A 54,892-nucleotide genomic window follows, 5' to 3' on the forward strand; every position below is an offset into this window, starting at 1 on the left:
ATGGTACTAAGACTTAAGTCTTGGGAGAGTAGGTCGCTGCCAGGCCTGCAAAGGACAATCTTCCTCTTCACACCCCCCAAATCAAAACCGCCGCGGAGAAACCTCTCCGCGGCGGTTTCGTTTTGGACTCAACGCCGGAAACTCACTCCGCCTTAATCCAGGTTACGTCCGTTGAGAAGCCTCTGGAACCGAACCGGCTCTTCTCCGTATTCACCCAGGGCAATGTAGATCGCTTCGATCGGCTCGCGCATGGAGGCAGCCGATCGTCGCCGCGTGCATGGTTGCTCGCGGCTCTTCGCATCGCATGGCTGCACGAGGGAAGCGGGGAACGGCGCAGATGAGGGACGCGTGATGCTTGGAAAGCTTTCCTGGTCGGTCATTCCCTTCAATCAGCCGATCCCCCTCATCGCCGCAGGCCTGGTGCTCGTCGTCATTTTGGTCGTTCTGCTGTGGGTTCTGATCAAGGGTTACGTGCCCTATCTCTGGCGGGAATGGATCACCAGCGTCGATCACAAGCGAATCGGCGTCATGTATGTCCTGCTCGCCTTCGTCATGCTGCTGCGGGGCGGGACCGACGCCATCATGATGCGCTTACAGCAGGCCATCGCGCTCCATTCCAACGGTTACCTGCCGCCGGAACATTACAACCAGATCTTCTCCGCGCACGGCACGATCATGATCTTCTTCGTCGCGATGCCGTTCGTGATCGGGCTGATGAATCTCATCGTTCCCCTGCAGCTCGGCGTCCGTGACGTCGCCTTCCCGACCTTGAACTCGGTCGGCTTCTGGCTGACCGCGACCGGCGCGCTCCTCGTCAACATGTCCCTCGTGATCGGCGAATTCGCGCGCACCGGCTGGCTGCCGTTCCCGCCACTGTCGGAACTGACCTATTCGCCGGGCGTCGGTGTCGATTATTATCTCTGGGCCCTGGAGATTTCCGGAGTGGGGACGCTGGTCGCCGGCATCAATCTCGTGACGACCGTTTTGAAGCTCCGTACCCGCGGCATGAACTATCTGCGCATGCCGATGTTCTGCTGGACCACGCTCGCATCCAATCTGTTGATCATCGCAGCGTTCCCGATCCTGACCGCGACGCTGACGATGCTGATTCTCGATCGCTATTTCGGCTTCCATTTCTTCACCAACGAGGCCGGCGGCAACGTCATGATGTTCATGAATCTGATCTGGGCCTGGGGACACCCCGAGGTCTATATCCTGGTGCTGCCCGCGTTCGGCATCTATTCGGAGATCGTACCGACCTTCTCCAGCAAGTCGCTGTTCGGCTACCGCTCGATGGTGCTGGCCACCATGGCCATCTGCATCGTGTCCTTCATGGTCTGGTTGCATCATTTCTTCACGATGGGAGCGGGGCCGGAAGTGAACGCGATCTTCGGCATCGCCAGCATGATCATTGCCGTGCCGACCGGCGTGAAGATCTACAACTGGTTGTTCACGATGTATGGCGGCCGCGTCCGTTACGCGACGCCCATGCTCTGGTCCGTTGGCTTCATGGTGACGTTTCTGTTCGGTGGGCTCACGGGGGTGCTCCTGGCGATGCCGCCGGCTGACTTCCTGCTGCACAACAGCCTGTTTCTGGTCGCGCATTTTCACAACGTGATTATCGGTGGCGTTCTGTTCGGAGCATTCGCCGGCGTGTCCTACTGGTTTCCGAAGGCGTTCGGCTTCCGGCTGTATGAGAGCTGGGGCAAGGCGGCCTTCTGGTTCACGCTGGTCGGGTTCTACGCCACATTCGTGCCGCTCTATGTGGTCGGTCTGCTCGGCATGACCCGTCGCATGCAGCATTATGACGTCGCGGAGTGGCGCCCCTGGATGCTGGCGGCAAGCGCCGGGATGGTGGTGCTCGTCATCGGCGTCATTCTTCAGATCCTGCAGCTCGTCTTCAGTATCCGTGACCGTGAGCTGCTCCGCGATACGACTGGAGATCCGTGGGACGGCCGCTCGCTGGAATGGGCGACATCCTCGCCGCCACCGGTGTTCAATTTCGCTGTCTTGCCCAATGTGACCGGGCTGGATGCCTATTGGACGATCAAGGAGAAGGCGAAAGCAGAACAGCTCCGCGACAAGGCGCCGCGGGAATACGATGACATCGAGATGCCCCGCAATTCGCCGACCGGATTCGTCTGCGCGTTTTTCGCCACCGTGATGGGCTTCGCGCTGATCTGGCACATCTGGTGGATGGTCGCGCTCGGCGCCGTCGGTGCATTTGCCACCTTCGTGGTGTTCGCCTGGCGCGACCGCGACGAGTACGTGATTCCGGCGGCCGACGTCGCGCGGATCGACCGCGCAATCATCGCGTCTCGTCGCGGGCTTGCGACGGCAGCCGGCGACGTGGGATAGGATGAGTGCGGATAGCGGATGAGGCTTGGTTAGCTCGTCGGCCCGACCTACCAGCTCTGGTGAGGTGAGAGACCGCGCGGCTTGAGGTGTACCTACGGCCGCGCGGCTACGTTTCCTATGATGCAGCGTCACACCGCACGAAGATCGGTCAAGTTCAGCGCGGGGTCACGCCATTCGACCGCGGCGTGGTTTCGTTGCGCATGCCAGGTGGGCTCGATGCGCCCTGACCACCGCGCATGGAATGCGTAGGTCCGCCGCCGCCGACGCCACCACCGGCGCCCGAGCCCGCGCCTGCGCCGCTTCCACCCGCGCCGCCGCCGCCCGAACCTGACCCGCCTGCGCCCCCACCGCCGCCAGCGCCGCCACCCGCGCCACCACCGGCTCCGCCGCCCGCGCCACCGCCGCCACCTTGGGCGAAGGCGGACCCGGCCGTCGCGGCGGCCAGCAATGCTGCTGCAACTATCGTAACAAACCTATTCCGCATCTCTGTGCTCCTTTGGGGTACTCATTCGCACCAATCGAGTGCAGAGCGCGGCGTTCCTATCCGCACACTGCGGAAGAGAGCGACGCAGCTGTCCTGCAGCTTTGCTCGGTCGAGCCGATGACATCAGCAAGGTCGCAAGAGCAGCTCGACCGTTGCTGCGGTCATTTGCATCAGCACAATTGCAGATGATGCTGTGCATCATCGTGCGCTGCGACGACCGGCCGACTCCTATGTCGTTTGCAAGTCACAGAGCCGTCCGCCTGCACGAGGGAACGCGACCCGGGGGCTGAGCTGTTGCGTCAGCGCGTGGGTGCTGCGTCGGCACCCGCATTCGACAGCGGAGACCGAGATGGAGCGTACGATCATCGGCAGTTTTGCGACCCGCCGCGAGGCGGAAGATCGCGGTCGAGCATCTGGTCCAGGAACACGGCATCGCGCGCACCGACATCTTCATACAGGCCGCGGGAACGGCGAACAGCGCGGGTTCAAAGATCGCTGGCGCCGACATCGAAAGCGGACATCCCGGCGTCGATAAGCGCGGCCGGCCGGAGCTGGAAGGGGAGGTGGAAGTTTCGGTGGATTGTCATGGCGAGCAGGGACGTCTCGTGGAGAGCGCGTTCAAAGCCGCGAGAGCGCGCCCGCTGCGGTCGCATTAGAGCATGAAAAGTGGAAACCGGTTTTCCGAAAAGATCATGCTCAATCAAAGGGACCGGCGCTGGCGCGCGGACTTTATGGATCACTTCGAAGCTTTCCTCCTGTGACGCCAGCAGGCACAATGGCCACGCTGGCGCCCGACCATTACCCGACCGCGCCAGCCTTGTTGGGCAGTCATCATGAGCTCGCTGGCACAGTCGCGCCTCATCAACGATGTTTTCGGCGATCCTGGCCTCTACATCGATTTTCGCTTCGGCCGGCGGGCGATGTTGTTCGACCTCGGCGACCTCGGTCCGCTCTCGCCGCGAGAATTACTGCGCGTGAGCGATGTCTTTGTCAGCCACCGCCATCTCGATCATTTCTGCGGGCTGGACCGGTTGCTGCGTGTGCGCCTCAATCATGAAGGCACCCTGCGCATGGTCGGGCCGGCTGGCTTGATCGATGGCGTCGCTGCCAAGCTCGCCGCCTATGACTGGAATCTGCTTGGTGTGCATTCGCCTGATTTTGCGATCGTGGTCGACGAATTCGTCGACGACCGGCTGGCGCGATCGGTCATGTTCAGAGCCCAAGAGGCCTTCAAAGTTCGCCCGCTGTGCCCCGACCCATTGCCTGATGGCGTCGTGTTCGACGACGGTGAGGTGCGGATCGAGGCAAGCACGCTGGAACACAGCCTTCCCTGCCTGGCCTTCGCGTTGCAAGAGGCCTTGCGCGTCAATGTCTGGACCGAGGGATTGAACGCGTTGGGCCTGCAGGTCGGGCCATGGCTCAACGATGCCAAGAGCGCGGCACGGCGCGGCGAAAACGACGAAACGCCGATCGCGGTTGCAAATGGTCGGGTCGAGCCGCTCGGCCGGCTGCGCCAGCATGCGCTCAAGAGCGGACCGGGGCAGCGGGTGGCCTATGTCACCGATGCGGCGTTCACGGTTGCAAACATCGAGAGCATCCTCGCGCTCGCCAAGGATGCCGATCACGCGTTCATCGAGAGTGCGTTTTCCGGAGCCGACGAGGAGCTTGCCCGCCAGCGGCGGCATTTGACCGCGACCCAGGCCGGCGAGCTCGCGCGCCGAGCCGGCGCCCGGCGGCTCACGACCTTCCACTATTCGCCGCGCTATATCGACGCGCCCGAGCGCTTGCGACAGGAGGCGGAAGCCGCATTCCGCGGTGAGTTTGTCGCAGCCGGGCACGGCGGCCTGCACCCGTAAGTGGGCACGTCGTTTGCTTTCGGGGTCAAAGCCGAGGATCGATTGGTTCGCTTTCCAGGGCCAGCACCGCAAAGACGCATTCATGGACGCGCCTGAGCGGCTCTTTGGCAACGAAGCGCGTCAGCGCCTCGTGGCCGAGCGCGAATTCGCGCAGTGCGAGCTGACGTTTGCCGTCGAGCTTGCGTTGCCGCAGCCGCGAAATGTGCTCGGGCGCATCATATTCGGGCCCATAGATGATCCGGAGATATTCACGGCCGCGCACCTTCAGCGCAGGCTGGATCAATCCTTTCGGTCCGCGCGCGACGAAGTTGCGCGGTTTGACGACCATGCCTTCGCCGCCGTTTTCGGTGAGGCCTTCCCACCAGAGGATCGCGTTGCGAACAGCGGTTTCGTCGCCGAGCGGGATGGCGCGCCATTTTGTTCGGGTGATCACGCTTTCTGCCGCGCGTGCCAAGCGATCGGCCAGCTCCATGTGCCAGACATGATCCTGATCGAACCAGACGTGACCTTCGCTCGCCAGCAGGTGGAAGGGAGCGACCTTGAGGTCATCGATCGTGTTGATCGGCCAGATGTATGGCGCCCAGGCTTGGCCGTAGCGCGCAGCGCGTTGCAGCCGATCGGAGAACCGCTGATCAAGACCCGCGAGGTCGAGGCCGCGATCCGTGGCCCGAGCGATCGCGTCCGCAACGGCGCCGAGGCCTGCGACCGATGATGCTGCGACGGGGGCATATTGGGTTTCGATCAGGCTGCCTGCCTTGGCCGACCAGGGCATGATCTCGGCATCGAGCAGCAGCCAGTCGGACGCGAGCGTCTGCCACAGGTCAGCTTTATCGACGGCATCCCGAAGCCGCTTCAACAGCGCCTCGGTGGTTTCGGTGTCATTGAAGAAGGCACGACCGGTACGGGTCCAGATCGCGCCGGTCTCATCCCCAACGACGCCGAACCGCGTCCTGGCAACGTCGGCGCTACGGCACAGTGCGATGACCGCACGCGAGCCCATATGCTTCTCTTCGCACACGACTTCGCCTACGCCGCGCTCGCGAAAATGTGCAAAGGCCTCCTCGGGTCGTTCCAGCCAGCCTTCCTGCGTGCTGGTCTCGGAGGGCGACATCGTCGGCGGTAGATAGACGAGCCATTGTGGCGCGAGAGCGAACCGGCTCATCACTTCCAGTGCGGCGGCCGCGTTCTCTTCCGCAATCACGACGCGGCCCCTCAGCGCGGTGTCAATCCAGCGGCGGCCGCGGACGTCTTCGATGTCAAGCAGTTGATCTGCTTCGGCCTGAGCGGAGGAACCACCGCTGCGAGCGGCCAGCGGACGAATCGGCTCGCACCATACGCGCTCGGCTTCAACATCGATGATCTCCCGTTCCGGCCAGCGCAGTGCCGTGAGCCGCCCGCCGAACACGCAGCCGGTATCGATGCAGATGGTGTTGTTGACCCATTCGGCATTCAGCACCGGGGTGTGGCCGTACACCACAGTGGTCGGTCCTCGGTAATTCGCAGCCCAATCGGCGCGCACCGGCAGGCCAAACTCATCGATCTCGCCGGTGGTTTCGCCGTACAGCGCAAATTCGCGCACGGCACCAGAGCCCCGGCCGATCATGTCCTCTTTCAGTCCGGCATGCGCGACCGCGAGCCGTCCGTCATCGAGCCAGACATGGCTGCGCAGCCCATCAAGAAAGGCGGGAAGCGCGTCGCGGAAGCCGCGATCCTGCCCCGCAAGCTGATCGATCGTGTCCTGCAGTCCATGGGAGATCGTGACCTTCCGGCCTGCCAGCCAGCGCTGGAATTTCCGGTCGTGATTTCCCTGCACGGCATAGGCCGTGCCCGCCGCGGTCATGCTCATGACGATGCGCAGCACATCCGGCGAATTGGGGCCGCGGTCGACGAGGTCGCCGACGAAGGCCAGCTTGCGGCCTGCGGGGGGCGTGACGCTAACTGCCCGCTTACCCCGATCGTCCGACCACACGACGTGGTAGCCAAGCCTGGCGAGCAGGTTCTGCAATTCGTCGGCGCAACCGTGCACATCGCCGATAATGTCGAATGGTCCGGAATCTGAACGCTTGTCGGTCCACAGCGGCTGCCGGGTGACGCTCGCCGCCTCGATACTTTCCACGCTCGAGAGCTTCCAGACCTGGCGAAAGCCCTCGCGCTGCAGGCCGCTGAGCCCGCGTCGGATCTCCGATACCATCCGCTGCACCACCGGGCCGCCGAACGCGCGCTCCGGCCGCGTCTTGTTGCGGGCGATGCAGATATCGATCCCGGGATCGAACACGATTGCGACGGGTAGCGCGTGCCATTTGCGCGCGAGCTCGACCCAGCCTTTTCGGTCGGCCGGGCGGACATTGGTCGCGTCGATCACGGCAAGCTTGCGGTGCTTCAGCCGCTTGCCCGCGATCTCGCGAACCAGTTCGAAGGCGTCGGCCGAGACGCCCTGATCGGTCTCATCGTCAGCGACCAAAGCCCGGCAATGGTCGGAGGAGATGATCTCCGTCGGCAGGAAATGCTTGGCTGCAAAGGTCGATTTGCCGGAGCCGGTCGAGCCGATCAGCACGACCAGTGAGAAATCGGGAATGTCGATGGTCATTGGGCCGCGCTCACCCGCGTGAAAACCGCCATCTGGGTCGGTGCGCCCAACATGCTGTCAATCTGGCCAATGCCGGATAAGGCGACTTGATAGCCATAGGCCTCACAGATGCGATCGGCCCAGCTCGCAAATTCGGCGCGGGTCCATTCGAAACGGTGGTCGCGATGACGAAAATCGCCGGCCGCGAGGGTGGGAAACAGGGTGTTGTATTCCCGGTTCGGAGTCGTCACCACGACGGCCCTTGGACGTGCTGCGCCGAACACGACGCGTTCAACCAGCGGCAGCCGATCCGCATCGAGATGTTCAATCACCTCGACCAGCGCGGCGGCATCGGCATCGCTCCATCGACTGTCGCGATAGTTCAGTGAGCCGTGAAGTAGCGTCACGCGCCCTTCGGGCGGAGCGCCGGGCATCTGCAGCTTCAACCGCTTCGCAGCGCGGTCTAGCGCGGAAGCCGCCGGATCGAGCCCGATCAAGCGGTCGACCCAACGCTCCCGCAGCAGCTCTTGCAGCAGTTTGCCTTCACCGCAGCCGAGATCGGCGATGATCTTGGCACCGGTCGCGCGAAGCGCGTCCGCTACGGCCGCTAAGCGCGCGTTATTCAGTCGGATCGGTGCTTCGAGCCTATCCTCAGCTTCGCTGCGCGCCTCCGGCTCGATCGCCTCGTCATGGGTCTCCGGGGCCAGCCGCTCCAAGGCGGCACGCGCCAGCACTCCGCGATGTCGAAGATAGCGGCGCACGATCAGCTCCTTCGCGGGATGCGTGTCGAGCCAGCCTTCACCGCGCTTGAGCAGTTTGTCGATCTCGTCCTCTCCCACCCAATAGTGCTTGGCGTCGTCCATCACCGGGATGAGTACATAGAGATGATTGAGCAGCGCGTTCAGCCGCGCGTTGCCGCGCAAAGTCAGTCGCGCGTAGCGGCTGGCAGGATCGCCTTGCGGGCCGCTGACCGGGGCAATCCTCACCTGCCATCCGAGCGGTTCGAACAGCTGGCGGAGCACGGCTTCGCCGCCGCGGATAGGAAGTGGCGTCACCACCGCCTCTAATGCAATAGCGCTGTCCGCAAGATCCTGCCGGGCGCTGCTGACCCCGTTCATCGCTGTCCGGAACGCCTTGTTCAGCGCCACCGACAGGAAGGACGAGGCGGCGTACGGGCGGTCATTGACATATTGGTCAAGCAGGCCGTTGCTTTGTCCTTTTCCTCTGACCAGCCCGACCGGATCGACGTCAAGCGCCAGGACTGCCTCGCAGCGGGTCTCGCTTGCCTCGGGATAGAAGATCCAGAGTCTGCCGTAGGTAAGTTCGAGCTCGTGCAGCCGATCGGGATGCTTGTTCAGCAGAAATCCGAGATCGGTGGCGGGTTGGTGGGTGGTGGCGATGGACAGGAACATGCTGTCAGATAGCGGATCATTACACGGCTATCCAGTGCTCTATCGCGTCGAGCGCGAACCTCATGCAGTCACGCCCGCCAATCCGGCCTCGGCCAGCGCGTGACGCAGCTCGGCAATGAAGACGCGCACCTTGTGTGGGAGCAGCCGTGTGCTCGGATAGACTGCCCAGATGGTGAACGATTCCGGTGCGGCATCCTTGAGCTCGATCGGGATGAGCCGGCCGCTGCGCAGCTCGTCCGCAACGTTCCAATGCGCGAGCAGGGCGATGCCGGCGCCGGCGCGGCAGGCGGCATGGCAGCCCTCCGCGGTGCTCGCGTAGAAGCGGGTGCTGAGGCGCACCTGTTTTTCCTTGCCGTGAGCCGTGAAGGTCCAGTGCGTTCGTCCTGTGAGCGGCAGGCAGATGTGATCGACGAGCTCGTCCGTCGATGTGGGGGTGCCGTGCTGCGCAAGATAATCGCGGCTTGCCACCAGCACGCGCGGACCGTCCGCGAGCTTCTGCGCGATCAGGCTGCTGTCGCGCAGTCTGGCAATGCGGATTGCCAAATCTGTGCCGGTCGCGACCAGGTCCGGCATGGCGTCGGTGAGGTCGAGCGAGAGCCGGAGCTCCGGATGGCGCGCGAGCAGCCTCGGCACCAGCGGTGCGACGAACTTGATGCCGAACGCAACCGACGCCGAGACGCGCAGCAGCCCGCTGGCCTCGCCGGTATCGGCCCGCAACACTGCCCGCGCTTCCTGCTCGCTCTCGAGCAGGTTCTGCGCATAGGGCAAAAAGGCCTCGCCATCGGAAGTCAGGGACAGCGAGCGGGTTGTGCGATGCAGCAGCCGCGCGCCCAAGGTCGTCTCGAGATTGGCCAGCCGGCGGGAGGCCTCCATGGGTGCGATCCCGAGCCGCCGCGCCGCAGCAGCCAGGGTGCCCGCGCTCACCGCTGCCGTGAAAACTGCCACATCCTCGGTGTTCATTGTATCTGATCTCGTTATACAGGAGAAGCAACTCAGCCATCTAAAACGAATATCGATATGAAACTAGCTTTCCTGCTATTGCGTTGCAGCAGGAAGGGATTCGCGACATGGAAGCAGTTGAAACAGGGCAGCCGGCCGGTGCCGCGGACGGGATCGGGCGGGGGACGCTGCTGGCCATGGCGGCTGCAACGGGGATTGCCGTCGCCAATATCTATTACAACCAGCCGATGCTCGGGCTGATCGAGCGCGATTTCCACGACCAGGCCGCCGCCGGCTATGTCCCGACCGCTACGCAGCTCGGCTATGCGCTGGGCCTGTTCTTTCTGCTGCCGCTCGGCGACATCCACCGGCGCCGCCGGCTGATCATCAGCCAGTTCATCGTGCTTGCCGCAGCGCTGGCCGCAACGGCGGTCGCGCCGTCTGCGATCTGGCTGGCGGTCGCCTCGCTGCTGACCGGCGCCAGCGCCACGGTGGCACAGCAGATCGTGCCGTTCGCGGCATCGCTGGCATCTCCCCAGCGGCGTGGCGCCACCATCGGCACGGTGATGTCCGGCCTTCTGCTAGGCATCCTGTTCAGCCGTACTTTGTCGGGCTTCGTCGGCGAGCATGCCGGATGGCGCGACATGTTCTGGCTCGGCGTGCCGCTCGCGCTGGGTGCGGCGCTGCTGATGGCCGGCGCGCTGCCGGATCATGAGGTGGCGTCGCGGATGCGCTATCACACCGCGCTGCGCTCGCTCGCCACGCTGTGGACGCAGCAGCGCTCGCTCCGCATGGCGACACTGGCGCAAGCGGCGCTGTTCGGTTCGTTCAGCGCCTTCTGGACCATCCTCGCGCTCTATCTGCAAGGACCCCAATTCCATCTCGGTGCCGATGTCGCTGGGCTGTTCGGAGTTGTCGGCGCGGTCGGCGTTCTCGCTGCGCCATTCGCCGGCAAGGCTGCGGATCGCCGCGGCCCGCATGTGATGATCTGGCTCGGGGCCGCGTTGGTGCTGGTGGCGTGGGTCATTTTCGGCCTGTCGGCGACGGTCGCCGCCTTGGCTCTAGGCGTCGTGCTGCTCGATCTCGGCATTCAGAGTGCGCTGATTTCCCATCAGCACATCATCTTCGCGCTCGATCCGGCGGCGCGCAGCCGGCTCAACACCGTCTTCATGACCGGCATGTTCTTGGGCGGTGCTCTCGGTTCTGCGGTTGCAACGCTGGTCTGGACCACGCATCATTGGAATGGTGTCGCCTTGCTTGGCGGAGCGCTCGTCGTGGTCGCGCTCGCCGTGAAGGCGCTGGACTATCGCGCGCGTCAGAGCATCGCGGCAGTTCCCGCGGAATGAACCGGCCTTGAGGAGACGTCGATGGCACGCGTGCGCTGTATCACCGAAATGGGCATGGGCGTCGACGTGCATGGGCGCGACGCCACCAAGGCGGCGAAGCGGGCGGTGTCAGACGCGATCCGTCATTCAAGCCTGGGCTTCTTCCGCCTGCTCGGCAAGACGCCGCACGACATGTTCGTCGACGTCACGATCGCGGTGCCGAATCCGGAAAGTGTCGATACCGATGCGGTGGCCAAGGAGCTGCCCTATGGCACGGTGAAGGTCACCGCGGTGAAAGGCGGGCTGGAGATTCCCGCCGAGCAGGGCGTCGACGCCATCATCATCGCCAATGCCGCGGTGCTGGTCAGCCTGGATGACGAAAAGGGCGGTTAGCTCTGGCATCACTCGGCATCTGAGCAGGACACCGAAGCGTTTCTCCATGAACAAGAAAAGCCCGGGCGCGGCGTGCGCGTCCGGGCCTCATTTTGTCGACGCCGGGTCGCTTCCGCAGCCGCAATCCAGGCCGTCACCGCCTTGGGAGTTGCATCGCGTATTCGAATTTTGCCGAACGTAAAGATCTAGACATGCGGAAGTCTTTGATCTGCGGCAACACACCGGCGGGATAGCCGACGCAGAATTTGCGTCAGCTTTCATCTTCATCACAACACCGCATGAACAGACGAACTTTGCTCATAGGCGCCGGCACTCTGATCGCTGCCGGCACTGGTGTCGCCGCCTGGCGCGGTGCAACCGGCTCGATGGCGGACTACGAGGCCTATTCCGCGCAACTTCGCGCCGCGCTTACGCCTGACATCGCTGATGTGATCCGCTATGCGACGCTCGCTCCCAACAGCCACAACACGCAACCGTGGCGCTTTCGGGTGACGAACGATGTGATCGAGGTCCTGCCAGATTTTGCGCGGCGCACGCCGGTTGTCGATCCGGACGATCATCATGTCTTTGTCAGCCTCGGCTGCGCCGCGGCCAACCTTGCCATCGCTGCCTCCGCGAGCGGGCGGCCTGGCGAATTAGTCCTGACCGCCGACGGCGCGGGGGTGCATTACACCTTCACCACCAATCAGCCGCGGACCGAGCCGTGGCTCGAAGCAATAACCAAGCGCCAATCCACGCGTGCGGAGTATGATGGCCGTGCGGTCTCGACTGCAGACATCACCCGACTACAAACCGCAGGCGCCGCGCCCGGCGTGAATCTTGTGATTGTCACCGCACGCGCGGAGATGGCGACAATCGGCGAACTCGTCGTGGCCGGCAATTCCGCACAGATGGCCGATCCTGCCTTCATGCGCGAGCTCAAGCAGTGGGTGCGATTCAATCCGCGCAGCGCGATGGAGACCGGCGACGGGCTGTTTTCATCGGCGAGCGGTAATCCGTCTCTGCCGACGGCGCTCGGCCGCATCGCCTTCGACCGTGTCGTCAGCGCTGGCTCGGAGAACGACAAATATGCGCGCCAGATCGCGTCCTCGGCCGGCCTTGCGGTCTTCGTCGGCGACGAAGCCGATTCCATGCACTGGATCAAGGTGGGACAGGCCTGCCAGCGTTTTGCGCTCGAAGCGACCCGGCTTGGGTTGAAGCTCGCCTTCATCAACCAGCCGGTCGAAATTGCCGACTTGCGGCCGGAGCTTGCTAGGCTTATTGGCACAACCAAGCGCCCGGATCTGGTGCTGCGCTTCGGCTACGGCCCGACGCTGCCTTATGCACCGCGCCGCCCGGTCGCTGAAGTGCTGGGTTCATGAGTCGTTCCTGTCAAGATTGACGGATCGGCGAAGCGATGCATGGTGTGCCCATGTTCGAGAACACTCGATTGGCGCGGATGAGCGATGGGCATTATTGCCTTGTGCGCGACCTTGGCTTGGTCAAGGGCGGCAAGGGGATGCGCTATCATGAGGTGGTGATCGACTTCAGCTTCCGCGGCATGAAGGTGCTGGCGAAGCAGGGCGCGACCGCGGGCACGGGCTGGATCGTCGCAAAGCTCAAGCAGTATGAGGCCACCTCGAAAATCCCGGCGCTCCTGCGTGTACGTGCGCGGGAGCCGCAATAGGTCTCTCGCTACACTGTCAACGGCGCCGTCTTGGATCGTATGGGCTGTCGGGATTCACATCGACGTCGACCTCATCAACGCAATGTTGCGCCTCGGTGTGGCGGCTGCCTGAATACCAGCGGCCGGTGCGCAGCCTGACATCGCTCATCTTTGCAAGCTCCAGGCACTTCCAATCCCCGCCGGGCGGCAGCTTCTTGCTGGATGCGCCTGCGAATTGAAAGGCCAGCGTCCGCTCCTCTCCGTTCTTGTGGCCGAGGATGATCGGGCACAACTCGCGGGCGAAGCCGTCATAGCTGCAGAGCACCTGTTGGCGCTCCGCCATGGCCTGTACGATCAGCTCATAAGTCGGGCTCGGCATGGCTCTTCCTCCTGTCCTAACACCATAACTCGCTTTGTAGCTGTGCCGTTCCTAACCCGGTGGCCTTGTCCGCTCGGCCCCGCGTCATAGATTGAACATCGATCCATTTGCGCGAGCGACAGAAGATGACCGATCTCTCCAGCTTTCCCATCACCAGGCGCTGGCCGGCGCAGCATCCGGACCGCCTGCAGCTCTATTCACTGCCCACCCCGAACGGGGTGAAGGTTTCGATCATGCTCGAGGAGACCGGCCTCGCTTACGAGCCGCACACGATCGATTTCGGCAAGGACGACCAGAAGACGCCGGAATTCCTGTCGCTCAATCCGAACGGCAAGATCCCGGCGATCATCGATCCCGATGGTCCCGGTCGCAAGCCGCTCGGCCTGTTCGAGTCCGGTGCGATCCTGCACTATCTGGCCGAGAAGACTGGCAAGCTGCTGCCGTCCGATCCGGCGCGGCGCTGGCAAACGCTGCAGTGGGTCCATTTCCAGATGGGCGGCATCGGGCCGATGTTCGGCCAACTCGGCTTCTTCCATAAATTCGCCGGCAAGGAGATCGCTGACAAGCGGCCGCTGGAGCGCTATGTCGCCGAGAGCAAACGCCTGCTCGGCGTGCTCGAAGGCCGGCTCGCCGGCCGGCAATGGATCATGGACGACGAGTATACGATCGCAGATATCGCCTCGCTTGGATGGGTTCGCAATCTCATCGGCTTCTATGGCGCCCGCGAGCTCGTTGCCTTCGACGATCTGAAGCATGTGCCGGCTTGGCTGGAGCGAGGCCTGGCGCGGCCGGCAGTCCAGCGCGGGCTGGAAATCCCGAAGCGGCCGTGATCGTCTCCGAAACGGAGTTCGAGCGTTGCCTCGATGCGGTGCGCGCTGCGCCTGCGGCGTCGGGCGGCGGTACATTCGGACCTGATAGCGCGACCTGGCAGGTCAACCGGGAGGCTGCGATCTTTCTCGGGGCCGGGCGCGCGCTGCTGTTGCAGCTCGCCCATCCCTGGGTGGCGGCTGGAATCTCTGACCAGTCGAACGTGTTTGCCGATCCGCTTGGGCGTTTCCATCGCACCTTCAACATCGTCTTCACGATGGCATTCGGCACCCGCGATCAGGCCATCGCGGTGGCGCAACGCTTGTACCGGCGTCACGCCGCGGTGGCTGGCGAGATGCCCGAGACGGCCGGGCCATTTGTCCAAGGTTCGCATTATTGTGCCAACGAAGTGAATGCGTTGCGCTGGGTTCATTCCACCTTGGTGGAGACGGCCATCATGGCGCATGATTTGGTCCTGCCGCCGCTAGACGACGCGGAGAGGGAGCGCTATTGGACTGAGGAGAAGCTGCTTGCGAGCCTGTTCGGCATTCCGCAAGGCACGCTGCCGCCGGACTGGTGCGCGTTTCAGGCCTACGCCGCCGAGATGATCGAGTCCGATGTTCTCACCGTCACGTCGGCCGCGCGCGACATCGCCCATCGCATCTTCTCGGGTCACACCATGCGGTTTGCCGTGCCGTTCTGGTATCGGGCGCTGACCGCGCAGATCCTGCCGGAGCGGCTGCGCCTGGCCTTCGATCTGCCGTTCGGCGCGGCGGAGCAGCGCAGTGCGGAGCGCGCGGTGCGCTGGCTGCGGCGCATCTATCCCGCACTGCCCGATCGCCTGCGGACCGTCGGGCCGTACCAGGAGGCGCAGGCGCGAATCAACGGTGAGCCGGTGCCGCCGCTTGCCACGCGGCTGCTCAATCGCGCCTGGATCGGCCAGCCCGTCATGACCCCCGCGTCCGGCCGGAGCCGCAATCCGTCCGCGCAAAACTGAGATCTCGCGGCCATTTACAGCTTAGGATTGAATTTCATAAGCTGGTGGTCTGGCTCGTTGACGTCCCGTGAGCATCCAACAGCCGAACGTCGCGAGCGCGGAAGCAGCGGCAGCAAGAAGGGAGGGGACGATGAACGCTCTGACCATTCTGATCATCCGTCATGCCGAGAAGCCCGACGGCGATGCGACCGGGCCGGGGCTCACGCACAAGGGCAAGGAAGACCCCAAGGCGCTGGTGATCAGCGGCTGGGAGCGCGCCGGCGCCTGGACCGCTTTGTTCGGCAGCGGCTTTGGTGGAACCGATTATCCCACGCCCCAGGCGGTCTATGCCGCAGATCCCGACAGCGGCACAAAGGAATCCGAGCCGAGCCGCCGGCCATATGAGACGGTGGAAACGCTCGCTGTGCGCGTCGGACTCTCCAAGCCGGATATCTCGTTCGGAAAGGGTCAGGAGGCTGCGCTCGTGGGAGCGCTGCTCAATCTGTCGGGCGTCGTGCTGGTCGCCTGGGAGCACAAGGCCATCATTTCCGATATTCTTCCGCGGCTTCCTGTCAGCAACAAGCAGGATCTTCCGACCCATTGGTCGGGTAAGCGCTTCGATGCCGTGCTGCGTTTCGACCGCAAAGCGGGTGAGACCGAGTTCAGGTTCAAGGAGCTGTTCCCCTGCCTGATGCCGGGCGATTCGAACAAGCCGCTGAAGAACGATCCAAAGGACGAGTGAGCAGGGGCGACAAACGACGGGTCGTGACGTCAATCGCGCTCACGCCGATTCGGCGCTACAGCTCCCGCGGCTGATCACGCCACCTCGATCGATTCGCCGTGACGGCTCGCCGCGACCCAGGCGTGGGCCGCGAACCATTCATGATAGATGCGGCAGTGCGGGCAATAGGCACGCGAGAAGAACACCGGCATGCGCTGAAAGCGCGCGGCATCCATTTCCATTCCCGTCTCGATGGCCCGCCCGGTTTGCGGACAGCGTACCATGATCTTGCCCATCGCGGCCTCCTGCTGCGGGCCTGATACGCGGGCGATGCGAAGAAATTGTAATGCTCCGCGGACAGTTTCATGGCAAAGCTCGACCATGATGTTACGCGTGGAACAAGCGACCTTGCGAGCATCAAAAAGCAGGTGAGTTCACGCCTGCGCACCAGGACAAGATGTCGCAACATGTCGCATGCGCCGGCCGCAGCACACTGGATTTTGAGAGCGCGTTGAATGAGCATCACGATTTACGGAATCAAGAACTGCGACACCATGAAGAAGGCGCGCGCCTGGCTCGACACCCACGGCGTTGCATATGATTTTCATGACTACAAAGCCGCCGGCATCGACAAGGGAAGGTTGAAACAGTGGAGCGAGAAGCTAGGGTGGGAGGCGCTGCTCAACCGGGCCGGCACCACCTTTCGCAAGCTGCCGGAGGCCGACAAGGAGGGCCTCAACGAGACCAAGGCGCTGGCATTGATGCTCGCGCAGCCCGCGATGATCAAGCGCCCGGTGCTCGATCTCGGAGGCAAGCTCCTGGTCGGCTTCAAGCCGGACATCTATGCGAAGGAAGTCAAGGCTACCTAAGCGCGCAGCCCCGGATCTGCTGAGCTAACCCGCCTCGATGACCTCGTCGCCGGCCCGGATCGCGGATTGTCTGGCCGTTTCGAGGCTGATGACGGTGCTGACCACCGGCACCGGCGCGCAAGGTGCATCCGCTCCCATCAGGTTGGCGGCTTGGAAGGCGCCCTCGATGCTGATGGACTTGTAGGAGCCGATGATGTGCTCGACCCCGTCGCCGCCGAACGGCAACAGCAGCCTTTCGAAGGCGACCTCCTTGCCGTCGATGTCGTGGACAACCGAGATCGAATAGGTCGGCCGCCGGTGGCTGACGCAGGCGAGATAGCACGGCACCACGCGGGCGTAGCGCGCCGGTCCGAGCGCATCATCGAGATAGCGATTGATCCGCTGCTCCGGGTTCAAATGCTCCCCGCCATAGGTCATGGTGAGGCGTGCGCCTTCCTGCGTGATGAAGAAGCGAAAGCTTTCGCCGCAGGACTCGACCGCGAAGCCCATCATGTCGGGCAGTTCGTCGGCGATATCCTCGGGCTGAAAGCGGTCCAAGCCGGGCAGGCGCCGCTCATTCTGGCAGGCTCGTAGCCAGCTGTTCAGCAAGACCCGCTGTCTGATCGATTTGACCACGGATGGATTGGCACTTTCAAATTCCATAGCGGGCAGCCTGAAATAGATAGTTGGGCTCGGGCGCTTCGAGACGGCTCCGGCCTCGCAATTGCGAGAGCACATACATCCTTCAATCCGGGATTTGCAATAATCCGTGCGGCAAAAATGATTCAGCGATCGATGCTACGGAGGTCCTCGGCCGCGTCGCGGCTGGGCCGGCAGCGCGGCGGGATCACATTCCCCGAGAGCGCGCAATGTTGGTCACGCTCAACGAGAGATGTGCGTCGGTCGGCGGCGATGTGAATGCCCACCTTTCCGCCTTGCCTAACTCCCTCGTTTGACGGCATATTCCGCGCTCGGAGGCGGCAGTCCAGGACACCAAAAGGAAATGTCCGGGCATCCATCGGATCTGCCGGGAACGAATAAGAGCCGAGCGCTCACCAAGAGCGCGGGGCCGGGGGGAATTTGTTTGGCTGATGAGTTCATTCTCGAAACCCACGGATTGACCAAGGAATTCGCGGGATTCTTTGCCGTACGCGACGTCTCGCTCAAGGTCCGCCGCGGCAGCATTCACGCGCTGATCGGCCCTAATGGCGCTGGCAAGACCACCTGCTTCAATCTCCTGACCAAGTTCCTGCGGCCCTCAGCGGGCAAGATCCTCTATAAGGGGCAGGATATTACCGCGATGGCGCCGGCGGATGTGGCGCGTCTCGGGCTGGTTCGGTCGTTCCAGATCTCGGCCGTCTTTCCCCACTTGACCGCGCTGGAGAATGTGCGGGTCGCGCTGCAGCGCCAGCATGGCAGTTCCTTCGACTTCTGGCGCTCCAAGACGGTGCTGAACCGTTTTAACGGCCGGGCGCTTGAGCTTCTGAACGATGTGGGCTTGAGCGAGTTCGCCAACACGCCGGCAGTCGAGATGCCCTATGGACGCAAGCGTGCGCTGGAGATTGCGACCACACTGGCGCTCGATCCCGAAATGATGCTGCTGGACGAGCCGATGGCCGGCATGGGGCACGAGGACATCGACAAGATCGCCGCCCTGATCAAGCGGATCTCGGCCAAATACACCATTCTGATGGTTGAGCATAATTTGAGCGTCGTCGCCAATCTCTCCGACATCATCACCGTGCTGACGCGCGGCCAGGTGTTGACCGAAGGTCCGTACGCCGAACTTTCCAAGGACGAGCGGGTCAAGGAAGCCTATCTGGGAGCGGGTCATGCCTGAGGTGATGATGGCGACCCGGCAGGCGGGGACCGCTGCGACCCACACCATCCTCGAGGTCAAGAATCTCGAAGCCTGGTACGGCGAATCTCACATCCTCCACGGCATGAACTTCAACGTGAATGCCGGCGAGGTGGTCACGCTGCTCGGCCGCAATGGCGCCGGCAAGACCACGACATTGAAGTCGATCATGGGCATCCTGGGCAAGCGCACCGGCTCGGTGCGCTTCAACGAGCGTGAGCTGATCCGCATGACGTCGGACAGGATCGCGCGGCTCGGCATTGCCCTGTGTCCGGAGGAGCGCGGCATTTTTGCCAGCCTCGACGTGCGCGAGAACCTGCTGCTGCCGCCGGTGGTGCGCGCCGGCGGGCTTTCGCTCGACCAGATCTTCGAGCTGTTCCCAAATCTGAAGGAGCGCCTGAAGAGCCAAGGCACCAAGCTCTCCGGTGGCGAGCAGCAGATGCTGGCGATCGCGCGCATTCTGCGCACGGGCGCCAGCCTGCTGATGCTGGATGAACCGACCGAAGGCCTCGCTCCGGTCATCATTCAGCAGATCGGCCACACCATCGCACGGCTGAAAAAGGAGGGGTTCACCATTCTGCTCGTCGAGCAGAATTTCCGTTTCGCCTCTACGGTGGCCGATCGCTATTATGTCGTCGAGCACGGCAAGGTGATTGACGGATTCTCCAATGCCGAGCTGCCGGCCAATATGGACAAGCTGCACAGCTATCTCGGCGTCTGACGGCGGCCGAACATCCTTACTTTAAGAAACGCCATGGGAAGAGAGCATATGAAGACGAACAAGTTCATCGCGTCATTATTGCTGGGCACGGCGCTGAGCCTCGGCGCCGGCGGTGCGGCGTTCGCAGGCGACAAGACGGTCAAGATCGGCGCGCTCTCCGACCAATCCGGACTATATTCCGATCTCGGCGGCCCCGGCTCGACCTTGGCCGCCCAGATGGCGGTGGAAGACTCCGGGCTGACGGGGAAAGGCTGGAAGATCGACGTGATCTCCGGCGATCATCAGAACAAGCCCGACATTGGCACCTCGATTGCGCGGCAGTGGTTCGACGTCGAGAAGGTCGATGCCGTCGTCGACGTGCCGAATTCCGGTGTGGCGCTCGCGGTCAACAATGTCGTCAAGGAAAAGAACGGCGTCTACATCAATTCCGGCGCGGCCACCTCCGATCTCACCAATGCGCAGTGCTCACCGAACACGGTGCACTGGACCTACGACACCTACATGCTGGCGCATACCACGGGCCAGGCGCTGGTGAAGGCGGGCGGCACCAGCTGGTTCTTCCTCACCGCGGACTATGCATTCGGCGCGGCGCTGGAGCGCGACACCACGGCGGTGGTTCTTGCCAATGGCGGCAAGGTGGTCGGCGGCGTAAAGCATCCGCTCAACACCTCCGATTTCTCCTCCTTCCTGCTGCAGGCGCAGTCGTCCGGTGCGAAGGTCATCGGTCTGGCCAATGCCGGCGGCGACACCACCAACTCGATCAAGCAGGCGGCCGAATTCGGCATCACCAAGAGCGGCCAGAAGCTCGCTGCGCTGCTGCTGTTCATCACCGATGTCAAATCGATCGGACTCGACATCGCGCAAGGGCTCAACTTCACTGAGACCTTCTACTGGGACATGAACGACCAGACCCGCGCCTTTTCCGACCGCTTCGCCAAGCGGATGAAGAACGGCGCGCCGCCGACCATGGTGCAGGCCGGCGTCTATGCTGGTCTCATGCATTACTTCAAGGCGCTGGACGCGCTCGGCGAGAACCCGCATGACGGCGTCAAGGTCGTGGAGAAGATGAAGTCGATCCCGACCGACGATCCGTTGTTCGGCAAGGGCGAGATCCAGCCGAACGGCCGCACCATCCACACCGCCTATCTGTTCGAGGTCAAGAAGCCTTCCGAGTCGAAGTCGCCGTGGGACCTCTACAAACTGGTTGGCTCGGTCCCCGGTGACCAGGCCTTCACGCCGCTCGACAAGAGCAGCTGTTCGCTCCTGAAGAAGTAAGCTGCCCGCGATCCGGCGGCGATGTGCCGCCGGATCTTGTCCTTAAGGAAACGCCGAGACAACGCAGAACACGACGATGCAAGCCCTCTACGCTCAGCTTCTGGTCGGACTGATCAACGGCTCGTTCTACGCGCTGCTCAGTCTTGGGCTTGCCGTCATCTTCGGCATGCTCAACATCATCAACTTCGCCCATGGCGCGCTCTACATGATGGGCGCGTTCTGCGCCTATTTTCTTCTGAATATCGCCGGCCTCGGCTATTGGTGGGCGCTGCTTCTTGCCCCGATCGCGGTCGGCATTTTCGGCATGATCCTGGAGCGGACGCTGCTGCAGTGGCTCACCGGGCTCGACCATCTTTATGGTCTGTTGCTCACTTTCGGCATTGCGCTGATCGTGCAGGGCGTGTTCCAGAATTATTTCGGTTCTTCCGGCCTGCCTTACGCGATCCCCGAGCAGCTGCGCGGCGGCATGAATCTCGGTTTCATGTTCCTGCCCGTGTATCGCGGCTGGGTTGTGATCTTCTCGCTGGTCATCTGCCTTGCCACCTGGTTCCTGATCGAGCGGACCCGGCTGGGCGCCTACTTGCGCGCCGCTACCGAAAATCCCACCCTTGTGCGCGCCTTCGGCATCAACGTGCCGCGCATGATCACGCTGACCTATGGACTGGGCGTCGGCTTGGCCGCGCTCGCCGGCGTGCTCTCGGCGCCGATCAACCAGGTGCGGCCGCTGATGGGTGCCGACCTCATCATCGTCGTGTTCGCGGTGGTCGTGATCGGCGGCATGGGCTCGATCATGGGCTCGATCATCACCGGCTTTGCGCTTGGCGTGATCGAAGGCCTGACCAAATATTTCTATCCCGAGGCTTCCAACACCGTGGTCTTCGTGCTGATGGTCCTGGTGCTCCTGGTGAAGCCGACGGGTCTGACCGGACGGGCGGCCTGACATGACATCGATCACCGACACGACTTTGCCGATCACCCCGCGCGCGATGCGCGACGAGATGATCGTCTTCGTCATCATGGCGGCGCTGCTCGCGATCGTGCCGTGGACGGGCCTCTATCCGTTCTTCGTGATGCAGGCGCTGTGCTTTGCGCTGCTCGCCTGCGCCTTCAATCTGCTGATCGGCTATGGCGGCCTGCTGTCGTTCGGCCATGCGATGTTTTTAGGGACGGCCGGCTATTGCAGCGCGCACGCGCTGAAAGTGTGGGGCCTGTCGCCTGAGCTCGGCATCATCGTCGGCGTCTTCGGCGCCTGCGCGCTCAGCATCATCACCGGCTACATCTCGATCCGGCGCCAGGGCATCTATTTCTCCATGATCACCTTGGCGCTGTCGCAGCTGCTCTACTTCATCTATCTGCAGACGCCGTTCACGCATGGCGAGGACGGCATTCAGGGCATTCCGCAGGGGCACTTGTTCGGCTTTCTCGATCTCTCCAAGCCGACCGTTCTCTACTACGTCGTGCTGGTCGGATTCCTCGCCGGCTTCCTCCTGATCTATCGCACCATCAATTCGCCGTTTGGCGAGGTGCTGAAGTCGATCCGCGAGAACGAGCAGCGGGCGATCTCGCTCGGCTACAAGACCGATCAGTACAAGCTGCTCGCCTTCATCCTGTCCGGTACCTTGGCCGGCTTTGCGGGCGCGCTGAAAGTCTTCGTGGCGCAGAACGCCTCGCTGACCGACGTGCACTGGTCGATGTCGGGCGAGATCGTGCTGATGACCCTGGTCGGCGGGCTCGGCACCGTGTTCGGCCCCGTGGTCGGCGCCTTCGTGATCATCGCCATGCAGCAATATCTGGCGGGCTTCGGTCAGTGGGTGACCGTGATCCAGGGCGGGATCTTCGTCGCTTGCGTGCTGACCTTCCGCCGCGGCGTGGTTGGCGAGATTGCCCATCTGTTCAAGCGGTCCTTGTAGACCGTTGATCTATATAGCTTTTATGCTGTTCTTATAAAGCGGTGGATGATCCGGTCGCCGCTTCTGCTGGCGCGTGATCCGGGATATGACAGTTTTGTGACGGGTCGGCCTTGGCTCGTTCCAGAACCTATGGACCTCGTCCCATGCTGCACTGGTTTCGCGCCGTCCTCCCCAAGGAGGAGCGCTTTTTCGATCTGTTCGCCCGCCACAACAAGGTGGTCATCCAGGGCGCGCTGGCGCTGCAAGACATGCTGAAGGGCGGCGATGACGTCCTTACCCATTGCCAACGCGTCAGCCAGTTCGAGAACGAGGCCGACAACATCACGCGCGAGGTGCTGACCGCCGTTCGCCGCACCTTCATCACGCCGTTCGATCGCGGCGACATCAAGAGCCTGATCACCTCGATGGACGACGCTATCGACCAGATGCAGCAGACCGCAAAGGCGGTCATGATGTTCGAGGTCAAGGAATTCGAGCCGACCATGCGCGAGATGGGCGTGCTTCTCATCGAATGCGCCAATCTGATCAACAAGGCCCTGCCGTTGTTGCAGGCGATCGGCCATAACGTGCCGATGATCACCGCGATCACTGAAGAGATGACCAAGCTCGAGGGCCGCGTCGACGATCTCCATGACATCGGCCTGAAGGAGCTGTTCCTCAAGCACCGCCACGCCAACACGATGGATTTCATCATCGGCGCCGAGATCTACGACCATCTCGAGAAGGTCGCCGACCGCTTCGACGACGTCGCCAATGAGATCAATTCGATCATGATCGAGCAGGTCTAGGGGCGGCCGTTATGGATGCTCCTCTGGCTCTTCCGGTCCTGGTCGGACTGATCGCGGTCGCGCTCGCCTTCGATTTTCTGAACGGTCTGCATGATGCCGCCAACTCGATCGCGACCATCGTCTCGACCAGGGTGTTGCGGCCGCAATATGCGGTGTTCTGGGCCGCCTTTTTCAACTTCATCGCGTTCGGCGTGTTCGGCCTGCACGTCGCCCAGACCATTGGCACCGGCATCATCGACCCTTCAATCGTCGATGCGCAGGTGATCTTTGCCGCGCTGCTCGGCGCCATCGCCTGGAACCTGATCACCTGGGCGGCCGGCATTCCGTCGTCCAGTTCGCATGCTTTGATCGGCGGCCTGGTCGGGGCAGGGGTGGCCAAGGCGGGTCTGGCGGCCACCGTCTGGAGCGGTCTGTCGAAGACGGTGCTTGCGATCGTGCTGTCGCCGCTGCTCGGGCTGATCCTGGCGATGATCCTGGTTGCGATCGTCTCCTGGGCATCGGTGCGCTCGACCCCCTTTGCGGTCGACCGGGCCTTTCGGATCCTGCAATTCGCCTCGGCCTCGCTCTATTCGCTGGGCCATGGCGGCAATGACGCGCAGAAGACCATGGGCATCATTGCCGTGCTGCTCTATTCGCAGGGACATCTCGGCGGCGATTTTGGCGTTCCATTCTGGGTCGTGCTGTCGTGCCAGGCGGCGATGGCGCTGGGCACCCTGATGGGTGGATGGCGGATCGTGCGGACGATGGGCCTGCGCATCACCAAGCTGACCCCGATGCAGGGCTTCTGCGCCGAGACCGGGGGCGCGATCACGCTGTTCATGGCAACCGCGCTCGGCGTGCCGGTGTCGACCACCCACACTATTACCGGCGCCATCGTCGGGGTGGGCGCCGCCCGGCGGGCCTCGGCCGTCCGCTGGAACGTGGCCGGATCGATCGTCTACGCCTGGATCTTCACGATCCCGGCCTCGGCATTGGTCGCAGCGCTGGCCTATTGGCTGGTTTCGGTGCTGCGGCACTGATCCCCGGGCCCGGCGGCCCGCATTTCGCCGGTTGGAGTTGCGGTGCAAAACCCCTATATGAGGGGTGCGCTGCGACCGTGATCCGGCGCGCTTTCCCGTCACACATCACGTCCGACGCTTCAAAGACGCTTGCCGCCTCATGTCCGATATTGCCGTCACGACCGAAAGCCCGATCCGCTCGCCGCTCTCCGACGAGGTGGCGCGCCGGCGCACCTTTGCCATCATCTCGCATCCGGACGCCGGCAAGACCACGTTGACCGAAAAGCTGCTGCTGTTCGGCGGCGCCATCAATCTCGCCGGGCAGGTCAAGGCCAAGGGCGAGCGCCGCAACACCCGCTCGGACTGGATGAAGATCGAGCGCGAGCGCGGCATCTCCGTGGTCACCTCGGTGATGACCTTCGAGTTCGAGGGGCTCGTCTTCAATCTGTTGGACACGCCGGGCCACGAGGACTTTTCAGAAGACACCTATCGGACGCTGACCGCAGTCGACTCCGCCGTCATGGTGATCGACGCCGCCAAGGGCATCGAGGCGCGCACGCGCAAGCTGTTCGAGGTCTGCCGCCTGCGTGACATTCCGATCATCACCTTCATCAACAAGATGGACCGCGAGAGCCGCGACACTTTCGAGCTGATGGACGAGATCGAGAAGACGCTGGCGCTCGACACCACCCCGATGACCTGGCCGGTGGGTCGCGGTCGCGACTTCGTCGGCACCTATGACATCCGCGACGGCGGCGTGCGCCTGCTCGAAGGCGGCGGCGCCAAGACCGGCGCCGCCCAGCAGATCGAGATCTCAGAGCTCGCCAAGATCAACGCCAATCTCGACATCGGCCAGATCAGGGACGAGCTCGAGCTGGTGAGGGAAGCCTGCAAGCCATTCGAGCTCGACGCGTTCCGCGAGGGTCATCTGACGCCGGTCTATTTCGGCAGCGCGCTGCGCAATTTCGGCGTCGGCGATCTGCTCGAAGGCCTCGGCCGCTACGCGCCGTCCCCGCGGGCCCAGGATTCCGACCTGCGCAAAGTCGACGCCGCCGAGCCGCGCATGAGCGCGTTCGTGTTCAAGATCCAGGCGAACATGGACCCGAACCACCGCGACCGCATCGCCTTTGCGCGACTCTGTTCGGGCAAGCTCAGCCGTGGCATGAAGGCGAAGCTGGTGCGCACCGGCAAGACGATGCCGCTGTCGAGCCCGCAATTCTTCTTCGCCCAGGATCGCTCGGTTGCCGACGAGGCCTTCGCCGGCGATGTCGTCGGCATTCCCAACCACGGTTCCTTGCGCATCGGCGACACGCTGACCGAGGGCGAGGAGCTGACCTTCGTCGGTGTGCCGAGCTTCGCTCCGGAAATCGTCCGCCGTGTCCGGCTCACCGACGCGATGAAGGCGAAGAAGCTGAAGGAAGCTCTGCAGCAGATGTCGGAAGAGGGCGTCGTGCAGGTGTTCCGGCCGCGCGACGGCGCACCGGCCCTGGTCGGCGTGGTTGGACCGCTGCAGCTCGATGTGCTGAAGGCGCGGCTCGATGCCGAATATTCGCTGCCGGTCGAATTCGAGGTGTCCGAATTCTCGCTCGCGCGCTGGATCTCCTCTGACGACAGGAAGAAGCTGGAGGCGTTCATCGCCGCCAACGGCTCCGGCGTCGCCGACGACGTCGATGGCGATCCGGTATTCCTGGCCAAGAACGAGTTCTATCTCGGCTACACCAAGGAGCGCGCCGAGGGCATCACCTTCTCCAACGTCAAGGACGTGAAGAAGAAGGCCTAGCCGCCCGCTACTCTCTTCGTCATTCCGGGGCATCGCGAAGCGATGAGCCCGGAATCCATGCCGCGTGCTTTTCGTCGGACCGCCGTTGAGCTACGCTCCCTTTCACAAGAAGTGGGGGGAGGGGAGAATGCCAGCGGGATCTTTTGGCCGTCAGGTCCGGCGACAGGCGGCCGCACTGTTCGCTGCGTGTTGCTTCGCGTCCGGAACGATCGGAGCGGCGCAAGCCGCGGAGGTTGTAGCCCTTGGCGCCAGTAATACCTACGGCAAAGGCGTCAATCGTGGCGAGGACTTTCCGGCCCAGCTCGAGGCAATGCTCCATGCCAAGGGTCTTCGTGTCAGCGTGACCAATGCCGGTGTCAACGGTGATACCACGGCCGGCATGTTGTCCCGCTTCGACGGAGCGGTTGATGGATCCACCCGCGTCCTGCTGTTGCAACCCGGCGGGAATGATTTTCGCAAAGGCGTCGGCGATCAGCGCGCCGGCAACGTCAGCGCCATTCTGGCCAAGGCCTCGCAGCACCACATCAAGGTGGTGATGGTCGAGAACGGGATGCTTCGCGGCTTGCCGCATCAGATGGATGGCGTGCACCTGACCCCCGACGGCTATCGGATGCTGGCGACCGCCCTGTTGCCCAGGGTGACGGGCAGTCTGCGCAGGTAGTTGCCGTCGGCGCGCGCCGTATGAGCTTTTGCCTGCGCCCACAATGTCAGAGGTGGAGATGTTTTTGCCGCGCGCTCAGTGCCCGTCGATGCGCCCTCTCCCCTTGTGAGGGCTTTGCGCAATCGGCGAGCGGAGGTGATCGAGCTCCCCGGGCTTTTTTAAGAGTTGCCGACCATTGCCATTTGGCGGAGGCCGGCGGCCATAGGCAACGTTCTGCTCACTTATCCCCATTTTTTTCAAGCGCAAACGCACTTCTCCCGTGAGGCGGACAGGACACCTGCGACGCGACGCAGATTGTAGGCACAGCAGGCGAGCACGACCTGGACCTGGTTGCGTTCGTAGTTGAAGAAGCGCATGCGTCGCAGCCCGTATTGTTCTTTGAGCACGGCATAGGGGCGTTCGACAGCTGCGCGCACCTTTGCGATCAACTTGTTGCGCTGTTTTTGTCGAGGCGCGAGAGCATGATGCTTGTTGGGGCGATGCATCAAGCGGTCCTTGATGCCGGCTTCCTTTAGACGAGCATGCCGGGGATGTGTGTAGTAGGCTTGATCGCCGTAGACCGCTTTCTCATCACCGCAGAACAATTGATCCGCGGGCTCGGTGTCGGTAACCGAGGCATCCGTCATATGGATGCGGCGAATGATGGTGTGACCAACATCCACGCCTGTGTGGATCTTATAGCCGAACACGCTCTTTCTGCCTTTTCTGCCCCACTTCGCCCCCGGATCGGCAGATCGCTTGGGGGGCGCTGTCTCCTCCGTTTCGGCAGATGCCTTCCGGGGTGGCTTGGCTCGCGCAGGAATCAATGAAGCATCCACCAGGGTGCCTTGCTTGAGGATCAGCCGCTTGGCCTCGAACTGACGGTTGATCTCCTCGAAGATTTTCTCGATCAGTCCGTCCTTGGCGAGTTCCTGCCTAAACCTCCACAGCGTGGTGTGATCGGGCGTCCGATCGTGCAGACTGAGGCCCACAAAGCGACGGAACGACAGCCGGTCCGCGATGGCAGCTTCCAGCGCCGGATCGGACAGATTGTGCCAGATACCGACGAGCAGACAACGCAACAACACCTCCGCCGGATAGCTGCTGTTACCGGCGCCATCGCCACCCCGCTTGCCGAGCAACGAGCGCAGCGGCGCCCAATCCACGACTGCTCCCACTTCATCGAGAATGCTGTTTCGCGGTGTCCGAACCAGACCATCCGCCAAGCTCATCTGACCGACACTGCGCTCGACCATGATTATCGCCCCGATTCACGATAGAATCATCGAATCACAATGCCGCATTTGCGCAAAGCCCTCCTTGTGGGAGAGGGCATCTCCGCGGTCCGCCACGATCTCGGTTGGGTGAGGGGTTCGTCCCGGATCGTGATCAAATGTGATCGTGGCTAGAACCCCTCACCCGTCTGCGCTACGCGCAGCCACCCTTTCCCACAAGGGGAGAGGGTGCACCTGCGGTCGAGATCACAACCCTCTTTTCGTTGGTCTACGACTTCACGCCTGCTTCCGCTCTACAGATTGATGATCCCGTGCCGCGCGGCGTGCGCCACCGCGTCGGTGCGGCCGGTGGCGTCGAGCTTGTCCAACAGCGAGCCGACGTGGAATTTGGCCGTGTGCACGGAAATCCCAAGGCTGCGGGCGATCTCCTTGTTGGAGGCGCCTTCGGCGAGCAAGGCCAGCACGTCGCGCTCGCGCGCGGTCAGCTGAAAGCCGTCCCCCGCGCCACGCGTGGCGGGTTCGGGCGTGACGACGACGACATCCGCGCGCTCGCCTGGCGCCGCCAGGCGGAGGCCACTGACAGTCCCGAGCAGCGCGGCAAGCCGATCCGCGAGGTCGGGATCGTCGAGTTCGATCGCGACCACGATCGGTGCAGTCGTCTCCGCCGTCACGCGGCCGGCCTTTCGCCGATGGTCAGCGCGAGGCGGATCGGCTCGCCGCCGCGCAAGCCCGCCACATCGACCACGGCACCCACACTGGCCGGGCCGAGCTCGCGCATCAGCGCGCGCATGCCGCTGAAGGTCTGATTGTTGAGGGCGGTGATGACGTCGCCCTGGCGCAGGCCGGCGGCAGCGGCCGGTCCGTTCTTGTCGATGCTCATCACCATCGCGCCGACACCATCGTCGAGCTTCACCGGCTGCAGGCCGACACCGAGATAGCCGCGCGCGATCCGGCCGTGGCTCTCGAGCCTGCCCGCGACGCGTTCGATCGTGGCCGCGGGGATGACCAGCGTCCGGCGTGGGCCCATCACCGCCATGCCGATCGCCTTGCCCTCGGCGCTCAACACCAGGCCGCCTTCCTGGCTGTGGCGCAGCCGGGTGTCGAGCTCGATCCGCGCGTCGATCTCCCCGCCGCGCAAGCTGCGCCAGGGTCCGGTGGATTTCGAGATCATTGCGAGCGCCGCGGTCGGCGCGCCGTGATCGGCCGCAGCCACGACCGCGAGCGATCCCAGCGCCGGGAGCTCGCCAGTGAGGCGGGTCGCGCCCCCGGCAATGGCGTCGTACCGGAGCAGGGCAATGTCGGTGGTGTGATCGCGACCGGCGACTGTGGCCGGTCGTGTGCTGCCATCAGCAAACATCAGCGCGATCTCGCCTTCGTCGGCCAGCCCCTCGTCGGCGGTGACGATGAGGCCGGGCTTCCAGAGAAAGCCGGTCGCGCGTGCGCGATGGGAGTGGACGGAGACGACCGCAGGTGCGGCTTGCGCGACAGTCGCGGTGAGGGCTGACGAGAGCGAGGCGAGGGCTGACAGATCGGACATGGGACGCTCCAAAATGGCTGGACTCAATGTGGAGCGTCGACGGCCGTTTCGGAACTGCCCGGGTGGGCAGGCGATTCACGAGGTCTCAGAGCGGTGGGCGCGCCTTCGGCAGCGGAAAAGCCAGATCGCCGTGCTTGGAGGTCTTCAAGCCCAGCCCGACCAGCGCCTCGGCAAAGCGCACCGCGGCGGCGACGCCGTCGATGACAGGAATGCCGAGCTCGGCTGACAGATCCTGCGCAAGATCGGCCATTCCGGCGCAGCCCAGCACGATGGCGCCGACCCCATCGTCGCGTAGGGCATCGCGGCATTCGCCGAGCAGAACGCCACGCACATTGGCCTCCGGCTTGTCCAGGTCGAGCACGGCGACATCGACGGCGCGCACCTTGCGGCAGATGTGCTCCATGCCATAGTTGCGCACCAGATGCTCGGCAATCACCTTGGTGCGCGACAGCGTGGTGACGATGCTGAAGCGCGTCGCGATGAAGCTTGCCGCGTGCATGGCGGCCTCGGCGATGCCGAGCACGGGCGCCGCGGAAAGCTCGCGGGCCGCGAGCAGGCCGGGATCGCCGAAGCAGGCGATCACGTGGGCGTCGGCCCCGGCTTCGTCGCCTTCGGCAACCTCCTTCAGCATGCCGATGGTTGCCAGCGCCTCGTCATAATGTCCCTCGATCGAGGCCGCGCCGAAGCGCGCGGTGCGGCCGACGATGCGCGTCGCGGGACTCGCGCTGGCCTGCGCGGCCTTGGCGATCAGCTTGGTCATCGTCTCCGTCATGTTGGGATTGATGACGTTGATCACGGTCTGGCGTTGCGGCTGGTTCATATGTCGTCCGTCTTGAGGTCGCTGCTGCCGCGATCTAACCAAGTTCCGGCGCAAGGGTCGAGGGGGGCGAGGGGCCGTGCGCAGATGGGAACGCGCAGACGTGAACCGGATTGGCCTTGTGTTGGTGGTTGCCGGGCCCACCTTGTTGCTATCAGCTCCTTGGTGCCATCCATGCTGCGTGTCAGTCTGATTCTCCTGCTTCTGCTGCCCGCAATCCCGGCCGCGCAGGCGCGCGATCGCCAGACCAATCCGGTGCCGTTTGCGCACACGCCCTGCAGCGTGCTCGACGAAGGGCCGTGCACGCCGTCCTATTGCGGCGTGTTTGGCCCTTGGCCGTGCTTTCCGGAGATGGACTACCCATATGGGGAGAATCTCCAGGTCACGGTGCAGAGCGTGCCACCAAAGGATCAGGCGGCAAAGTACCAAAAGCCCGACCATGATCTCGACACTATCGGCGACCTGTTCGCGGCGCTCAGGTCCTGCTGGACGCCGCCGGCTTCGGATGCTGCGCGCGAGGGCATGCAGATGACCGTGCGCTTCAGCTTCAAGAAGGATGGCGAGATGATCGGCTCGCCGCGGCTGACCTACGCAACGTCAGGCGTCTCCGCCGACACGCGCAACACCTATCTGAACGCGATCAACGCATCGCTGCAGTCCTGTCTGCCGCTGAAGTTCACATCCAGCCTCGGCGGGGCGCTCGCAGGCCGTCCGATCGCAATCCGCTATGTCGACAACCGCGATCTCGGCAAGACGTCGGACAAGCAATAGCGCGCACGCGCGCGGCCATCCCACACCCCGTCATTCCGAGGCGCACGCAACGCGTGCGAACCCGGAATCCCGAGATCGGTTTGGATTCTTTGTAACAACATCGGGATCCCGGGTTCGCGCCTACGGCGCGCCCCGGAATGACGGGCTTGGCTGAGCCACGCCTTGCCGCATTGCGAGCCCGCCCTCCAAAATGATACCTCGGTTCCGTCGCAGCGTGTGAAGGGGAGCGTATCGTGGGACTTCTGCTGATGGTGGTGGGGCTGGTGCTCTTTCTTGGAGCGCATGTGTTCACGAGCAGGCGCGAGGCGCGGGCGCGCGTTATCGCGTCGATGGGCGAGGGGACCTACAAGATCGCCTACAGCGTGGTCGCGCTCGCCGGCCTCGCCCTAATCGTCTGGGGCTTTGCCCATTACCGGTCCTCCGGCGAATGGATCCAGGTCTGGACCCCGCCGAAGGCGCTGAAACATCTGAACATCGCCCTGATGCTGCCGGCCGTCATCCTGGTCGTCGCGTCCTATCTCCGGGGCCGCATTTACAAGACCGTGAAACATCCGATGCTGGCCGGCGTGAAGCTGTGGGCGTTCGGCCATCTGCTTGCCAATGGCGATCTCGGCGGCATCATCCTGTTCGGTTCCATCCTGGCCTGGGCGGTCTACGATCGCATCTCGCTGAAGCGGCGTGCCGATCCGGGGGCTCCGCCGATTCCGGTCGGCGGCATCGGCAACGACCTGATTGCGGTCGTGGTCGGCGTCATCGCCTATCTGGCGCTGACCTTCGCCTTCCACCCGGTCGTGCTTGGCATTCCTGTGATGGGGGGCTGACGATGTCCGTTCAATCGACGATCAGGCGCAAGACGGCTCCCGATATCCGTGCCCGAAAGGGTGGTGAGCCGATCGTCATGCTCACCTCCTACCATGCGCACACGGCGGCAATGGTCGATCGGCATTGCGACGTGATCCTGGTCGGGGATTCGCTCGGCAACGTGATGCATGGGTTCGAGACCACGGTGCCGGTCACGCTCGACATGATGGTCCTGCAGGGGAGCGCGGTCATGCGCGGCTCCCGCCAGGCACTGGTCGTGGTGGATATGCCGTTCGGCTCCTATGAGGCCGGCAAGGAACAGGCGTTTCATTCGGCTGCGAGAATCTTGAAGGAGACCCAATGCGGCGCGGTCAAGCTCGAGGGTGGCGTGCGGATGGCCGAGACGGTGCGCTTTCTGACCGAGCGTGGCATTCCGGTGATGGGGCACATCGGGCTGACGCCGCAATCGATCAACACGCTCGGCAGCTTCCGCGCGCAGGGGCGTGAGGCGGAAAGCTGGGCGCCGATCGAGACCGACGCGCGCGCGATCGCGGAAGCCGGCGCCTTCTCGATGGTGATCGAGGCCGTCGCCGAACCACTGGCGCGCAAGATCACGCAGGAGGTCACCATTCCAACCATCGGCATTGGCGCCAGCGCCGCCTGCGACGGCCAGGTGCTGGTGCTGGAAGACATGCTCGGATTGTCTCCGAAGGTGCCGAAATTCGTCCGCCGCTACGGCAACCTGGGACCCGCAATCGAGAAGGCCGTTGCGGCCTATGCCGCGGATGTCCGCTCGCGCGCGTTTCCGGCGGCCGAACATGTCTACGAGATGAAGGCCAAGACCTGAGAACCGGCACCAGAAAGCCAGCCTCGAAGAGCAGCCTTTGGCCGTGCCGGGCGATCCAGGAGCAGGGTCATCAGAAAGGCAGTTGCGCGAAGCCGTGGTGGCATGATAGCCGCGTTCCGGCGGGACCGAAGCGGCCGGTATTAAGCTCTTGATTCCGCGAGGCCGGCCTTGCCTCCGCCATATCGGCGCGCTATCCGCGCCGCATATCGGGGACGGGCGCTTGCCGGCACCTGATACCGCGCCTGAAGCGGCTCACAGCAGATACCATGGGACATCGTTAAGTGTCTGAATTCTTTGATGAAGTAGACGAGGAGGTCCGCCGCGATCAGCTCAAGCGGCTGTGGGACCGCTATTCGTTATTCATCATTGCGGTTGCGCTCCTGATCATCGCTGCCGTCGGCGGCTGGCGTGCGTATCAGTACGTCGAGGGCCAAAAGGCGGCTGAAGCCGGCTCCGCCTTCAACAAGGCCGTCGAGCTGTCCGACCAGGGCAAGCATGCCGAGGCGGAGAAGGCCTTTGCCGACCTCGCCGCCAGGGCGCCTGCTGGCTATCGTATGCTGGCCCGGTTCCGGCAGGCAGCCGAGGTCGCGACCCGCGACAAGCAGGCCGCGGTGAAGCTTTATGACGAACTGGCAGCCGATCGCAGCATCGGCGCCGGACAGCAGGCCCTGGCGCGCCTGCGCGCCGCTGGCTTGATCGTCGATACCGCGGGCTACCAGGACATTAAGCAGCGCCTGGAAGCCGAGGCCGGGCCCGGCGCCGCCTTCCGCCATGCAGCCCGGGAGCTATTGGCCTTGTCCGCCTGGCGCGCCAATGATGCAGCCGCGGCGCGGCAGTGGCTCGACATGATCGCGTTGGACGGCGAGACGCCGCCGGGCCTGCGCTCGCGTGCGGAAGCGCTGCAGGCTTTGCTGCCGCCGGTGGCGAAAAGCTGAAGCGCTGACGGCAAGACTTCACGTTTGACGGGGGGACCGACCATGCGCCGCCACCAACGCCTGATTGCTGCTACGGTCCTGATCGCGCTGTCGGGGCTCCTCGGCGGCTGCGCCGGCGGCTTGAGCAGTTTCGATCCGAGCGATCTGCTCGACTTCCTCGACACAAAGAAGAAGCTGCCGGGTGACCGCAAGCCGGTGTTTCCGGAGGGCGTGCCCGGGCTCGAACAGGGCGTCCCCAAGGATCTCTACAAGGGCGCTCAGCAGCAGGACGATGCGGCGGCGCAGGCGGCGGCCGCGGCCCAGCCCGTGCCTCCGCCTACCGAAGAGCCCAAGGGAAAGAAGGGCAAGAAGGGCAAGCAGGCCGCTGCGGCGCCGGCCGCCGAGCAGCCGCCGCAGGACGGCGAGGCCGCCGCGGTCGAGGAGGGCGCCGCGGCCATTCCTCCCGCGCCCAAGCCGAAGAAGATTGCCCGCCGCCGCACCACCGCGCCGCCGCCGGACGACACCACGACCACTCAGCCGCAGCAGTCCAGCTCGTCCGGCGCAGGTTTCCCGGCGCCGATGCCGAGCGGCTCCTTCGGCCGTTAATTCAATTCGCGAAGCTTTCCTGCCCGCTGTTTCGGTTTTCCGGCCGAATGCGCTAGAGCTTGCGCCTGGACGCGCTGGACGCGCATTGGATCACCATGTTCACGATCGCCATTATCGGCCGGCCCAATGTCGGCAAGTCGACCCTGTTCAACCGCCTGGTTGGGCAGAAGCTGGCGCTGGTCGACGACCTGCCCGGTGTCACGCGTGACCGTCGCGAGGGCGAGGCGCGTCTCGGCGATCTCGCCTTCACGGTGATCGATACCGCCGGCCTGGACGAAGGCGTCAAGGGCTCGCTGACGGCGCGCATGCAGGAGCAGACGGAGACGGCGATCAAGCTGGCGGACGCGCTGTTCTTCGTCATCGACGCCCGCGTCGGCCTGACCCCGACCGATCGCGCCTTTGCTGATTTTGCCCGCCGCGCCAACAAGCCGGTGCTGCTGCTCGCCAACAAGAGCGAGGGCAAGCATGGGGAACTCGGCGCGATGGAGTCCTATGCGCTCGGCCTCGGCGATCCGATTCAGATCTCGGCCGAGCATGGCGAGGGCATGGGCGAGCTCTATGACGCCGTGAGCGAGCTGGTGCCGGCCGAGCCTGACGACGCGGACGAGCGCGAGGAGACCGACGAGGAGCGCGCGGGACGGCCGATCCGCGTCGCCATCGTCGGCCGTCCCAATGCCGGCAAATCGACGCTGATCAATCATCTGCTCGGCGAGGAGCGGCTGCTCACCAGCCCGGAGGCTGGCACGACCCGCGATTCCATCGCGGTCGAGATCGACTGGAAGGGCCGTGGCTTCCGCCTCTTCGACACCGCAGGGCTGCGCCGCCGCTCGCGCATCGAGGAGAAGCTGGAGAAGCTGTCGGTCGCGGATGCGCTCCGTGCGGTGCGCTTCGCCGAGGTCGTCGTCCTGATGATGGATGCGCAGAACCGCTTCGAGGAGCAGGATCTGCGCATCGCCGACCTGATCGAGCGCGAGGGCCGCGCGCTGGTGATCGCCGTCAACAAATGGGATCTGATGGACGGCAAGCCCGGCCAGATCTCCGCCTTGCGCAGCGATGCCGATCATTGGCTGCCGCAGGTTTCCGGCGTGCCGATCGTGGCCGTGTCGGGCCTGATGGGCGAAGGCATCGACCGGCTGATGGAAGCCATCGTCAAGGCCTATGCGGTCTGGAACAAGCGCGTGCCGACCTCGGCGCTCAATCGCTGGTTCGAGCAGGCGATTGCTGCCAATCCGCCCCCGGCGGTCTCGGGCCGGCGGCTGAAGCTGAACTACATCACCCAGACCAAGGCACGGCCGCCGAGCTTCGTGCTGTTCTGCTCGCGTGCGGACGCCATCCCGCAATCCTATCTGCGCTATCTCACCAACTCGCTGCGGGAGACCTTTGAGCTCCCGGGCACCCCGGTGCGCATCACCCTCCGCGAGAAGGCCAATCCGTTCGCGCACAAGCGCAAGCGCCCGTCATAGGCGCAAGTTCACGCCCTTCGGTCATCGCCGTCATTGCGAGGAGCGAAACGACGAAGCAATCCAGCTCTTGATACGTCCTGGATTGCTTCTCGGAACCTGCCCGCGCTTGGTGTCGAACACAGCTCAAGGCTTCGGCTGGTAGCCGTCGGTCAATGTGTTCAGGAACGCGATGATGTCGGCTTCGTCCTGTGCCGTCATCGCAGGAGTCTCGCCCAGCTTGCGATCGAACGGTGGATCGCTGACGTCGACATTGGCGCGATATTTGGCGGGCAGGTCGTCGTATTTTTGTACCCTGCCGTCTGTGGTGTGCGGATAGACCTTCTCCGGGCTGGTGTCGCGGAAGTTATAGAAATCGAGCACCTGCTGCAGGCTGCGGAAGACGCCGTTGTGGAAGAAGGCGCGGCGGGTCGCCGCGTTGCGCAAGGTCGGCGTCTTGAACATGCCGCAATACTGCGTCTGGTCGGCGATGTCGGTGCGTTGCGGACCGCAGGCGCCGAGATCAAAATAGTTGGGATCACGGTTGTCGGCCAGCGCAGCATTGCGTGGGGCGCCGAGTGCCTCATACTGATGGTCGGTGAACAGCGGAAGCAGGCCATCGCGAGTAGGGCTCGATGGATGGCAGCCGGCGCAATTGGCCTTGTCCGGATCGTCGAACAATTGCAGGCCGCGCAACTCGCTCGGGCTCAGCTGTGCCTTGCCTTCCAGCCAGTAATCGAACTTGCTGCTGTAGGGATGGAAGCTCGGCTCTTCGAGCTGGTAGCGTGCCACAGCGAACATCGCCTCGGAGACCAATAGACGCGGATTGCTGAAGATGTTGGCCCCGAACAGGCCGACGAAGCTGTCGGCGTAGGAGGCGTGGCGGAGCTTGCCAGCGACGGTTTCAATGCTGCCGCCGTCCATCTCACGCCGGTCCAGCAGCGGAAACAGCGCCTGATCCTGCAGCGTGTCGGCGCGGCCGTCCCAGAACAGGCCGCCTTGCGGCACGATATTCGCTGCTGAAGCCGCGGTCTGTGTCGCGATTTTCTTGGCGCGTGGCGCCTGCTTCGCAGTCGCCGCCATCTGCGCGAGGTCGATGACGTTCTCGTCGTCGCCCTTGTCGGGCCCGATGCTGAAATTCGGCTGACGCTCGAGATAGGTCAGTGATGGAACGGCACGGGCGCCCTGTTGCGACAGGGTTGCGCCGCCGAGCATGACTGGACCGTCGTTCGGCGGCCCATAAGCGTGGTCCGGACTGTGACAGGACGCGCATGACAGCGCGCCCGATGAGGAAAGCGAGGCATCGTGGAAGATCTGCCGGCCGAGCTGCGCCATGGCAGAGAGCGGGGCAGGGCGCGGACGTATGAGGTGGATCGGGTTCGGATTGGCTCCGGCCTCTCCTTGCGGCTCGCCCGCAAAGACAGCGCCGGCCATGCAGAGCAGGCCGGCGCCGATGAGCTGAAAGATGCGACCGTTCATATCTCCGCTCGGTCGCTTAGTGATGGTGACCTTCGGGGGCGCTCACGATGACGGTGCCCGCGGTCGGATCGAGGAAGAGCTTGTTCGCAGCGTCGTCGTGATCCCGGTCGAAGTCGAACAGGTCCATGATCGATCCGGCGCTGGCGTCAAACGAGCCGTCACCGAGGCGCTGGCCGTGCAACCAGTTGTCCTCGATGAAGCGCACCACGGACGCCTGCGAGATGCGGGCGTGGCTGACGTGGTTCTGCTTTGCGTAGGGCGAAATCACGATGAACGGAACGCGGGTGCCCGGACCGCAGCGGCCGTTCACGGGCTTGCCGTTGAGGCCCTTGGGCTGGGGCTGGGTGGCCGGACCGGTGCCGCACAGGCCGGGCCCGTTGACCTGGTCGGCGCTGGAGTCGTAGGAGGCATTGGTCGGCGCTGCATAAGCGTGGTCGTACCAGCCGTCGGAGTCGTCATAGGTCACGATGACGGCGGTGTCCTTCCAGTCCGGACGCTGCTGCAGGAAGTTGATCAGATCGACGTTGCCGGTCTGCTCGTCCAGCGGATCGGAGTTGCCGGGATGACCGTCCTGATAGGCCGGCATCTTGATGTAGGACACGGCGGGAAAGTTGCCGGCCGAGACCGCTGCATAGAAGTCGTCGAGGTCGTAGGCGTGGTTGGCCGGATCGACGGTTTTGCCGTCCGCCTTATAGCTGTGCCCAATCGCCGCCATCGAGCTCGGCCGCGCATGGGTCGGATTGGCCGTCGACTTGTAGTACTGGAACCAGGCGTGGTGGGGCACGTAGTCGGTGACGGTGCTGGCCACGTTGCTCGAATAAGTGCTGCGCGCGCAACCGTTCGTGCCGTTGGTGTTGGTCCGGGTGAGGTCGAAGCCGCCCATGAAGCTGCCCCAGGTGATCTTCGCGTCGTTGAGCACGTCGCCGATGTTCTTTCCGGTCATCAAGACGGTGCTCGTCGTGCTCGAGCACGAATCATAGGCCGGATCGGTGTCGCCGATCAGCGTCAGGCCGCCTTGGCCGTCGGCGATCGAGGACGATGAGCCGACGATGTTCTGTGCGCCGTTGGTCTGACCGGAGACCACGTTGACCGCGCCGGGCGTCGACGGCCCATAGGTGTCGGTATAGGCGTTGTCGTTCATCGCGAAGTTCTGCGCGTAGTTCCAGAACGCCGTGACGGTGTTGCCGTCGAAATAGCCCATCACCTGGCCGTTGGTGCCGAACGCGCCGACTCCGCCGGCCGTGCCGCGACCGGTGAATTTTGGGAACAGGTCGGCCTTGCCGTTGTCATAGGCCTGCTGCTCAGCCGTGTAGGCGTGGTTCTGCGAGCGGGTATTGGCCTGGGTACGGTCGAGACGGAACGGGTCCGTCGCGCCGGTGCCGTTGGCGGTGTTGGTCGCGTTCGGGTTATTCACCAGGAGATTGGCGCTGGCGAGGTTATTGACCTCAGGCGTATGCGGCTTCGCCTTGAAGGGAATTTCTCCTGCCGGATTGCCGGCGTTCGGATAGGTCGCAAAGTAGTGGTCGAACGAGCGATTTTCGTTGAAGATGATCACGAGATGCTTGATCGGTGTAGCCGTGTCGCCGTGCTGCGCCTGCTGACGATCTTGGTCGTCCTGATCCGCGGAGACCGGAGTCATATACGCCATCGTCACGGCGATCGCGGAGGCTGCAACCGTGGAAAGAAGCCTGATTTTCATTCGAATTGCCCCGAAAAAACGTATGCTGTCGCGTTGCGGCGTTTAGTCGCGGTCAGTGACAGCGGTGTGTCGTTCTCGTGAGGGCTCGCGCGTGTCGCGGATCAGTCAGTAACTATCTCTTGATCGCCCGCGCTTCCGTCGTGCTGCGCTCATCGATGGCGCGGCGGATGCGTGACTCCGGGGAAAAAGGAACGGCGAGGTTCGCTAGCTATGCGAACCTCGCAAACGTGTTGTCGCAGCTTCAAGAGTTTCTCACTTGATGCAGACGAAACATATAGAAATGTTGCGCCTTCATTTCTTCACAAGCGGGCAGTCGCTCGCCTCCAGGGGCTTGGCGGCATCCTCGGGCGCAATCGTCGCGACCAGCTTGTAATAATCCCACGGATATTTCGATTCCTCGGGCTTCTTGACCTCGAACAGATAGGCTGGGATCAGGCGGCGGCCGTCGGCGCGCAGCGGGCCCTTGCCGAACAAGGGATCGTCGGTCGGAAGCTCCTTCATCTTGGCGACGACCTTGGCACCGTCATGCGGATTGCCCCCGAGTGCCTCGAGCGCCTTCAGGTAATGCAGCACGGCGGCGTAGTTGCCGGCGACCGTCATCGACGGCATCGTGTGCTTGGGCGAGGCCTCCATGAAGCGCTTGGACCAGGCGCGCGTCTGATCATTGAGGTCCCAATAGAACGACTCGGTGAAAGTAAGGCCCTGCGCGACCTTCAGCCCCAGCGCATGCACGTCGGTGACAAATAGCAGCAGGGCCGCGAGCTTCTGGCCGCCGGCGACGATGCCGAATTCGGAAGCCTGCTTGATTGCGTTGGTGGTGTCGCCGCCGGCATTGGCCAGTCCGACGACCTTGGCCTTCGACGATTGCGCCTGCAGCAGGAAGGACGAGAAGTCGGAGGAATTGATCGGATGCTTGACGCTGCCGAGTACCTTGCCGCCATTGGCCGTGACGATGGCCGTGGTGTCGCGCTCCAGCGCCGCGCCGAACGCGTAGTCCGCGGTCAGGAAGAACCAGGTGTCGCCGCCGGCCTTGGTCAGCGCCTTGCCGGTGCCGTTGGCGAGCATATAGGTGTCGTAGGTGTAGGAGATCGTATTGGCGTTGCAGGCCTTGCCGGTGAGGTCGGCGGTCGCGGCGCCCGAGTTGAGCAGCACCGCGTTCTTCTCTTTGACGAGATTGGAGACGGCGAGCGCGACGCCGGAGTTCGGCGTATCCGCGATCACGTCGACCTTCTGATTGTCGATCCATTGCCGGGCGATGTTGACGCCGACATCGGGCTTGTTCTGGTGGTCGCCGCTGAGGACCTCGATGCTCCAGCCCTTGGCCTTGAGCCCGGAATCCTCGACTGCCATGTTGATCGCGGCCACCGAATTGGGACCGCCGATATCGGCATAGAGGCTCGACATGTCGTTGAGCACGCCGATCTTGACGATCTTGTCGTCGGCGAAAGCTTGGCCGGCAAGGCTGAGCGTGGTGGCGGCGAGCAGCATCGCAAGCCGCCGCGCATGGGTCGTCGTCATGATATCCTCCCTGGTGATGTGTCCAGCGCGGCCCTCTTGAGCGAGGCTTTGGCCGGTTCCAGTTGGATATCTTCTCTTCGTCGCGGCGGCAATGCGCCAAAAGGCGCGGGCTCCAGTCCTCTGGCGTGACGTAGTTAACGCAGCGCGTCCGAGGTCAGCCTGAATTTCTGGATGCGCTTACCGGTGTCGACTTCGGCGGTATAGACGTTACCGAGCTTGTCGACGGCCATCGCGTGCACCCAGTGAAACTGGCCGGCATTGCGGCCGTTGTGGCCGAAGCTGCCGACCACATTGCCGTTCTCGCGATCGATGATGCGGATCTCGTTGTTCTCGCCGTCGGCCGAGAGCAGATAGCTCTGCTTCGGATCGGGCCAGATCGCGAGATCCCACACCGCGCCGTTGCCGAGCGTGCTCTTCTCGAAGAACCATTCCTTGACGAAGCTGCCGTCCTTCTTGAACACCTGGATGCGATCGTTGATGCGGTCGCAGACATAGACCAACCCGTCATCGGCGATCTTCACGCAATGTACGGGATTGCCGAACTGCTGCGCGACCGGCGCCTTGGGATCATAGGGCGGCTGCTTGGCGTCATCGGGCACATGGCCATAAGCGCCCCAGTGCCGCTTGTAGGCCAGCGTCGTTGCATCGAACACGATGACGCGATGATTGCCGTAGCCGTCGGCGACGTAGATCTCGTCGGCCGCCTTGTCGATTGCGGTCTCGGCGGGCTTGCCGAGCTGCGTGGTGTCGTTGGAGCCCTTGCTCGGGGCGATGGTGCCGATCTGCCCGACATACTTTCCGTCGAGCGTGAATTTCAGGATCGCGTTGTCATTGTCGGCATTGCCGCCGATCCAGACGAAGCCGCGCTCGTCGACCTCGATGCCGTGCTCGCGGCCGACCCATTCATAGCCGTCGCCTGGTCCGCCCCAGGCGCGCAACAGATTGCCGTCGACGTCGAATTCGAGCACGGGCGGCGCAGGGATGCAGCATTTCGAGCGCGGCGGATTGAGGGTCGCGCCTTTCTCGTCATCGGTCAGCGAACGCGGACGGTGGATCATCCAGATGTGCCCCTGCCAGTCGACGGTGATGCCGCCGACCTGGCCGATGATCCAGTTGTTCGGAAGCTGCTTCGGCCAGGATGGATCGACGGCGAAGGTCGGGATCTCGCCGGCCGCGGCGGCGAGGCAGGACAGCAGGAGGCTGGCGGCGGCGATGATCAGCGAAAGGGTCCGGGCGAAAACGATCGCGGGCCGGCGCGTGCGCGTCATGGCATCCTCCCTGGTGTGCTGCGGTCAGCCGCTAGCTGATGTAATCAATCGCGGGCTCGGAGTGGTGTCAATCGGCGCGCGCTCGTTTGAGACGAGCGTTCCGCCCACTCGCCGGTTTCGATCGCCGAGCCGGCTCACGTGTTCTTCATCACCTCTTTTTCAAGAGACTCAAGGGACCGCATGCCCGGCGCTTGGCGCCTGCGGCGGGAGGGGTCCGTGACACCGACGGCTTCAGGAAGCGCGCCAGCATGGTCCGCAGATGCTCCGTGGTCTGCTTGATGTCGACGGTGGGATTGCGGATCGGCAGGGCGCGGGCGCCGTCGATGATGACAAACAGAATGTTTGCGGTGGCGCCGGGATCAAGGCCGGAATCGACGTCGCCCCGCCGCTGCGCCTTGGTGAGGAAGTCAACGAGGAGCGCCCGCATCGCGCGTGCATGCTCGTGGACGATGTGGGCGAAGGCCGGATTGCGACAGGCCTCGGCCAGAGCCTCGGTGCTCAACACCTGGGCTTCGGGCCGATGGATGCTGGCGTTCTCGATCTCGATCAGCAGGGCGTCGATCACGTTGGGCGAGGCGAGGATCGCTTCGAACCGCGACGCTGCATGGGCGAGGTTCTCCTGCACCAGCGCTTCGATGATCGCGTCCTTGCTCGGAAAGTAGTGATAGAGGTGTCCCGGGCTGATCTTCGCCGCGACGCAGATGTCCGTCGTGCTGGCGCCGTGAAAGCCGTGCCTCACGAAACAGCACAATGCGGCACGAATTATTTCCTGACGTTTCTGTTCGTGCTTGACGGGATCAATCTTCCTCATTGCCGCCGCTCCCTCGCCCAAAATCTCCTCTAACACAAAGAAAGTTCAGCTGAAATTGATAATTAGAGAGATCAATCTATTTTTGATGGACAGGTTCCCCTTGGTGTGCAAGTAATAACTAGAGCGATCTGTCTATCAATGGGTGCGGCATGACCAATCTGCGTGCGGTGATCGCCGTGCTCGCGTCGATCCAGGTCGCGGGCTGCGCCGCGTTCGCGACGCGCGTGGTGCCGCCGGAGATGGTCGCCGGCCATGCCGATCCCGTCGGCTTCCAGAATGTCAGGTACTGGGGCGACGAGGCCACGCCGGGATTTGCCGACACGCTGGTGCAACGCGCCTCAGTGAGCGCCGTGGCGTCGCGGCAGCTCAACTTCCTCGCCATCTCCGGAGGCGCCGAGGACGGCGCGTTCGGTGCCGGCCTTCTGGTCGGATGGGGAGATGGCGGCCAGCGTCCGTCTTTCGACATGGTGACCGGGGTGAGCTCGGGCGCGTTGATCGCGCCATTCATCTTCGTCGGCCGCGAGCGCGACGCTGGCCTGCGCGAGGTCTTCACGGCCTATGGCCGCAAGGACATCTTCACCGTCAATGTGTCCGGCCTGCTGCAAGGCGCAGCGCTGGCCGACAATTCGCCGCTGTCGAAACTGATCGAGAAGTATGTCGATCGCGAGTTCCTGCACGAGATCGCCCGCGAGAGCAGCAAGGGCCGGGTCCTGCTGATCGGCACGACCGACCTCGATGCTCAACGGCCGGTGCTTTGGGACATGGGACGCATCGCGTCCGTGGACAGCCTGGAGGCCCTCAGCCTGTTTCGCCAAGTGCTGCTGGCCTCCGCAACCGTTCCCGGCGCCTTCGCGCCGGTTCGGATCAAGGTGCATGTCGGCGACAAGGAGTACGACGAACTCCACGTCGATGGCGGCGTGACGCGCCAGGTCTTCATCGGTCCGTCGATCTTGCGCCTGGTGTCCGGACAGGGACCGCACCGCACCGCGAATGGTGCACGGCTGTTCGTGATCCGGAATGGTCGCATCGATCCGCAACGCGAGCGGGTCGGGGCCGACGTGCTTTCGGTCACGCAACGCTCGCTGTCGACGCTGATCAAGAACCAGGGGCTGGGCGATCTGTACCGCATCTACTCGATTTCGAAGTTCAACGGCATCGATTTCAACCTCGCCAGCATCCCCAAGGATTTTCAGGTCCAACCCGACGGTCCGTTCGACCGGACCTATATGAGCGCGTTGTTCGATCGCGGCTACGAGATGGGCCGTCACGGTTATCCCTGGGTGAGGAGCCTGCCGGGGCTTCAGCCCGCCCGGCGCGACCCCGAGACGCAGAAGCTTCCCGTCGCGATGCTCGGAGACGTCTCGCGATGACGGAGCGGGGCAGGAAAAGGCTTTTCGCCGCGCCGCTCCTGGTCACGGTGCTGCTGCTCGGCGGCTGCGCAACGTCGGCAGGGACGCAGACCGGCGAGACTGGCTTCCGCAATACCTACAACTATCTTCCGGTGAACGATCCGCCGGCCGAGCGGTCCGAACCGCTGATGAGTACCGAAGACCAGACCAAACTGCGGGAAGCGCTGACAAAGGCGCGTGATCATCAGACGCCTCGTCCCGCGAAGCAGGACACGAAGTGACGCATGCATCGCGCACGCTTGCTTCGCTTCGCTCGCAATGACGCAAGAATTGGTTACGCCGGCGGCTGGAAGCTCTTCAGGCTCCGCGTCGCGTACTCGTACAGCTTGCCGGTTTCGGTCCACGCGGGTGAGCACATCGGCACGATGAATTCGGCAACCTGCTCGGGCGTATCCAGCGTCATCGGGTCTTCGCCGGGAAATACGGTGGCGCGCATGCGGGTGCGGATCGGGCCCGGGCTGAACAGGTTGACGCGCAAGGGCGTGCTCGCGGTCTCATGCGCCCACACGCGCACGAGCGCATCCAGTGCCGCCTTGGACGCGGCATAGGGGCCGAGATAGGCCGGTGCCTTGTGGGCGGCACCCGAGGTGATGAACACCGCGCGCCCGGCGTCGCAGGCTTTGAGCAGCGGCTCCATGCAGCGGATCAGCTGGAAGTTGGCGGTGACGTTGACCGCGATCGCGTCGTTCCAGGGCTTCAGGTCGATATGGCCGAGCGGCGACGACGGCCCGGGCACGCCGGCATTGCCGACGAGAATATCGAGCTTGCCGTGCCGCTCATGCAGTGCCGCGCCCAGCCGCGCAATGCCGTCGGTGTCGGTCATGCTGAGCGGCACCAGCGTCGCGCCGCTGCCGGTCTCCTTGCGGATCTCGTCATCGAGCTCCTCGAGTCCGCCTTGGGTGCGCGAAACTGCAACGACATGCGCGCCGGCACGCGCAAGCGCGCGTGCGGTGGCAAAGCCGATGCCGCGCGAGGCGCCGGTGACGAGGGCAATACGGGAGGCGAGGGGAGGGGACATGGTCAAAATCTCTCGACGTCGTCCCTGCGAAAGCAGGGACCCATACGCCGAGGCCGTTATGATGGAAATCGGTCTCCATAGCCAGCGTCGCACAAATCACGACGGCCTGTGGTTATGGGCCCCGGCTTTCGCCGGGGCGACAACCAGTGTCAGCTCGCCTCGGCCAACAGCGACAGCTGCCGCGGCTGCGGCTCGACCAGGGCCTGATCGGTGAGGTTGGTCGGATAGTTGCCGGTGAAGCAGTGGTCGGAGAATTTCGGAGTCGCAGGATCGCGCGCAGGCTCGCCCATGGCGCGGTACATACCGTCGATCGACAGGAAGGCGAGCGAGTCCGCACCGATCAGGTCGCGCATCTCCTCGAGCGAATGCGTGGCGGCCAGCAGCCCGCCGCGATCGGGCAGGTCGATGCCATAATAGTCGGGATAGAGGATCGGGGGCGACGCCAGGCGGAAATGCACCTCGGTGGCGCCGGCGTCGCGCATCATGCGCACGATCTTCCTCGAGGTGGTTCCGCGCACCAGCGAGTCGTCGATCAGAATGATGCGCTTGCCTTCGATCGCGGCGCGGTTGGCCGAATGCTTCATGCGCACGCCGGATTCGCGGATGCTCTGGGTCGGCTGGATGAAGGTGCGGCCGACATAGTGGTTGCGGATGATGCCGAGCTCGAACGGCACGCCGGAATGCTGGCTGTAGCCGAGTGCGGCCGGCACGCCGGAATCCGGCACCGGCACCACCACGTCGACCTCGGCATGGCTTTCGCGGGCGAGCTGGGCGCCGAACGCCTTGCGCACCTCATAGACCGAGCGGCCGCCGACGATGGAATCGGGCCGCGCGAAATAGATGTATTCGAAGATGCAGGGGCGCGCCGGCTTTGGCGGGAACGGCTTGTGACTGTGTGCGCCCTGTTCGTCGAAGATCACGATCTCGCCGGGCTCGACGTCGCGGATGTAGCGCGCGCCGATCATGTCGAGCGCGCAGGTCTCCGACGCCAGGATCGGACAGCCGTCGAGCTCGCCCAGCACCAGCGGACGGATGCCGAGCGGATCGCGCGCGCCGATCAGCTTCTTGTTGGTCAGGCAGACCAGCGAGTAGGCGCCTTCGATGGCGCGCAGCGCCTCGATGAAGCGATCGATGAAATGGGTGCGGCGGGAATGCGCGACCAGATGCAGGATCACCTCGGTGTCGGTGGTCGACTGCATGATGGCGCCGGCGCGCACCAGCTCCCGGCGCAGCGTCAGCCCGTTGGTGAGATTGCCGTTATGACCGACCGCAAAGCCGCCGGCATTCAGCTCGGCGAACAGCGGCTGCACGTTGCGCAGGATGGTGGCACCTGTGGTGGCGTAGCGCACGTGCCCGACGGCAGCATTGCCGGGCAGGCGCTCGATCACCTCGCGGCGGGAGAAGGTGTCGCCGACCAGGCCCAGCCTGCGTTCGCTGTGGAAGCGCGAGCCGTCGTAAGAGACGATGCCGGCAGCTTCCTGGCCACGATGCTGGAGCGCGTGCAGGCCGAGCGCGGTGATCGCGGCGGCATCGCTATGCCCATAAACGCCGAACACGCCGCACTCCTCGCGCAGCGTGTCTCCATCAAGATCCGGGTCTCGCAGGTCAGCCGATCCGCCGAAGTCCAGATCCCATTGGTTGGCCTTTGGGTCGGCTTTGCCGGCAGGGTCTTGATGCTCGTCCATCGCGCCTCTCTTCTGGGTCTCGCTCACTTGCCGCCTTACTTGGCTGCAGGCTTGTCGATCAGCTTTTTCAGGCTGTCACGGGCAGGCTTTGAGTACCCATCGCCGCCGGCAGCAGGCGGCTCGGTGTCAGTCTGTTCGTCGTCCGGTTTGTTCTTCTTGAATTTCTTTAAGATGGTGTTCTCAGGATCGTCAGGCAAGAGCGACATCAGCCAATCCCCGGTTCCCTGCAGCACGACGCGGGATTTCGCCCCCGTCACCCAGTCCGGGCGCTGCTTTTCCGGCACCAGCCAGCTGAAGAACACGAACGCCACCACCACGATCAGCAGGCCGCGGGCCAGTCCGAACAGGAAGCCCAGTGTGCGGTCGAGCGCCCCGATTCGCGAGTCCAAGATCATGTCGGAGATGCGCACCGTGATCACGGAGACCACGATCAGGGTACCGACGAAGGTGCCGGCCACCACGACCACGCTGGCGACGGTATCGTTGTTAAAATAGGTCTTCGCGGTCGGTAACAGCTTTGAGAATGAATAAAGCGTTACCAGAGCCGCCGCGCCCCAGGCCGCGATCGACAGCACCTCGCGCATGAAGCCGCGGACCATCGCAAGCAGTCCCGAAATCAGCATGACGCCGAGCAGGATGAGATCGAGGATCGTTATCGGCATCGGCTGGTCAGGTCCGCTTCACTGGTCAATGTCGTCTCGAATCGGCGGCACGGTCGCTCTCTCATTCGAGCGCCGTGGGTTCCCGGCAAGACCGCAAGATCACACGAGCCTGTGGGTAGCCCCGATGCGGGGTTGTATAGCGGCGAGTCACGGGAACGTCACGATCCGCCTAGCCGTCCTGGCGGCGGAATCTCGCCGGTGTGGCATTTTTTTCCGCACCATTGCGATCATTCTCCTGCCTCGCGCTCTCCTGCCGCGCCCTTGGCGTGCCGCGCGCGGCGATTTCGGCGACCAGGGAGGTCAAGCCGCCGACCGTGTTGAGACTAAGGCCGGCCTCACCACTGGTCTCGCCACGCGCCTGTTCCGGCAGCACCACCCAGCCGAAGCCGAGCTTGGCGGCCTCCTTCAGCCGCGCTGAGGTCTGGGCCACCGGGCGTACCGCGCCGGACAGGGAGATTTCGCCGAAATAGACTGCATCCGGCGGCAAAGGCGCATTGGCCAGCGAGGAGACCAGAGCGGCCGCGGCGGCCAGGTCGGCCGCTGGCTCATGGATACGCAGGCCGCCGGCGACATTGAGATAGACGTCATGGCCGGAGAGCTTGACTCCGCAATGGGCCTCCAGCACCGCCAGCACCATCGACAGCCGGCTCGGATCCCAGCCGACCACGGCCCGGCGCGGCGTGCCGAGCGAGGTCGGCGCAACCAGCGCTTGCATCTCGACCAGGACGGGCCGCGTGCCTTCGATGCCGGCAAACACCGCCGTGCCGGGGCTGCCGAGATCGCGTTCGGACAGGAACAGTTCAGAGGGATTGGTGACCTCGCGCAGGCCCAGACCGGTCATTTCGAACACGCCAATCTCGTCGGTCGGGCCGAAGCGGTTCTTCACTGCGCGCAGGATCCGGAACTGCTGCGAGCCTTCGCCCTCGAACGACAGCACCGCGTCAACCATGTGCTCGACCACGCGCGGACCGGCGATCTGGCCGTCCTTGGTGACATGGCCGACCAGGATGATGGCCGCTCCGGATTTCTTGGCGAACCGAATGAGCGCCTGAGCCGAGGCCCGAACCTGGGTCACCGTGCCGGGCGCGGATTCGACCGTATCCGTCCACATGGTTTGGATCGAATCAATCACGATCAACCGCGGCACCGTGCCTTCGGAGAGCGTGGAGATGATGTCCTCGACCGAGGTCTCGGACGCCAGCTGCACCGGCGCGTCCGCAAGACCGAGCCGCTCGGCGCGCAGGCGCACCTGCGCGACCGCCTCTTCGCCGGAGATGTAAACTGCGCGGTGGCCGGCGCGGGCGAGCATCGAGGTCGCCTGTGTGAGCAGCGTCGACTTGCCGATGCCGGGATCGCCGCCGACCAAGAGCACCGAGCCGCGCACGAAGCCGCCGCCGGTGACGCGGTCGAGTTCGGTCATCCCGGAGGACAGGCGGGGGGCATCGAGGCTCTTGCCGGTCAGGCTCTCGAGCTGGAATTGCCGGCCCTTGCGCTTGGAGCGCAGCGACACCGGCGCCGAAGTCGCGCCGGTGGTGTCCTCTTCGGCCAGCGTGTTCCACTCGCCGCAGGCCTCGCATTTGCCCTGCCAGCGCGAATAGGCCGCGCCGCAATTTTGGCAGACGAAGGAAAGCGCGTTCTTGGCCATGAGGGGAGGGAATCAGTTCTCAAGGGGATTGCGTGGCATTCCATAACATAGATAGGCCGGCCGCGATCATGATGCCATCCATCACGAGGCGAAACACGTTGGGCTCCAGCTTGAGCACGAAGCGCTTGGCGATGAAGGCGCCCGACATCAGCGAGCCACCGGCGATCAGGCCTTTCACCAGGATATCCGGCGTCAACGCGCCGAAGCGCTGAAAGGTGACGGATTTGCTGACATAGAGGCCGAGCGAGCTGGCGGCCTCTGTCGCCAGGAATGCGCCCTTGGCGAGGCCATAGAACAGAAACAGGGGCACGCTGAGCGGGCCGGTCGAGACCACGATGCCGGTGAGAAAGCCGATCACGGCGCCGCCGATCGCCAGATGCCAGAGATTGGCCTTCAGCTGGTGCCGCGCCAGCCAATGGCGCGCCGGCACCATCACGATCAGGAAGGTGCCGATCGCGATATCCACGGTGTGCGCGGGCAGCACCAGCAGCGTGCGTGCGCCGAGCGCGGCGGCCGGAATGCCCGTGACCGAATAGGCGGCGCAGGCCCGCCAGTCCACCTCCCGCCACCACGCCAGGATGCGGGACAGGTTCGCCATCACGGCGGCGACCGCCATGATCGGCACCGCTTCCTTGGGACCGTATTCGTACACCAGCACCGGCATCAGCATGATCGAGGAACCGGTGCCGACGATGCCGGACAAGGTGCCGGCGATCAGGCCGACTGACAGCACGAACAGGAACCCCAAGGGATCGTCTCCAGGAGCGCGGCGGGAGGTGCCGTGCGTTAGCAGCCATCCGATGAGTCTCGCAACGTGTCTTGCAATTGGGGGGCGTGCATGAGCGACACGCGCTCGTGACCGACATGGCCCTGCAAACACCGATGGTTGTGATGTGTATCACACTCGCCGGCGCCGATTTGCGCGAGATTAACGTCTCATGAACGGACCTCGGTTGGTGGCCAATCAGCAGTGTCCTCTGGCGTGCTGATTGCCAAAGCATCGGAGAATCAGTCATGGCCCAGGCACATCCTTCGTCCAACAAGCCGCCGTCGCACGTGGCGAAATCGGGTCTGGCTTTCCTCGCCGGCGTGGTGACGACCGTGTTTGCCGCCATCGGCGCGGTGAACAGCGCCGTTCCCGCGGTCTCGACTATCGGTGCGGTCGTGCTCAAGACGTTCAACATCCCCGCCTGCCTGTCTTACGCCGACACGTTTGGCGGCACGCAAAGCAGCTTCAGGCGGGAGGGACAGATCTGGCACGAATATCCGCGCAACGCCGAGGCGTTCAGCTACGAGTTCAAGGAGATCAGGCGGACGCGCGAGGAGATCCTGCTGTTGAATGTCACGTCACGCCCCGATGTGCCGGACGCGGCGAGCCTCGTCATCCATCTACCGGTTTGCGGCGGAGCTGCGTTTCTCACCGAGGGGCGGCCTGAGCGCTCGACCAATCTCGAGCAGGTCTGGCCGGAGCGCCAAGGCGTTTGAACGTGGATGGCGCGCCGCCACTCCGTGCGGATTTGGGGCGCTGCGACCCGCATCGTTAACGCCAGGTGTTTGAGACGGCAAAAAACACCGTGAACGATCGCGCCGATCGTTAGAGTTTGAAGCGTATTCGTCGCGAAGCTTGTGGAGAGCGATACGACGATGGACGACTATTCATACGACGCGCAGGACAACGGCGCGCATCCGGCCGACAGCTTCCCTTGGCTTGCGAGCGCGCTGCTCGCGATGGAAGCGGCCGAGGTGATCCGGCTGCGGCTGGAGAAATTCGCCCGTGCCGAAGTGGATGCCAACGAGGAAGCCGAACTGATGGTGACCGAAAAGATCGTCGCCGCGCTCGAGGCCACCGCGAACCTCATGGCCGGCGCTACGCCCGCGTCGATCGTCGATCGCTACCGCGATTATGTCGCCGCCAATGCCAGGCGGCTGTCAGTCTGACAACAATCACTTCAGCACCACCCAGGCCGGCGCGTGATCGCTGGCGCCGTCTTCGCCACGGACCTTGCGGTCGACGCCGCATTTGATGAGCCGCGGCGCCAGCTGCGGGCTCAACAGCAGATGGTCGAGCCGCAAGCCCGCATCGCGCGGCCAGCGGTTGCGCTTATAGTCCCAGAAGGTGAACATCGGCTGGTCCGGATGGAGCGTGCGGATCGCATCGCACCAGCCCTGGTCGACCAGCGCCTTGAAGGCGGCGCGGCTCTTCGGCTGGATCAGCGCATCCTTGTCCCATGACTTCGTCGGATAGATGTCGAGCGGCGTTGGCGCAATATTGTAGTCGCCGGCCAGCACCACCGGCAGATCATCTTTGATGAATTTGGCCGCGTGCTTCTGCAGTCGCTTGAACCACGCGAGCTTGTAATCGAATTTCGGTCCCGGCTGCGGATTGCCGTTCGGCAGATACAGACAGCCGATGACGATGCCGCGCACGGCGGCCTCGATGTAGCGCGCGTCAGTGTCCTTGGGATCGCCGGGCAGGGCAGTGCGGATCAGCACCGGCTCGGCCTTGCGCGCCAGGATCGCAACCCCATTCCAGGTCTTCTGTCCACACCACACCGCGCCATAGCCGGCCTTTTCGAACGCCTCAGCAGGGAATTCGTCCTGCGTGCATTTGAGCTCCTGCAGGCAGACGACATCGGGCTTCGCACTACGCAACCAGCGCAGCAGGTTGGGCAGCCGACGTCTGACATTGTTGATGTTGAAGGTGGCGATCTTCATGAGATGGCGGTATTCATGACGGCGGGACTGACATAAGAACGATCGGGGAGGCTTCCATGTCCAAGCTCGCAGCCGCCATTTTGTTCACGTTCCTTGTTGGGTTGCCACAAGCAGCCTTTGCCCAGGCGCTGACCGCGGAACAGCGGACGGCATGCAAATCGGACTACGAAAAATACTGCGCGAGTGTCACGCCGGGCGGCGGACGCATCATCGCCTGTCTCAACAAGCAATACGCGCAGCTCGCTGATGCCTGCAAGAAGGTCCTGAACGCCGCCAAGAAATAGGTCGGGCAACATGACCACCGAAGGCGCAACGATGCTTGCCTCCAAGCTGGCGGCGTTTCCGCGGATCGGACTCGCCAGCCTGCCGACGCCGCTCGAACCCATGAGGCGGCTCACGGACCATCTGGGTGGGCCACGCCTATGGGTGAAGCGTGAGGATGCGACCGGGCTCGGCTTTGGCGGCAACAAGCTGCGCAAGCTCGACTATGTCCTTCACGAAGCCCTCGCATCCAAGGCGGACGTGCTGGTGTCTGGCGGCGTCGTCCAGTCCAACAGCCAGCGTCAGGTCGCTGCCGCGGCAGCCAAGCTCGGCCTGGCGTGTCATCTGGCGGTCTATCACGGGCGTGTCGCCCCGCCGACGCCCGAGTACGAGACGTCGGGAAACGCGCTCCTCAATCGGCTGTTCGGCGCGCATCTGCATGACGTGCCCTGGACAGGAAATCGCAACGCGGCGATCGAGGAGCTGGGACACCGGCTCAGGCATGAAGGTCATCGGCCTTACTTCGTTCCTTACGGCGTTTCCAATCCGCTTGGCGCGATCGCCTACGCATCGACCATCGTCGAGATCGCGGCGCAGTCGCAGGCCCTCGGCATTCGGCCTGCCGCGATCGTGCATTGTACCGGCAGCGCGGCAACACAGGCCGGCCTTGTCGTCGGCGCGTCGGTCGCGATGCCCGAGACACGGATCATCGGCATCGATATCGATGCCGAACCTGAGCGCGTGCGTTCCGATGTGATCGCCTACGCACGCGCCGCAGCCGATCTGATCGGCGCCCGCTTCGATGAGGACGACGTCGAGGTCGTCGCCGGACACGCAGGTCCTGCCTATGGGGTGCCGCACGCGGCCACCATCGATGCTATCAAGCTTGCCGGAGCGCTGGAGGCCTTGACGCTTGATCCGGTCTACTCGGGCAAGGCGTTGGCCGGCCTGATCGCGCTGGTTCGGGAGAGGCGATTGCAGCCCGACACGGACGTCATTTTCATCCATACCGGCGGAGCCCCCGCTCTGTTCGCCTACCAAGGTGTGCTCGGCATCTGATCGGCCGTTATTTGTCTGCGGTGAGCCATCCTAAGCGACCAGCGCGGACGGATTGAACGGGCCTGACGCTCTGGAACGATCATGACCATTGCTCGTTGACGTCGCTGTTGGTCAGGGGAGATCCAAGACCATGAAAACGATGACCGTTGCGGCGGCGCTAGGGATGGTGGTGGCACTGAGTGCTGCCGCCGAAGCCAGATCGAGAGCTGATGTTCGAAGGGCGACGCACAGGATCGTCATCACGGCGCCCGTGCGTGTGCCCGTGCTGATGCGCGATCCGTATTGGATTCCCGACTACAATATCGTTCCGCGCTATCGTTATCGTCCCGAGGACGACCGGGTCGACACCAGCCCTTACGCGCCACCTGTCGCACCGGGCGACGTCGAGCCCGGCGGATTTGGCATCGGCCAATAGCGCCGGCGCACCGAAGCCGATCGCCGCGCCTTTGTCGCGGCGACGCGCTGTGCGACGCTTCAGAGCGGCCGGGAGGAAGACCCGGGGCAGCTCAGAGCCAATCAATTTAAGGGTGGATTAACCCTATCCCGCTCTCAGAGATTATCACGCTACCGGTGCACATATCGGTAGATGTATAATTCCACCTCTCTCGTAAACGGCGAGCCCGGAGTTCAGTGATCAGAGGTTTGTCCGGAAACACTACCAGAGATTACTGGTCTTCATAACAACAATCTTTACTTGACGCCATCTGGAATAACATCATGAATGTACCTGCCCTTTTGATTGCAGTGGGCGTTGGCGCGGCGTTCTTGGCTGCAGAGCTCAAGTGGTATTTTCAGCCCTCATTCATCAATCCGGATCTCATCATCAGCAGCCTGTCGCCGGACCAGATGAGAGCCCGTGCGGCTGTTCGGGATATGCTGATCGATCCGGGTTCAGCGCAGTTCGACGGATTGCGCTCGGTCACGGCGAACGCGGCGCGATATGTCTGCGGTGTCGTCAAGGCGAGAGACAGAAGCGGCAACCTTGCCGATGCCGGCTTCGTCTATGCCGTTGCTGTCGATTTCGCCCACATCGACGATGGCGGTCGAATGACACGCAAACAGTCGTCGTTCAGACCCTGTCCAGTCGCTGACGACGCGCCAAAAATAGCGCAAACGGATTTCGCGATATCACCTGGCACATTGGCGATGGTGAAGACGGCCCAGAAGCTGATCCCCAAGGGCGATCCATCCGCGCTGTCGGCGCTGACCAAGCTGGCGCCCGCGGCCGGCGGAACGTCTGGGAGCCAAAGCATGGAGCAGCAGATCCGCGAACTGGCCGGACGGACGGCGATCCCGTCGGACCAGGCGAGTGGCCCGCAAGTCGTTGCGATAGCAAAGGCTGCCATGAGCGACCCCGTTGATTGGCGGGGCGATCAGCCCCCCGCGGCTTGGCCAACATTCCCTGCAGGTCACCCTTTGGCGAAGCCAACCCGGAAACGCAGCACATCCGAAGCTCTCGCCCTGGCGAAAGATGTTGAGGATCGTTGGAAACGGTCCGAGGCCGCAGCAGATCCGAAGCTGCGTCCTTCATCGGAAGAGATCAATGAGGCCTGCAGGGCGTTACTTACGATCGATCCCATCGACATGGATTATCGAAAGGCGTGGGCGGCTTTTGTGCGACTCCAACAAATAGACCGACGGATGGCGGCGAAATAGGACTGCGCGGAGGGGATCAGGCCAAGGTCAGCCTGGCCTTTAGACGCGGTGCCATCCAGTCGAGAAATGCCCGCAGCTTGACCGGCACCGGCTTGCGCGGAGCGTAGACGATGTGCACGGGCAGCGGCTCGGGCTCGAAGTCTTCCAGGACGATGGCGAGTTGTCCGGCGCACTTCGCAGCGTCCATCTTGTACGACATCACGCGGGCCAACCCAGCGCCCGCGATCGCGGCGAGCACAGCGGCTTCAGACGTATTGACACATAGCCGCGACCTGATCGGTTCTATCCTTGCGCGGCTGCCGCGAACGAACCTCCAGACTGCCGGAATGGCGTGATCGTCGATGGTGATGCAGTCGTGTGT

General features: G+C 63.7%; 56 protein-coding genes (1 of these 56 cut by a window edge). 33 read left to right on the plus strand and 23 right to left on the minus strand.

All coding sequences use genetic code 11. The features are described from left to right. Window positions 1-351: 351 nt before the first annotated feature. Window positions 352-2,358 carry a cbb3-type cytochrome c oxidase subunit I gene (locus ACQR1W_RS00005; protein ID WP_434848916.1) on the plus strand — a complete coding sequence of 669 codons (2,007 nt, stop codon included), beginning with the start codon at window positions 352-354 and terminating at the stop codon, window positions 2,356-2,358. 154 nt (window positions 2,359-2,512) lie between these two features. Here ACQR1W_RS00005 and ACQR1W_RS00010 read toward each other — a convergent pair whose 3' ends face one another. Next, the gene (locus ACQR1W_RS00010; RefSeq protein ID WP_434848917.1) at window positions 2,513-2,842 is read right to left on the minus strand and encodes a hypothetical protein; all 330 of its coding nucleotides are present in this window, start codon (window positions 2,840-2,842) and stop codon (window positions 2,513-2,515) included. 833 nt (window positions 2,843-3,675) lie between these two features. Here ACQR1W_RS00010 and ACQR1W_RS00015 point away from each other — a divergent pair. Next, window positions 3,676-4,698, plus strand: a complete 1,023-nt coding sequence (locus ACQR1W_RS00015) for a ribonuclease Z (protein ID WP_434848918.1) — start codon at window positions 3,676-3,678, stop codon at window positions 4,696-4,698. Window positions 4,699-4,723: 25 nt separating this feature from the next. On the opposite strand, the gene ACQR1W_RS00020 is transcribed toward ACQR1W_RS00015, so the two are convergent. Genes ACQR1W_RS00020 through ACQR1W_RS00030 form a run of 3 tightly spaced genes read right to left on the minus strand, consistent with a single transcriptional unit; the run spans window position 4,724 to window position 9,636 of the window. Next, on the minus strand, window positions 4,724-7,285 hold the full coding sequence (locus ACQR1W_RS00020; protein ID WP_434848919.1) for a polynucleotide kinase-phosphatase: 2,562 nt from the start codon (window positions 7,283-7,285) through the stop codon (window positions 4,724-4,726). Continuing rightward, a complete protein-coding gene (locus ACQR1W_RS00025; protein WP_434848920.1) occupies window positions 7,282-8,676 on the minus strand; it encodes a 3' terminal RNA ribose 2'-O-methyltransferase Hen1 in 1,395 nt (464 codons plus the stop codon). Before ACQR1W_RS00025 ends, ACQR1W_RS00020 begins: the two co-directional genes overlap by 4 nt. Window positions 8,677-8,736: 60 nt before the next feature. Next, a complete protein-coding gene (locus ACQR1W_RS00030; RefSeq protein WP_008970901.1) occupies window positions 8,737-9,636 on the minus strand; it encodes a LysR family transcriptional regulator in 900 nt (299 codons plus the stop codon). Window positions 9,637-9,743: 107 nt separating this feature from the next. On the opposite strand from ACQR1W_RS00030, the gene ACQR1W_RS00035 reads away from it, so the two are divergent. The 4 genes from ACQR1W_RS00035 to ACQR1W_RS00050 all read left to right on the plus strand — a co-directional run bounded on the left by ACQR1W_RS00035 (window position 9,744) and on the right by ACQR1W_RS00050 (window position 12,999). Next, on the plus strand, window positions 9,744-10,961 hold the full coding sequence (locus ACQR1W_RS00035; protein WP_434848921.1) for an MFS transporter: 1,218 nt from the start codon (window positions 9,744-9,746) through the stop codon (window positions 10,959-10,961). Between the two features lie 21 nt (window positions 10,962-10,982). Continuing rightward, window positions 10,983-11,333 carry a Lin0512 family protein gene (locus tag ACQR1W_RS00040; protein ID WP_008970899.1) on the plus strand — a complete coding sequence of 117 codons (351 nt, stop codon included), beginning with the start codon at window positions 10,983-10,985 and terminating at the stop codon, window positions 11,331-11,333. A 278-nt stretch (window positions 11,334-11,611) separates the two neighbouring features. Further along, entirely contained in the window at window positions 11,612-12,694 is a 1,083-nt protein-coding gene (locus ACQR1W_RS00045; RefSeq protein WP_434848922.1) for an Acg family FMN-binding oxidoreductase, read from the plus strand. Between the two features lie 77 nt (window positions 12,695-12,771). Next, window positions 12,772-12,999, plus strand: coding sequence for a hypothetical protein (locus ACQR1W_RS00050; protein WP_434849689.1), 228 nt, complete (start codon window positions 12,772-12,774; stop codon window positions 12,997-12,999). 16 nt (window positions 13,000-13,015) lie between these two features. On the opposite strand, the gene ACQR1W_RS00055 is transcribed toward ACQR1W_RS00050, so the two are convergent. Further along, window positions 13,016-13,357 (minus strand): hypothetical protein, encoded by a 342-nt coding sequence (locus tag ACQR1W_RS00055; protein ID WP_434848923.1) that lies wholly within the window; start codon window positions 13,355-13,357, stop codon window positions 13,016-13,018. 125 nt (window positions 13,358-13,482) lie between these two features. Here ACQR1W_RS00055 and ACQR1W_RS00060 point away from each other — a divergent pair, with 125 nt between their 5' ends. The 3 genes from ACQR1W_RS00060 to ACQR1W_RS00070 all read left to right on the plus strand — a co-directional run bounded on the left by ACQR1W_RS00060 (window position 13,483) and on the right by ACQR1W_RS00070 (window position 15,882). Then, window positions 13,483-14,187, plus strand: coding sequence for a glutathione S-transferase N-terminal domain-containing protein (locus tag ACQR1W_RS00060; RefSeq protein ID WP_434848924.1), 705 nt, complete (start codon window positions 13,483-13,485; stop codon window positions 14,185-14,187). Beyond that, window positions 14,184-15,161, plus strand: a complete 978-nt coding sequence (locus ACQR1W_RS00065) for an oxygenase MpaB family protein (protein ID WP_434848925.1) — start codon at window positions 14,184-14,186, stop codon at window positions 15,159-15,161. The genes ACQR1W_RS00060 and ACQR1W_RS00065 overlap by 4 nt, the downstream gene beginning before the upstream one ends. A gap of 130 nt (window positions 15,162-15,291) precedes the next feature. Further along, window positions 15,292-15,882 carry a histidine phosphatase family protein gene (locus tag ACQR1W_RS00070; RefSeq protein ID WP_434848926.1) on the plus strand — a complete coding sequence of 197 codons (591 nt, stop codon included), beginning with the start codon at window positions 15,292-15,294 and terminating at the stop codon, window positions 15,880-15,882. Window positions 15,883-15,956: 74 nt separating this feature from the next. On the opposite strand, the gene ACQR1W_RS00075 is transcribed toward ACQR1W_RS00070, so the two are convergent. Then, the gene (locus ACQR1W_RS00075; protein ID WP_008970892.1) at window positions 15,957-16,157 is read right to left on the minus strand and encodes a hypothetical protein; all 201 of its coding nucleotides are present in this window, start codon (window positions 16,155-16,157) and stop codon (window positions 15,957-15,959) included. A 219-nt stretch (window positions 16,158-16,376) separates the two neighbouring features. Here ACQR1W_RS00075 and ACQR1W_RS00080 point away from each other — a divergent pair, with 219 nt between their 5' ends. Beyond that, window positions 16,377-16,730 (plus strand): ArsC family reductase, encoded by a 354-nt coding sequence (locus tag ACQR1W_RS00080; RefSeq protein ID WP_434848927.1) that lies wholly within the window; start codon window positions 16,377-16,379, stop codon window positions 16,728-16,730. 24 nt (window positions 16,731-16,754) lie between these two features. Here the strand turns inward: ACQR1W_RS00080 and ACQR1W_RS00085 are convergent, their stop codons facing one another. After that, on the minus strand, window positions 16,755-17,372 hold the full coding sequence (locus ACQR1W_RS00085) for a hypothetical protein (RefSeq protein ID WP_434848928.1): 618 nt from the start codon (window positions 17,370-17,372) through the stop codon (window positions 16,755-16,757). Between the two features lie 421 nt (window positions 17,373-17,793). On the opposite strand from ACQR1W_RS00085, the gene ACQR1W_RS00090 reads away from it, so the two are divergent. From ACQR1W_RS00090 to ACQR1W_RS00130, 9 genes are all read left to right on the plus strand, one after another. Beyond that, window positions 17,794-18,549 carry an ABC transporter ATP-binding protein gene (locus tag ACQR1W_RS00090; protein ID WP_035982284.1) on the plus strand — a complete coding sequence of 252 codons (756 nt, stop codon included), beginning with the start codon at window positions 17,794-17,796 and terminating at the stop codon, window positions 18,547-18,549. Next, window positions 18,542-19,288: an ABC transporter ATP-binding protein gene (locus ACQR1W_RS00095; protein WP_008970887.1), complete on the plus strand. Its 747-nt coding sequence runs from the start codon at window positions 18,542-18,544 to the stop codon at window positions 19,286-19,288. Before ACQR1W_RS00090 ends, ACQR1W_RS00095 begins: the two co-directional genes overlap by 8 nt. Before the next feature lie 48 nt (window positions 19,289-19,336). Next, window positions 19,337-20,563: an ABC transporter substrate-binding protein gene (locus ACQR1W_RS00100; RefSeq protein ID WP_434848929.1), complete on the plus strand. Its 1,227-nt coding sequence runs from the start codon at window positions 19,337-19,339 to the stop codon at window positions 20,561-20,563. A gap of 76 nt (window positions 20,564-20,639) precedes the next feature. After that, a complete protein-coding gene (locus tag ACQR1W_RS00105) occupies window positions 20,640-21,503 on the plus strand; it encodes a branched-chain amino acid ABC transporter permease (protein ID WP_008970885.1) in 864 nt (287 codons plus the stop codon). A gap of 1 nt (window position 21,504) precedes the next feature. Then, window positions 21,505-22,473 (plus strand): branched-chain amino acid ABC transporter permease, encoded by a 969-nt coding sequence (locus tag ACQR1W_RS00110; RefSeq protein WP_434848930.1) that lies wholly within the window; start codon window positions 21,505-21,507, stop codon window positions 22,471-22,473. Window positions 22,474-22,616: 143 nt separating this feature from the next. Next, on the plus strand, window positions 22,617-23,261 hold the full coding sequence (locus ACQR1W_RS00115) for a DUF47 domain-containing protein (protein WP_008970883.1): 645 nt from the start codon (window positions 22,617-22,619) through the stop codon (window positions 23,259-23,261). 11 nt (window positions 23,262-23,272) lie between these two features. Further along, window positions 23,273-24,280 (plus strand): anion permease, encoded by a 1,008-nt coding sequence (locus ACQR1W_RS00120; RefSeq protein ID WP_434848931.1) that lies wholly within the window; start codon window positions 23,273-23,275, stop codon window positions 24,278-24,280. A 139-nt stretch (window positions 24,281-24,419) separates the two neighbouring features. Further along, the gene (locus tag ACQR1W_RS00125) at window positions 24,420-26,039 is read left to right on the plus strand and encodes a peptide chain release factor 3 (RefSeq protein WP_434848932.1); all 1,620 of its coding nucleotides are present in this window, start codon (window positions 24,420-24,422) and stop codon (window positions 26,037-26,039) included. An 85-nt stretch (window positions 26,040-26,124) separates the two neighbouring features. Next, window positions 26,125-26,700: a GDSL-type esterase/lipase family protein gene (locus ACQR1W_RS00130; protein ID WP_434848933.1), complete on the plus strand. Its 576-nt coding sequence runs from the start codon at window positions 26,125-26,127 to the stop codon at window positions 26,698-26,700. Between the two features lie 236 nt (window positions 26,701-26,936). Here the strand turns inward: ACQR1W_RS00130 and ACQR1W_RS00135 are convergent, their stop codons facing one another. From ACQR1W_RS00135 to ACQR1W_RS00150, 4 genes are all read right to left on the minus strand, one after another. Beyond that, a complete protein-coding gene (locus ACQR1W_RS00135; protein WP_434848934.1) occupies window positions 26,937-27,935 on the minus strand; it encodes an IS5 family transposase in 999 nt (332 codons plus the stop codon). Between the two features lie 272 nt (window positions 27,936-28,207). Further along, entirely contained in the window at window positions 28,208-28,585 is a 378-nt protein-coding gene (locus ACQR1W_RS00140; RefSeq protein ID WP_434848935.1) for a response regulator transcription factor, read from the minus strand. Then, the gene (locus ACQR1W_RS00145; RefSeq protein WP_434848936.1) at window positions 28,582-29,451 is read right to left on the minus strand and encodes a S1C family serine protease; all 870 of its coding nucleotides are present in this window, start codon (window positions 29,449-29,451) and stop codon (window positions 28,582-28,584) included. Before ACQR1W_RS00145 ends, ACQR1W_RS00140 begins: the two co-directional genes overlap by 4 nt. A gap of 85 nt (window positions 29,452-29,536) precedes the next feature. After that, window positions 29,537-30,271 carry an aspartate/glutamate racemase family protein gene (locus ACQR1W_RS00150; RefSeq protein ID WP_434848937.1) on the minus strand — a complete coding sequence of 245 codons (735 nt, stop codon included), beginning with the start codon at window positions 30,269-30,271 and terminating at the stop codon, window positions 29,537-29,539. A 171-nt stretch (window positions 30,272-30,442) separates the two neighbouring features. Here ACQR1W_RS00150 and ACQR1W_RS00155 point away from each other — a divergent pair, with 171 nt between their 5' ends. The 6 genes from ACQR1W_RS00155 (at window position 30,443) to der (ending at window position 35,670) form a co-directional block, all read left to right on the plus strand. Further along, window positions 30,443-31,039 (plus strand): hypothetical protein, encoded by a 597-nt coding sequence (locus tag ACQR1W_RS00155; protein ID WP_434848938.1) that lies wholly within the window; start codon window positions 30,443-30,445, stop codon window positions 31,037-31,039. Between the two features lie 233 nt (window positions 31,040-31,272). Beyond that, the gene (locus ACQR1W_RS00160) at window positions 31,273-31,860 is read left to right on the plus strand and encodes an NnrU family protein (protein ID WP_434848939.1); all 588 of its coding nucleotides are present in this window, start codon (window positions 31,273-31,275) and stop codon (window positions 31,858-31,860) included. A 2-nt stretch (window positions 31,861-31,862) separates the two neighbouring features. Beyond that, window positions 31,863-32,687 (plus strand): 3-methyl-2-oxobutanoate hydroxymethyltransferase, encoded by an 825-nt coding sequence (panB, locus tag ACQR1W_RS00165; RefSeq protein WP_434848940.1) that lies wholly within the window; start codon window positions 31,863-31,865, stop codon window positions 32,685-32,687. Window positions 32,688-32,968: 281 nt separating this feature from the next. Further along, complete coding sequence (locus tag ACQR1W_RS00170) at window positions 32,969-33,622, plus strand: tetratricopeptide repeat protein (RefSeq protein WP_434848941.1); 654 nt, start codon at window positions 32,969-32,971, stop codon at window positions 33,620-33,622. A 42-nt stretch (window positions 33,623-33,664) separates the two neighbouring features. Continuing rightward, window positions 33,665-34,207 (plus strand): hypothetical protein, encoded by a 543-nt coding sequence (locus ACQR1W_RS00175; protein ID WP_434848942.1) that lies wholly within the window; start codon window positions 33,665-33,667, stop codon window positions 34,205-34,207. Between the two features lie 95 nt (window positions 34,208-34,302). Continuing rightward, window positions 34,303-35,670 carry a ribosome biogenesis GTPase Der gene (gene der / locus ACQR1W_RS00180; RefSeq protein WP_434849690.1) on the plus strand — a complete coding sequence of 456 codons (1,368 nt, stop codon included), beginning with the start codon at window positions 34,303-34,305 and terminating at the stop codon, window positions 35,668-35,670. 123 nt (window positions 35,671-35,793) lie between these two features. On the opposite strand, the gene ACQR1W_RS00185 is transcribed toward der, so the two are convergent. From ACQR1W_RS00185 to ACQR1W_RS00205, 5 genes are all read right to left on the minus strand, one after another. Further along, window positions 35,794-37,125: a cytochrome-c peroxidase gene (locus tag ACQR1W_RS00185; protein ID WP_434848943.1), complete on the minus strand. Its 1,332-nt coding sequence runs from the start codon at window positions 37,123-37,125 to the stop codon at window positions 35,794-35,796. Between the two features lie 16 nt (window positions 37,126-37,141). Then, complete coding sequence (locus ACQR1W_RS00190) at window positions 37,142-38,824, minus strand: phospholipase C (RefSeq protein WP_434848944.1); 1,683 nt, start codon at window positions 38,822-38,824, stop codon at window positions 37,142-37,144. 291 nt (window positions 38,825-39,115) lie between these two features. Continuing rightward, window positions 39,116-40,342, minus strand: coding sequence for an ABC transporter substrate-binding protein (locus ACQR1W_RS00195; protein WP_434848945.1), 1,227 nt, complete (start codon window positions 40,340-40,342; stop codon window positions 39,116-39,118). 134 nt (window positions 40,343-40,476) lie between these two features. After that, the gene (locus ACQR1W_RS00200; RefSeq protein ID WP_434848946.1) at window positions 40,477-41,610 is read right to left on the minus strand and encodes a hypothetical protein; all 1,134 of its coding nucleotides are present in this window, start codon (window positions 41,608-41,610) and stop codon (window positions 40,477-40,479) included. 148 nt (window positions 41,611-41,758) lie between these two features. Further along, window positions 41,759-42,421, minus strand: coding sequence for a TetR/AcrR family transcriptional regulator (locus tag ACQR1W_RS00205; protein WP_434848947.1), 663 nt, complete (start codon window positions 42,419-42,421; stop codon window positions 41,759-41,761). A 149-nt stretch (window positions 42,422-42,570) separates the two neighbouring features. Between ACQR1W_RS00205 and ACQR1W_RS00210 the strand changes: the two genes are divergently transcribed. Continuing rightward, a complete protein-coding gene (locus ACQR1W_RS00210) occupies window positions 42,571-43,791 on the plus strand; it encodes a patatin-like phospholipase family protein (protein ID WP_434848948.1) in 1,221 nt (406 codons plus the stop codon). After that, on the plus strand, window positions 43,788-44,051 hold the full coding sequence (locus ACQR1W_RS00215; protein ID WP_434848949.1) for a hypothetical protein: 264 nt from the start codon (window positions 43,788-43,790) through the stop codon (window positions 44,049-44,051). Before ACQR1W_RS00210 ends, ACQR1W_RS00215 begins: the two co-directional genes overlap by 4 nt. Window positions 44,052-44,104: 53 nt before the next feature. On the opposite strand, the gene ACQR1W_RS00220 is transcribed toward ACQR1W_RS00215, so the two are convergent. The 5 genes from ACQR1W_RS00220 to ACQR1W_RS00240 all read right to left on the minus strand — a co-directional run bounded on the left by ACQR1W_RS00220 (window position 44,105) and on the right by ACQR1W_RS00240 (window position 49,588). Beyond that, a complete protein-coding gene (locus ACQR1W_RS00220) occupies window positions 44,105-44,848 on the minus strand; it encodes an SDR family NAD(P)-dependent oxidoreductase (protein ID WP_434848950.1) in 744 nt (247 codons plus the stop codon). Window positions 44,849-44,997: 149 nt separating this feature from the next. Beyond that, entirely contained in the window at window positions 44,998-46,533 is a 1,536-nt protein-coding gene (purF, locus tag ACQR1W_RS00225; RefSeq protein ID WP_434848951.1) for an amidophosphoribosyltransferase, read from the minus strand. A 35-nt stretch (window positions 46,534-46,568) separates the two neighbouring features. Further along, on the minus strand, window positions 46,569-47,195 hold the full coding sequence (locus ACQR1W_RS00230) for a CvpA family protein (RefSeq protein ID WP_434848952.1): 627 nt from the start codon (window positions 47,193-47,195) through the stop codon (window positions 46,569-46,571). A 169-nt stretch (window positions 47,196-47,364) separates the two neighbouring features. Then, window positions 47,365-48,840 carry a DNA repair protein RadA gene (gene radA / locus ACQR1W_RS00235; protein ID WP_434848953.1) on the minus strand — a complete coding sequence of 492 codons (1,476 nt, stop codon included), beginning with the start codon at window positions 48,838-48,840 and terminating at the stop codon, window positions 47,365-47,367. A 19-nt stretch (window positions 48,841-48,859) separates the two neighbouring features. Beyond that, entirely contained in the window at window positions 48,860-49,588 is a 729-nt protein-coding gene (locus ACQR1W_RS00240; RefSeq protein WP_434848954.1) for a sulfite exporter TauE/SafE family protein, read from the minus strand. A 266-nt stretch (window positions 49,589-49,854) separates the two neighbouring features. Between ACQR1W_RS00240 and ACQR1W_RS00245 the strand changes: the two genes are divergently transcribed. Together ACQR1W_RS00245 and ACQR1W_RS00250 are read left to right on the plus strand one after the other, a co-directional pair. Continuing rightward, window positions 49,855-50,325: a hypothetical protein gene (locus ACQR1W_RS00245; protein WP_434848955.1), complete on the plus strand. Its 471-nt coding sequence runs from the start codon at window positions 49,855-49,857 to the stop codon at window positions 50,323-50,325. 159 nt (window positions 50,326-50,484) lie between these two features. Further along, a complete protein-coding gene (locus ACQR1W_RS00250) occupies window positions 50,485-50,778 on the plus strand; it encodes a hypothetical protein (protein ID WP_434848956.1) in 294 nt (97 codons plus the stop codon). A gap of 6 nt (window positions 50,779-50,784) precedes the next feature. On the opposite strand, the gene xth is transcribed toward ACQR1W_RS00250, so the two are convergent. Continuing rightward, window positions 50,785-51,555: an exodeoxyribonuclease III gene (gene xth / locus ACQR1W_RS00255; protein ID WP_434848957.1), complete on the minus strand. Its 771-nt coding sequence runs from the start codon at window positions 51,553-51,555 to the stop codon at window positions 50,785-50,787. Between the two features lie 56 nt (window positions 51,556-51,611). Between xth and ACQR1W_RS00260 the strand changes: the two genes are divergently transcribed. The 4 genes from ACQR1W_RS00260 (at window position 51,612) to ACQR1W_RS00275 (ending at window position 54,531) form a co-directional block, all read left to right on the plus strand. Then, window positions 51,612-51,839 carry a cysteine rich repeat-containing protein gene (locus ACQR1W_RS00260; protein ID WP_434848958.1) on the plus strand — a complete coding sequence of 76 codons (228 nt, stop codon included), beginning with the start codon at window positions 51,612-51,614 and terminating at the stop codon, window positions 51,837-51,839. 10 nt (window positions 51,840-51,849) lie between these two features. Continuing rightward, entirely contained in the window at window positions 51,850-52,875 is a 1,026-nt protein-coding gene (locus tag ACQR1W_RS00265) for a D-cysteine desulfhydrase family protein (RefSeq protein WP_434848959.1), read from the plus strand. 130 nt (window positions 52,876-53,005) lie between these two features. Then, a complete protein-coding gene (locus ACQR1W_RS00270) occupies window positions 53,006-53,290 on the plus strand; it encodes a hypothetical protein (protein WP_434848960.1) in 285 nt (94 codons plus the stop codon). 302 nt (window positions 53,291-53,592) lie between these two features. Next, window positions 53,593-54,531 (plus strand): hypothetical protein, encoded by a 939-nt coding sequence (locus tag ACQR1W_RS00275; protein ID WP_434848961.1) that lies wholly within the window; start codon window positions 53,593-53,595, stop codon window positions 54,529-54,531. Between the two features lie 16 nt (window positions 54,532-54,547). Here ACQR1W_RS00275 and ACQR1W_RS00280 read toward each other — a convergent pair whose 3' ends face one another. Next, window positions 54,548-54,892, minus strand: partial view of a LysR family transcriptional regulator gene (locus ACQR1W_RS00280; protein ID WP_434848962.1) — the 3' end only. It continues 555 nt past the right edge of the window; the window shows 345 of its 900 coding nt (coding positions 556-900); its start codon lies beyond the right edge, outside the window — the gene reads right to left on this strand; it ends in the stop codon at window positions 54,548-54,550.

This window comes from Bradyrhizobium sp. HKCCYLS1011 (genome assembly GCF_051167795.1).
Lineage (GTDB): Bacteria > Pseudomonadota > Alphaproteobacteria > Rhizobiales > Xanthobacteraceae > Bradyrhizobium.

Excerpts from the sequence above, each read along its gene's own strand:
- ACQR1W_RS00195 (WP_434848945.1), bottom strand. The coding sequence starts at position 40,342 with ATGACGACGACCCATGCGCGGCGGCTTGCGATGCTGCTCGCCGCCACC.
- ACQR1W_RS00020 (WP_434848919.1), bottom strand. The coding sequence starts at position 7,285 with ATGACCATCGACATTCCCGATTTCTCACTGGTCGTGCTGATCGGCTCG.
- ACQR1W_RS00115 (WP_008970883.1), top strand. The coding sequence starts at position 22,617 with ATGCTGCACTGGTTTCGCGCCGTCCTCCCCAAGGAGGAGCGCTTTTTC.
- ACQR1W_RS00060 (WP_434848924.1), top strand. The coding sequence starts at position 13,483 with ATGACCGATCTCTCCAGCTTTCCCATCACCAGGCGCTGGCCGGCGCAG.
- ACQR1W_RS00045 (WP_434848922.1), top strand. The coding sequence starts at position 11,612 with ATGAACAGACGAACTTTGCTCATAGGCGCCGGCACTCTGATCGCTGCC.
- ACQR1W_RS00010 (WP_434848917.1), bottom strand. The coding sequence starts at position 2,842 with ATGCGGAATAGGTTTGTTACGATAGTTGCAGCAGCATTGCTGGCCGCC.
- ACQR1W_RS00215 (WP_434848949.1), top strand. The coding sequence starts at position 43,788 with ATGACGGAGCGGGGCAGGAAAAGGCTTTTCGCCGCGCCGCTCCTGGTC.
- xth (WP_434848957.1), bottom strand. The coding sequence starts at position 51,555 with ATGAAGATCGCCACCTTCAACATCAACAATGTCAGACGTCGGCTGCCC.
- ACQR1W_RS00050 (WP_434849689.1), top strand. The coding sequence starts at position 12,772 with ATGAGCGATGGGCATTATTGCCTTGTGCGCGACCTTGGCTTGGTCAAG.
- ACQR1W_RS00200 (WP_434848946.1), bottom strand. The coding sequence starts at position 41,610 with ATGACGCGCACGCGCCGGCCCGCGATCGTTTTCGCCCGGACCCTTTCG.
- ACQR1W_RS00105 (WP_008970885.1), top strand. The coding sequence starts at position 20,640 with ATGCAAGCCCTCTACGCTCAGCTTCTGGTCGGACTGATCAACGGCTCG.
- ACQR1W_RS00100 (WP_434848929.1), top strand. The coding sequence starts at position 19,337 with ATGAAGACGAACAAGTTCATCGCGTCATTATTGCTGGGCACGGCGCTG.
- ACQR1W_RS00040 (WP_008970899.1), top strand. The coding sequence starts at position 10,983 with ATGGCACGCGTGCGCTGTATCACCGAAATGGGCATGGGCGTCGACGTG.
- ACQR1W_RS00230 (WP_434848952.1), bottom strand. The coding sequence starts at position 47,195 with ATGCCGATAACGATCCTCGATCTCATCCTGCTCGGCGTCATGCTGATT.
- ACQR1W_RS00030 (WP_008970901.1), bottom strand. The coding sequence starts at position 9,636 with ATGAACACCGAGGATGTGGCAGTTTTCACGGCAGCGGTGAGCGCGGGC.
- ACQR1W_RS00220 (WP_434848950.1), bottom strand. The coding sequence starts at position 44,848 with ATGTCCCCTCCCCTCGCCTCCCGTATTGCCCTCGTCACCGGCGCCTCG.
- purF (WP_434848951.1), bottom strand. The coding sequence starts at position 46,533 with ATGGACGAGCATCAAGACCCTGCCGGCAAAGCCGACCCAAAGGCCAAC.
- ACQR1W_RS00110 (WP_434848930.1), top strand. The coding sequence starts at position 21,505 with ATGACATCGATCACCGACACGACTTTGCCGATCACCCCGCGCGCGATG.
- ACQR1W_RS00250 (WP_434848956.1), top strand. The coding sequence starts at position 50,485 with ATGGACGACTATTCATACGACGCGCAGGACAACGGCGCGCATCCGGCC.
- ACQR1W_RS00035 (WP_434848921.1), top strand. The coding sequence starts at position 9,744 with ATGGAAGCAGTTGAAACAGGGCAGCCGGCCGGTGCCGCGGACGGGATC.
- ACQR1W_RS00005 (WP_434848916.1), top strand. The coding sequence starts at position 352 with ATGCTTGGAAAGCTTTCCTGGTCGGTCATTCCCTTCAATCAGCCGATC.
- ACQR1W_RS00155 (WP_434848938.1), top strand. The coding sequence starts at position 30,443 with ATGCTGCGTGTCAGTCTGATTCTCCTGCTTCTGCTGCCCGCAATCCCG.
- ACQR1W_RS00150 (WP_434848937.1), bottom strand. The coding sequence starts at position 30,271 with ATGAACCAGCCGCAACGCCAGACCGTGATCAACGTCATCAATCCCAAC.
- ACQR1W_RS00125 (WP_434848932.1), top strand. The coding sequence starts at position 24,420 with ATGTCCGATATTGCCGTCACGACCGAAAGCCCGATCCGCTCGCCGCTC.
- ACQR1W_RS00260 (WP_434848958.1), top strand. The coding sequence starts at position 51,612 with ATGTCCAAGCTCGCAGCCGCCATTTTGTTCACGTTCCTTGTTGGGTTG.
- ACQR1W_RS00015 (WP_434848918.1), top strand. The coding sequence starts at position 3,676 with ATGAGCTCGCTGGCACAGTCGCGCCTCATCAACGATGTTTTCGGCGAT.
- ACQR1W_RS00080 (WP_434848927.1), top strand. The coding sequence starts at position 16,377 with ATGAGCATCACGATTTACGGAATCAAGAACTGCGACACCATGAAGAAG.
- der (WP_434849690.1), top strand. The coding sequence starts at position 34,303 with ATGTTCACGATCGCCATTATCGGCCGGCCCAATGTCGGCAAGTCGACC.
- ACQR1W_RS00075 (WP_008970892.1), bottom strand. The coding sequence starts at position 16,157 with ATGGGCAAGATCATGGTACGCTGTCCGCAAACCGGGCGGGCCATCGAG.
- ACQR1W_RS00120 (WP_434848931.1), top strand. The coding sequence starts at position 23,273 with ATGGATGCTCCTCTGGCTCTTCCGGTCCTGGTCGGACTGATCGCGGTC.
- ACQR1W_RS00270 (WP_434848960.1), top strand. The coding sequence starts at position 53,006 with ATGAAAACGATGACCGTTGCGGCGGCGCTAGGGATGGTGGTGGCACTG.
- panB (WP_434848940.1), top strand. The coding sequence starts at position 31,863 with ATGTCCGTTCAATCGACGATCAGGCGCAAGACGGCTCCCGATATCCGT.
- ACQR1W_RS00245 (WP_434848955.1), top strand. The coding sequence starts at position 49,855 with ATGGCCCAGGCACATCCTTCGTCCAACAAGCCGCCGTCGCACGTGGCG.
- ACQR1W_RS00175 (WP_434848942.1), top strand. The coding sequence starts at position 33,665 with ATGCGCCGCCACCAACGCCTGATTGCTGCTACGGTCCTGATCGCGCTG.
- ACQR1W_RS00085 (WP_434848928.1), bottom strand. The coding sequence starts at position 17,372 with ATGGAATTTGAAAGTGCCAATCCATCCGTGGTCAAATCGATCAGACAG.
- ACQR1W_RS00190 (WP_434848944.1), bottom strand. The coding sequence starts at position 38,824 with ATGAAAATCAGGCTTCTTTCCACGGTTGCAGCCTCCGCGATCGCCGTG.
- ACQR1W_RS00185 (WP_434848943.1), bottom strand. The coding sequence starts at position 37,125 with ATGAACGGTCGCATCTTTCAGCTCATCGGCGCCGGCCTGCTCTGCATG.
- radA (WP_434848953.1), bottom strand. The coding sequence starts at position 48,840 with ATGGCCAAGAACGCGCTTTCCTTCGTCTGCCAAAATTGCGGCGCGGCC.
- ACQR1W_RS00210 (WP_434848948.1), top strand. The coding sequence starts at position 42,571 with ATGACCAATCTGCGTGCGGTGATCGCCGTGCTCGCGTCGATCCAGGTC.
- ACQR1W_RS00205 (WP_434848947.1), bottom strand. The coding sequence starts at position 42,421 with ATGAGGAAGATTGATCCCGTCAAGCACGAACAGAAACGTCAGGAAATA.
- ACQR1W_RS00025 (WP_434848920.1), bottom strand. The coding sequence starts at position 8,676 with ATGTTCCTGTCCATCGCCACCACCCACCAACCCGCCACCGATCTCGGA.
- ACQR1W_RS00275 (WP_434848961.1), top strand. The coding sequence starts at position 53,593 with ATGAATGTACCTGCCCTTTTGATTGCAGTGGGCGTTGGCGCGGCGTTC.
- ACQR1W_RS00265 (WP_434848959.1), top strand. The coding sequence starts at position 51,850 with ATGACCACCGAAGGCGCAACGATGCTTGCCTCCAAGCTGGCGGCGTTT.
- ACQR1W_RS00055 (WP_434848923.1), bottom strand. The coding sequence starts at position 13,357 with ATGCCGAGCCCGACTTATGAGCTGATCGTACAGGCCATGGCGGAGCGC.
- ACQR1W_RS00145 (WP_434848936.1), bottom strand. The coding sequence starts at position 29,451 with ATGTCCGATCTGTCAGCCCTCGCCTCGCTCTCGTCAGCCCTCACCGCG.
- ACQR1W_RS00135 (WP_434848934.1), bottom strand. The coding sequence starts at position 27,935 with ATGGTCGAGCGCAGTGTCGGTCAGATGAGCTTGGCGGATGGTCTGGTT.
- ACQR1W_RS00095 (WP_008970887.1), top strand. The coding sequence starts at position 18,542 with ATGCCTGAGGTGATGATGGCGACCCGGCAGGCGGGGACCGCTGCGACC.
- ACQR1W_RS00070 (WP_434848926.1), top strand. The coding sequence starts at position 15,292 with ATGAACGCTCTGACCATTCTGATCATCCGTCATGCCGAGAAGCCCGAC.